Source organism: Romboutsia sp. 1001216sp1 (genome assembly GCF_039841805.1).
Taxonomy (GTDB): Bacteria; Bacillota; Clostridia; order Peptostreptococcales; family Peptostreptococcaceae; genus Romboutsia_C; species Romboutsia_C hominis.
Genome location: NZ_JBDPHA010000007.1, coordinates 1 through 57671, shown reverse-complemented (window position 1 = coordinate 57671; position 57671 = coordinate 1). Strand labels below are relative to the sequence as shown.

The window sequence follows — 57671 nt, the reverse complement described above, 5'->3', positions numbered from 1 at the left end:
ACAAAGAAATCGTAATATCAAGCGTAAACTTTGAACATGGAGGTGAATTAGCTACACCTAGGATAATAGAAGTAGAAGATAGTGGAGACTTAGAAAAAGTAATTGTTAATTTTATAGAAAGATTTATAATAAAAGAATAATTCACTATACCATAAATTTTTATAAAGTTTTAAGGTTTATTTAAGATTTAATTAAGTTGCAGTTTATATACTTTATTATGCATATATATTAATATATATACATAATAGGAGGGAAACATATGGAATCAAGATTTGAAGGTGGATTACTAGGACTTATTGGAGTTAATATATTAGCTTGGTTAATAACTGCTTTTACGTTAGGATTAGCCACACCGTGGGCTATGTGCATAAAATATAGATGGGAAGCCGAAAATACGGTAATAGAAGGAAGAAGGCTCGAATTTAAAGGTACTGGATCTAGCTTATTTTTTAACTATATAAAATGGCTAGTATTAACTATAATAACTCTTGGTATATATGGTTTTTGGTTATATATAAAATTATTACAATGGAAAACTGAAAATACTGTATTTAAAGATTAATAAAAGTTATATAAGACCGTCTTACAGTAAGTTTTGTTATTAGCTAGACTTATTTTAAGATGGTCTTTTTGTATTTTGGGATACTATTTAAATAATTTAAGATTTATTTAATGTTGGGTTTATTATTTTTTAAGATATAGTATATATAATATGTTTATAATATTAAATGAAACGGACATGGAGGAAATTGAGAATGAAGAAAATAATAGTATTTTTAATGTTGGCAACTATATTGACAGGATGTAGTATGGATATAAAAATCCATAAGTTTAATAGCTATAAAGATGCTAAAGATATAATAGAAAGAGGTTGGATTCCTGAAAATATCCCAACTAATGCTACCAATATACAAGAAGTTCATAACTTAGATTCCAATAAAGCAAATGGAAGATTTATAATACCAAAAGATGAAACAGATAAATTTATACAAACATTAGAAAAGGTAGATAAAAAAAGTGTACTAGATGATAAGTTTATAGAAACTAAATGGTTTAATGAAAAAGATATAAAAGAAAAAATCAAAAATAATAAGCTTACTGTAGGGACAAAAGACGATAATATATATGCAGTAAGTAAAAATGGCGATGTTTACTACTGGGCTAAGTAGCTATGTAAAGTATGGCTTTAAATTAATTCTTAGAAAATAAATCAATATGAAACTTTTTATATAATAATATTAATACTAAAAAGATGTGCAAAATATAATTATTTTACACATCTTTTTTATATTCATTTTAATATAGTAGTAATTACTATAAAAACTAAGTTTACAGATAAACAATTATATGCTGTTCATCTGTTGCCATAAATACTAGTAAATCTAATTATTATAGATATTTTCTACAATAACTATTGTTTAAAAATAGACTCATAGTTATAATAAACATATATTTTAAATTAAGGAGCAAAACTATGAAACAATTTTTATCAAAAGACAAATTATCAATACATACATCACCATTATGTGATGTTCTTATAAAAAGTAGTGGCTATGAAAGTTTAGACAAAAACATAGCTGAAAGTAATATCGAATTTGAACCTCAAAAAACTTATGAAATAGCATCTAGTAACTTCTTTGATTTTAATCAACATTTGTATGAAGATATAAATCATATGAATTCTATAAGTGCAGGTATATATTGTGAAATGGCATTAATAACATTTAGAATATTTATATGGGGATCAAAAGGTGAGGGATTTGAAATATTTAAGCATGTTTTAAGAGGCGAAGAAATAGATAGGTTAAAAAGCAAAGAAGATATAAAGGAGTATATCGTAAAACATTTAGAAGAATTAGAAAAAGGCATAATAGAAACTTATCAGTTAGATTGTATGAAAAGCTTTGAAGAGTTTGGTAAATCAATAGAAACTAGACAAATATTATTAACATCAATATTAAAAAATTTAAGCATAGAAAATAACTTAAAAGACTTTAGAAAATAAAACCCATTTAATGGGTTTTTTTATTTACATTACATATATTATTTTTAACTTAAATTTAAAAAACTTAACATAATAGGATTTAATCAACTTTTATTTAACATAGATTTAACATTAAGTGCAATAAATTAACATTTGCTTAACACATTATGACAATTTTTTTGATAGAATAAGTTTGTAATAATAAAAGAATAAAATTATTTAATTTTAAAAACATTAAAGTTTTAAGGAGGAAGAAATATAGTGGAAATAGCAATAAACCTGATGGGGGGACTAGGTCTTTTTCTATACGGTATGAATTTGATGGCTGATGGCCTTCAAAAGTCAGCAGGAGAAAAACTAAAAAAGATAGTTGAACTTCTAACTAGTAATGTACTAATGGGGGTTATAGTTGGAGCTTTAGTTACAGCTATAATACAAAGTTCAAGTGCTACGACAGTTATGGTAGTTGGATTTGTTAATGCGGGTATAATGACACTACCTCAAGCAATAGGTGTAATAATGGGAGCCAATATAGGAACAACTATAACTGCTCAATTAGTATCACTAGATTTAGTTGGGTTAGCGCCAATGGCATTAGGCGTAGGTATAATACTTTACTTATTTAGTTCTAAGCCAAAGGTTAAAACAATAGCTGAAATATTTATAGGATTTGGTATATTATTTACAGGTATGGATTTTATGAAGGAAGCTGTTGCACCTTTAAAAGAGTTTTCAGGATTTACTAATGCATTAGTATCATTTGGACATAATCCGATACTTGGTATACTTCTTGGATTTGGTATAACTGCAATAGTTCAAAGTTCTAGTGCTTCAATGGGTATGTTACTTGCACTTGCATCTGAAGGAATATTACCATTATCATCTGCTTTACCAATATTATATGGTGAAAATATCGGGACTTGCGTTACTTCATTAATATCAAGTATAGGTGCTAGTAAGAACGCTAAAAGAGCTGCTACAATGCATTTAACATTTAATGTAATAGGGACATTGGTATTTATGTTATTACTAAGTAAGCCAATAACAATGGTAGTTACACACTTAGATCCAAATGATGTGAGTAGACAAATAGCTAATGCACATACTTTATTTAATATAACTAACGTTATACTACTATTACCTTTTTCTAAGTTAATAGTAAAACTTACTATGAAGTTAGTTCCAGAGAAAGAAGATGAAATAGAAGAGAGAAAAACTGTTAAATTCTTAGATGAAAGAATATTAGAAACACCATCTATAGCTTTATCAAATACTATTAAAGAGACTTTAAGAATGGGTGAAAAAGCTAAGAAAGCTCTGATTTGTTCAATGGAAGGTGTGCTTGAAATGTCAGATACTAAAATAAAAAAGGCATTTAATGAAGAAATAAAGATAAATGAATTACAAAAAGCTATACTAAGTTTCTTACTAAAGCTATCTAAAACAACTTTAAATGATGATTCAAGAGAAGGTGTTGACTATCTATTCAATACTGTAAATGATATAGAAAGAATAGGAGATCATGCTGAAAATATAGCTGAATTATCAGAAATAATATTAACTAAAGAATTAAAATTATCTGATGAATGTAAAGGTGAGTTAACTGAAATATACAACAAAGTATTAAGCACATATACTTATGCACTTGAATCTTTAGAATCTAATAATGTGGATTTAGCATTAAGAGTTGTCAAAATGGAAGAACAAGTTGATATAATGGAAAAAGTATGTCGTCAAAATCATATGAAAAGATTAGATGAGAGTGTATGCACAATAGATAATGGAGTTGTTTATTTAGATATAGTAAGTAATTTAGAGAGAATATCTGACCATTCAGTAAATATAGCTCAACAAGTTATAAAAGCAAACAGTAATAAAGTAGCATAAGTCAAAAGAGTTATCTCAAGTATGAGATAACTCTTTTTTTATCTTATAAATGCAAGAGCTATAAGCATTACTCCTGATAACCAAGACAAATTAATATGGCTAATCTTATTAATATGACAACCTACTATACAACCAAATAGTAAAGATAAAAATCCAATAATTAAAGATAATAATAAAACTTCTGCATAATTAATATATCCTAAACTGCTTCCAAATCCAACTGCTAAACTATCTAAAGAAAGAGCTATTGCAAGATAAAAAGCTTCTTTAGGTGTAAGCATTTTAGATTTATCATAATCTGCTTTAGTTTCATCCGCATAAATTTCAAGTACAAACTTAAAATCAAATAATTTAAATGTTAGAGGAGCTTGATTATTATATATTTTATCTATATAGCTTTTAATTATACATTCAAATAATCTAAATATGCCAAGCCCTAATAACAATAAAAAGCTTAATAAGGATGCTATATTGGCTGATAGTAAATCTTTAAACAAAGATCCCAAAAATAAAGAAATACCTAAAGTAATTGTAGATACTAATGTTATTATAGATGCCGATTTAAAAGGAATTTTAATTTTATTTGTACCATAAGCAACACTAGCTACAAATGTATCTAATGAAAGTGATAGCACCAAGAGAAGAGATTGTAGCATTGGATGACACCCCCAAAATATTTAACTAATATTAAGATATTAATTAATTCGTATTTTGTTAACTATAAAATATTATAAATGTATAATTTATTTTGATTAAATTAAATAAGGTTGTAAATAGTTAGATTTTAGTGGTAAAATATAAATACTAAAATATTAAGAGGAGTTATATAAATGAAGTGCAATAAAAAAATAATATCATTAATTATAATATCATTAATGTCATTAGGTATTGTGGCTTGCGATAAAAATGATATACAAAAAGATCAAGAAAAGGCAGTATCTAATGTTGAAGAAAAATCAGACGAATCAATAAAAGAGATAGATAATATGCTATCTGAAATAAAAAACAAATATAAAGACTCTGTAGAAGAAATTGAAGATAAGGTTTCTATAGATAAGTCAAATAATACTAATCTAGATCAAAAGAAGATATCTAATTATACTAACAAAATATTGAGTTTAGATGATATGAAATTAAGAGACATAGAAAATAAACTTACATCAATTGATGAACTTGCTAACATAGGAGATGACAAATTAAAAACTTTGATAGGTAAATACAAAAATAATTTATCTGAAAATTTAGATGATTTTATAAAAGATATTAATTTAAGTAATTATTTAGATAAAGAAAAAGAATTACAAAGTGATATTAACTCTATAAAATCTAAAATAGAAAATACTAAAGAAAACCTAACAAATGTAGCGAATGATAAAGTAAATAAAATTTCTGATAGCATAAGTAATATAATCAACTAATTTGATACAAATTATTTCATATAATATAAATTTAACAATATATGGTATAATACATATATAGTTTTTTATAATATATGGAGATGATAAAAATGCATAAAGAAATTACAAACCCAATGGCTGATATTTTTAAATATCTAGCAATATCTATACTATTTATGTTTATAGGGTTTGCATTTGGGCAAGCTTTTATTCCTATAAGTGTTGTTCAAGTAGCAAATTTAATATTACCATTTTTAATAATAGGTTTACTTATAATGGCAATATTATCTAAGAAAAGTATAATACCTAGAAGTTTTTCTATGAACTATGTTTACTTATTTACATTTATAGATGGTATACTTTTATATCCACTATTATCTTTTTACTTACAAAGTTTAGGAACATCTATAGTAATTAATGCTTTACTTGGAACTTGTATATTATTTGGTATACTAGCCTTTATATCTTATAGAAAGAAAGCTGGGCATTACCTAGGTATAGGATCTATATTATTTGCAGGTCTTATATCACTTTTACTTCTATGTATAATAAATATATTTATAGGTTCACAGACATTAAATATATTATATAGTGTTCTGGGTATATTAATATTCTCAGGATATATATTATATGATATAAGTCTAATAAAATATGACATAGAATCAGGAAACATAATAAGTAAGAATGATTTATCTATACATGTATTAAATCTTTATCTAGACTTTGTAAATATCTTACTAGATTTATTAAATTTAATATATGAATTCAAAGATTAATAAATAAAAAGACTAGATTATACTAATTAGTATAATCTAGTCTTTTTATTTATCCTTAAATCCTTATATATTTGCAATAATTTAATTCTAAATAACCTTCATATAATTATTAAATATAGGAATACTATTATTATATAACTCAGGAGGAAACTATGGGAAAATATAAATTAGACTATTTCGCTAAATATTATTTCTTTGAAGAAGAAGACTTTCTAAAAGAGGAAGAGGGAGAGTATATATTAAATAGAATAAAGGAAAGCAATAGATTTGATTATAAGGGATATTCTTATAAATATACTAAATATAATAATATATCTAAGGGTTGTACTCAAAAAAATGTAGATGTGGAAATTCCTAAGGAAAGTATAGATATAATATTAAACGGAGATAGAGTACACCTTGATTTAATATACAAATTTTACACAAAGAAATTAGAGGATCATATTAGAATAACTACTAGAATAAGTGAAAAAACAAAAGAGGTTTCTTGTCTTTTATATATAGATTATATTCAGGCTAATGATTTTATAAAGGAATTAGAAAACATTAAAAAATTACAAGAATATAATATGAAAAGCTAAAGTAAAAGCACCTATTCCAATGAATTGTAATAGGTGCTTTTACTTTTATATATTTTATATTGACAAATAAGATAAAAAACTATTGACAAAGTATTTTTATAGGAGTATATTGTAGTTAATAAATTATTAGCACTCAACTCAATAGAGTGCTAATAAGAAAATTCTAAATAAAATAAATAATTAAGATTTTACTGAAAATAATATATATTATGATAGTGGAGGGATACATATGGATATAGAAAGAATGACTGTAAGGGTACAAAAAGCTTTAAATGAAGCTTATAATATAGGTGTTAAAAACCATAATCAACAAATAGATGTTATACACTTATTAAGTGCATTAGTCAATCAAGAGGATGGACTTATACCTAATATATTAGAAAAAATGGGTGTATCAGTAGATTCAGTAAAAAATAGTATAGATATGGAACTGAGCAAATTACCTCAAATTCATGGAGAAGGTATAAGTTCACAAGGTGTTACAGCTACAAGAAGAATAAATGAAATTTTAATAAAAGCAGAAGAAATATCTAAAGAATTTAAAGATTCTTATATAAGTGTAGAACATGTAATGCTTGCTATGATAGATATGGAAGGTAATACACCAGTAGGAAAAGTATTAAGACAATACAATATAAATAAAAGTAATTTCTTAGAAGTACTATCACAAGTTCGTGGAAGTCAAAGAGTAGAAACTCAAGATCCTGAAGGCACTTATGAAGCACTAACTAGATATGGAACTAATTTAGTAGATTTAGCTAAGAAAAATAAATTAGATCCAGTTATAGGTCGTGACGAAGAAATAAGAAGAGTTATAAGAATATTATCAAGAAGAACTAAAAATAATCCAGTACTTATAGGTGAACCTGGTGTTGGTAAAACTGCAATAGTTGAAGGATTAGCAGAAAGAATAGTTCGTGGAGATGTACCAGAAGGACTTAAGGATAAAGTTATTTATGCACTAGATATGGGTTCATTAATAGCAGGTGCAAAATATAGAGGGGAATTTGAAGAAAGATTAAAAGCAGTACTTAAAGAAGTTCAATCTTCAGAAGGAAAAATAATACTATTTATAGATGAGATACACACAATAGTAGGTGCTGGTAAAACTGATGGAGCAATGGATGCTGGTAACCTAATAAAACCAATGTTAGCTCGTGGAGAACTTAATTGTATAGGTGCTACTACATTTGATGAATATAGACAATATATAGAAAAAGATAAAGCACTTGAAAGACGTTTCCAACCAGTTATAGCAGAGGAACCAAGTGTATCAGATACTATATCTATACTTCGTGGGCTTAAAGAAAGATTTGAAATACATCATGGTATAAGAATACATGATAACGCAATAGTAGCTGCTGCTAAATTATCAGATAGATATATACAAGATAGATACCTTCCTGATAAAGCAATAGACTTAATAGATGAAGCTGGTGCTATGATTAGAAGTGAGATAGATTCTTTACCAACAGAACTAGACACTGTAAGAAGAAGAATATTTACGCTTGAAACTGAAAAAGAAGCACTTCTTAAGGAAAATGATGAAAAAAGTAAAAATAGATTAGAAAATCTAGGAAAAGAGTTAGCAGAGTTAAAATCTAAGAATGATGAAATGACTGCTAAATATGAAAATGAGAAAAAACAAATACTTGATATAAGAAATTTAAAAGAGGAATTAGATAAGGCTAAAGGCGATGTTGAAAGATATGAAAGAGAATATGACTTTAACAAAGCAGCAGAATTAAAATATGGTATAATACCAAAGTTAGAAGAACAAATACAAAATCATGAAGAAAAAATGGCATCAAGTTATGAAAATGCATTATTAAAAGAAGAAGTAACAGAAAATGAAATATCTCAAATAGTAGCTAAATGGACTGGCATACCTGTAACTAAATTAGTAGAAGGTGAAAGAGAAAAGCTTCTTAAGTTAGAAGATGATCTTCACAAAAGAGTTATAGGACAAGATGAAGCAGTAACAGCAGTATCTAATGCAGTAATAAGAGCTCGTGCAGGACTTAAAGATGAGAAAAAACCAATAGGTTCATTCATATTCTTAGGGCCAACAGGAGTTGGTAAAACAGAGCTTGCTAAAACTTTAGCTAACAACTTATTTGATAGTGAAGACAACATTATAAGAATAGATATGAGTGAGTACATGGAAAAACATGCAGTATCTAGACTTATAGGACCTCCTCCAGGTTATGTAGGATATGAAGAAGGAGGTCAATTAACAGAAGCTGTTAGAAGACACCCATACTCTGTAATACTATTTGATGAAATAGAAAAAGCACATGAAGATGTATTTAATATATTCCTTCAGATATTAGATGATGGTAGACTTACTGATAATAAAGGTAAAACAGTAGACTTTAAAAATACACTTATAATAATGACATCAAACATAGGTAGTCATCATCTATTAGAAGCTGGTGAAAACATAGATGAATTTACAAAAGATATGGTTATGAATGAAATGAAACATAGATTTAAGCCAGAATTCTTAAATAGAGTTGATGATATAATAATGTTTAAGCCACTTAGTTTAGAAGGAATCAAAAAAATAATAGATATATTTGTAGATGCATTAAGAAAAAGACTTAGTGAAAAAAATATAGATATAAAAATAACTGATGGTGCTAAAGAAGTTATGGCAAAAGAAGGGTACGATCCAGTATATGGTGCTAGACCACTTAAGAGATATATATCAAATACATTAGAAACAAAAATAGCTAGAAAAATAATCTCTGGAGAAGTTTATAGCGGATGTACTGTAGTTATAGATGCCGATGGAGAAAATATAGAGGTATATACTAAAAACTAGTTAAATAAAATTGAAACCGCAAAAATAAAAGACTTAATAAGTTATAACTTATTAAGTCTTTTATTTTTATGTAAATGATAGTTTTAACCAATAGTTAAAAAATTTAATCAGAAGTTAATTATACGTCCATTGTTAACATACAAAACTTAATTTATACTATAAATATAACACATAAAAGGAGTAAATTAATGGAGAAAATAAAAATAGGGGAAAATATTAAGTTATTAAGAAGAAAGAAAAATATTACTCAAGAACAATTAGCAAGTATTATTGGAGTATCAATACCAGCAGTATCTAAGTGGGAAAAGGGTGTAAGTTTTCCGGATATAACATATCTTCCTGTACTAGCAAATTACTTTGAAGTAAGTATTGATGATTTGTTAAATTATAGAAAAGAACTTGATGAAAATGATATCGCAAAAATAATTAAAGAGTGTGAAGAATTAATATCTATAAATTCAATAGAAGAGTCTATTAAACTATGTGAAAGTTATATGAAAAATTATCCATCTAATTACAAACTTAAATTTAAACTAACTCATATTTATTCTCTTACTATGATAAAAGAAACAGATTTAAATAAAGAAGATATAACAAATAGAATAATAGAAATTTTAGAAGATATAGTAGATAATACAAATGATATAGAGTTAAAAGAATATTCTCTTATGCAATTAAGCAGTAACTATATGATAGTAGATAAAAATGATAAGGCTGAAGAAGTTTTAAAAAAAATATACAAACCAAATTGCAATCCAGATGTAATGCTACCTCTTATATATATGCAACAGGATAAAATAAATGAAGCAAGAAAACTTATGCAACAAAATTTAAATACTTCAATTGGAGAAGCTATAACGTCTTGCATGGGACTAGCCATTTCTTACTATAGTTACAAAGATGATATGGACGAGAATAGTATAGATTACTCTAAAGCTAGTATGTATTATCAATTAGCTATCGATATTGACAAGTTAGTATATGATGGAAATCAAATGGGTTCATTTTTAAATTCAAACTTAGCACATATTAATTTAAAAAAAGGAGATATAAAAGCTTCATTAATGTACTTAAATAGATTGGTAGATAGTTTAGAATATTTGGGTACAGATATACCTAGGCAACTTAATAAAATAGCATACTTTGACAATCTTGATGATATAAAGAAAGAGGAGTCAGTAAATGTAGATGTACTACAAATACTAATAGATTCACTAAATACAACATTTATCAATTTAAAAGGAAATAAAGAGTTTGAAGATATAATATCTAGAATAGTAAATTTAAGAAAATTAGTTAATAAAGATAATAAATAATATAATATTTATTATATACAAGTTAATATTAAATGCCTTTGAAAAGAAAGTAAATTATAACTAATAAGTCATAATGGTACATAGGAGGAATAAATGGAAAATATTAATTTAAACATCAATATCCTAGAATTTATATTTGGTTTTATAGCTCTATTATTAATCCTTTTCTCTATAGAACTATACTTTAAGATAAAGAAAGATAAGACAATAAAAAAAGATATATTAAAAAAATATGGTAAAGAATTAGATATAGAAGATATTAACTATAAAATGGATAGTGTCTCTAGTTACTTTAAAAATATTAATGAAAAAGAATTTATAGATGATATAACATGGAATGATTTAAGCATGGATGACATATACAAAAAAATAAATAATACTCAAAGTACATCAGGAAGAGAAGTTTTATATAATATTCTAAGAATACCTTTATACGAAAAATAAGAACTTATAAAAAGAGACAACTTAATAGAATATTTTATGAAAAATCCAGATAAAAGATTTGAAGTACAATATATATTAGCAAAATTAGGAATAAGCAATGATTTATATACTACAAATTGTTTATTTAATAAAAGTGATAATAGCAAAAGTAGGTTACTAAGGTATACTATATTATCATACATACCAATAATAAGCTTAACACTAATATTTTTTAATAGGTATTTTATACTACTTTTAATAGCATCTGCTACATACAATGTATTTATAAGTCAAAGAAATGAAAGATACAATTATAATGTAGACGGTTTTACATATATGATATCTTTAATAAATGCAACTAAAAAAATAACAAATTTAAATATAAATGAAATAAATGATAACTTAAAAGATATATCAAGAAACTTAGATAATATTAAACATATTAGAAAAAAATCGCTAGGCGCAGATAGTAATGCAATGATGGATGATATGAAAATATTTAGTGAATATATGAACTTAATATTTTTAAAAGAGCTTAAGAGATATGAAAAAGTCAAAAGTACTGTTATAAAAAATGCAGATGACTTTAAAGCTATATATGATTATGTAGGGACTATAGATGCTCTTATAGCAATTGCGTCATTTAGAGATAGTCTAGATTATTATTCTAAACCAAATCTTGAAATTAGCACAAGTAAATACAATAACCATATAAATTTTGTTGATATATATCATCCACTTATAAAAAAACCTGTATCTAACTCTGCTAATTTTGATAAAAATGTGTTAATCACAGGTTCAAACGCGTCAGGAAAATCAACTTTTATAAAGACTATAGCAATAAATGCAATACTTGCTCAAACTATATATACAACTACTTCAAGGGAGTACAACTCATCATATTTTAACATATATACATCAATGGCTTTAAAGGACGATATATTTAGCAATGAAAGTTATTATATAGTAGAAATAAAATCTCTAAAGAGGATAATAGACAACTCTAAGAAAGATATACCATGCTTATGCTTTGTAGATGAAATATTAAGAGGAACTAATACCATAGAGCGTATAGCTTCTTCTTGTGAAGTACTATCAGCTCTTTATAAAAGTAACACTTTGTGCTTTGCGGCAACTCACGATATAGAACTTACTCATATACTTGAAGATAAATTTGAAAATTATCACTTTGAAGAAACTATAACAAATAAAGATATAAAATTTGACTATAAATTGCATAAGGGAAGATCAGAAACCAGAAATGCTATAAGACTTCTTGAATTTATGGGCTATGATAAAAATATTGTAATTAAAGCAGATGAAAAAGCTAAGAACTTTTTATTAAGTGGAAAGTGGTAAATAATATTATAGTTATACACGAAAAAATAAACATAGCAAAGCTATAACTTTGCTATGTTATTTAATTTGTCAAAATCTAATATACTAATTTTACCTCTACTTGAAATAAGGATACCTTTATTCTTAAAATCAGTAAGTATACGACTTACAACCTCCCTACTAGTTCCAAGCTCCTGTGCTATTTTTTCCTGAGTTAAATATAAGTACTTGCTGCTATTAGCTTTTTGAGAAATTAATAATAAATATTTTGCTATTCTAATATCTACACTTTCAAAAGCTAATTCCTCTAATACTTTTAATACATTGTTAAATTTAGTATAAAGATTTTCAAATATATACTTTTGAAATTCTAATGTATTATAAATATACTTATTAAATATAGAACTTGGTATAAAAGCAATAACTGTTGGTTCTATAACTTCTGCAAATGCTGGAAAATGTTTATTAGTTAGCATACAAGACATAGAAAGATAACAAGTATCACCCTTCTCTAATTTATAAAGTGTCACCTCTCTACCTTTATCCGATAATTTATACACTCTTATAGATCCGCTTATTATAAGAGAGAAACCTAAGCAAGAAGAGCTTTCATATATTAATGTATAATCACTATCAAATTCTCTAATTATTAAAGAATTTTTTATAATTGATTTAGTTTCTTCATCTAATGTATTTAAAAATGGATATATATATATTAATTCATTCCAATGATTCATTAAATACCTCCAAGTAAATTTACTCATATTAAAAATATATCAAATTTATATATAATATACTACTATAAGTTAATTATACTTAATCTTAATACAGATAAAAAATAGTTTTTAGTGCATAAAGTAAATATTAAGATAGATTAATATTAGTTTGATAATTCCTGTAAAAAACAAAATTCAATTATTAAAATTATATTTTAAGTTATCATATATGAAAAAAATATTCTCATAAAAAACAAAATAAGGAGATAATTGTAGATAGAAGCACTTATATTTTGATTATGGCATTTTTAGTAGGCGTTAAACTTATATATGAGATAATACTTTAATAATATAACAAAATTAAATTACTATATTTAATACATATTTGTATTATTATAAACTTTTGCAAAATAAAAGGTGCCTAAATTTATTTGAATTTAGGCACCCTTTACTTTAATGATAGTCCTTATCTATTATTATTTTACATTTATAATGAGGATGTATTTTTTTAACTTCATCTTTTATATATTTTATTATTTCGTCATCAGATGTATCTTTATCATGGGAAGTTACCACATCAAATACTAAAGTTTTTACATCATCATTACCAATAATTCTAAAATCATGCATAGATTTAATATCTTTATGTTTTTTTAATATCTCATTAAGCTCATTTCTTGTTTTAACTATTTCACTATCTTTCATACATATAGGATCCATGTGAATAACTAAATGGATATTAAGTTCCTTAGATATATCATATTCGGCATTATCTATAATATTATGTATGGTCATAATATCTATAGTAGCAGGAATTTCAACATGTACAGATGCTATACGTCTTCCAACACCATAGTTATGAATTATTAAGTCGTGTACTCCTGATATATAGTCGTAAGATAATAATTTTTCATTTATAGCTTTAACTAAATGTGGATCTGGAGCTTCTCCAAGTAAAGGACTTATAGTTTCCTTGACTAACGTAAATCCTGCATAGATTATAGCTAGAGAAACTAAAACACCTATATAACCATCTATCGGAAAAGATATATACTTTGATGCTAGATAAGATAATACAACACAACTTGAAGTAAATACATCACCAAGTGCATCTGCTGCAGATGCTTTAAGTGCAGATGAGTCAATTTTTTGCCCAATATGCTTATTAAATCTACTTAGCCAAAGTTTTATTGCAATTGATATAATTAATAATATAAATGGTACAAATTCAAATACTACAACTTCTGGGTTTAGTATTCTTTGTATAGAAGTTTTCGTAAAGCTTACACCAACAAACATAACCATAAATGCAACTATTAAGGCTGATATATACTCTATTCGTCCATGCCCAAAGGGATGCTCTTTATCTGGAGGCATACTAGCTAACTTAAATCCTACTATAGTTATAATAGAAGATGCCATATCAGAGAAATTGTTAAAAGCATCAGCTGTTATTGCTATACTAGATGTTATAAATCCTACTGAAAATTTAATTATAAACAGTAGTAAATTTAAAACTATACCAACAATCCCAGCTAAGTAACCATATCTATTCCTAACACTTTCATTATTAATATCCTCACTATTTTTAATGAAAGATTTAACTAAAAAATTAGAAATCATAAAATACTCCTTCCTTAATCTAATTCTTAATATAATTGTTTGCAAATTACAATTATATAGTCTAATGTAATATTGATTAGTAAATGGTAAATAGCTACAATAATTTATTCCCAAAATTTACAGTAATAATCATATATTCATAATTATACATAATAACTCTCTATTTATAAACCAAATATTAATATATAAATTATTAATTTAGTATAATTAAAAATAAATCAATATTGTAAACTATTTATCGGTTTTTATTAAATAGTATGTACTTTTTAATGAATTTGATAAAAAATATATTGACCCTTTTGTTACACAAGAGTTTATAATTTTAAAAGAAAGAAAGTGAAAAGGAGTGATATTATGATAAGTGAGTTTTTAAAATATGCAATCCCTTCTGCCTTCGCTATGCTTGTATCGGCATTATACACTATAATAGATGGAATTTTTGTTGGGCAAGGTGTAGGAGATAACGCGTTAGCAGCAGTCAATATAGTACTGCCATTTACAGTAATGTTAGTTGGTATAGCTAATATGATGGCTGTAGGGGGAGGAGCTTTAATCTCTAAAAATATAGGAGCTAAAAATATTGAAAAAGCAGTAAATATATTTAGACAGGTATGTAAATTCTTACTTATAGTAACTGTATTTATAAGTTTAGTATGTGTTATATTTGCAAAGCCTATAGTAAAAATGCTAGGAGCGACGGAAGCTCTTGAAACATTGGCAGTTGACTATTTAAAATACTATGCAATATTTTGTATTCCTAACCTAGTAGGATTAGCACTTAACAGTTTCGTAAGAAATGACGGAAAACCAAAATTAGCAATGTATTCCATAATAGCAGGTGCTATAACTAATATAATATTAGATTATGTATTCATATTCCCATTTGGACTTGGAATAAAAGGTGCAGCTATAGCAACAGGACTTGGACAGATAGTAACAGTAGCTATAATGCTTCCTCATTTTATACAGAAAAAAGGTTGTTTAACTTTTGGGAAAGTAAAAATAGAAAAAGAAGTTATAAGTGATTTATTAAAGATAGGGTTTCCTTCTTTCTTATCTCAAATAAGTTTCTCTTTTATAGTGCTTGTTCATAATTTGACATTAGTAAATGTTATGGGAGAAATAGGAGTATCGGCATATAGTATATTAAATTATATTGGAACTAATATATATATGGTACTATTTGGATTGACATTAGGAGCACAACCTCTTATTAGTTATAACTTTGGGAGAAAAGATAAAGATAAGGTGTTAAAATATTACAAAATTAATTCTATGGCATCTATAGTTACAACAGCTGTATTTGTAGTAATATGTTATGTATTTGGAAAACAAATAATAGGAATTTTTACAAATGATAAACAAATATTAGAAATAGCATATTTTGCTGTTAAGCTAGGAACTTTAAGTTATTTCATGGTTGGGTTAAATATAGGAACAATAGTGTTTTACCAAGCTATAGAAATGCCAAAGTTATCTACTTTAATATGTTTATTTAGATCTGTTATATTCTTACCGATATCTTTATTTGTACTATCTAAAGTATTCGGTGCAGATGGTATATGGGCAGGTACATTAGTATCTGAATCATTAACATTTATAGCAATAAACTTAATAGCTAATATAAAAACTTCAACAACTAAATCAATAAATAAACTTGTAGAAACTGCACAGTAAAAAGTAAAGCTATGAACAATAGAGTAAAATCTTTATTGTTCATAGCTTTTTATTATTTTTGTAAATTAAAAATGTATAGTTTATTTTAATGTTAATTTTATTTTTGAAACTGTTCTTTTATTAGATTTATTTTATAAAAGCATGTTATCTCTTTAAGTATATGGTCATTTAGCATATACTATAAAAAGATATAAATTTAGAGGTGATTAAATGGAAAAATACTTTTCAATAGGAGAAATGGCTAAATTAAATAATATATCCATAGAAACATTAAGACATTACGATCGATATAATTTATTAAACCCAGATTATATAAATGAAAAAACAGGATATAGATATTATTCTATAAAAAGTTTTATGAAGCTTGATATTATAAAAAAATGTAAAGCAATAGGTCTATCCTTAGATGAAATAAAGGATGTAATGAATGACTATGATTCATTAGGATCTATACTAAAAACACTTGAAAAACAAAAGGATCTTGTAAACAAAAAACTACATGAGTTAAATACTATAAAGGAAAGTATAGAACACCTTGAAAATGATATAAAAGACTCGCTTGCTATTGGATTTAATAATGTATTCATAAAATATAATGAAGAAAGAAAAATGATAAAATATAATTACTCTGGAAGGTATACAGAAGAATTTGAAATGAATCTTAGAAAAAGTCTAGTAGAAATAGAAGAAATGTATAATACATTTAATTATCAAATAGTTTTTTCAACATCTTACAATGACTTAATAAATAAAGATAAATTAACTTATACAAGAACTATGATAAAAACAGAAGATGTATTAAATACAGATGAGAGAATAATAATCCTACCTAAAGGAAACTACCTTACAATGTATTTTGATGATACCTTTTATGATATTAAAAAATACTATAATTTAATAATAAACTATATAAAGGAAAAAAATGTAAAAGTTATTGGAGATTTCCATGAAGTATATATAATAACAAGAGCAAATAGTAGTGGTGAAATAAAAGCACTAGCACAAATAGAGATACTTATTGAAAATAATATTTAGGGAATAGTTAAAAGGATATATCTTTTTAATAAATTATATTTATGGTATAATAAAAATTTAGTAAAAGATAAAAATAACTATATACAACATAGGAGGCAACAGATGGCTAATACATTTTATATAGTAAGACATGGACAAACCAATTGGAACATATTAGGTAAAACGCAAGGGCATGGAAACTCTGATTTAACAGCTAAGGGAGAAGAACAAGCAATTTGTCTTGGTGAAGCTTTAAAAGAGTACCCAATAGATTACATATACAGTAGTGATTTAGGAAGGGCGCTACAAACTGCTAATCTTATAGGAGAAAAAATAGGTGTTAAGGTAAAAGAAACACCTGCACTTAGAGAAATGGGATTTGGTGTTTGGGAAGGTCTTTTAATAGATGAAATTAAAAAAGATTATTTAGAAACTTATAATACTTGGAGAAATGAACCTCATCTAGTAAATATAGAAGGTGGAGAAACTCTTCATTTAATAAAGGATAGATTAGAAGTATTTATAAAAGAATTAAATGAGAAATATAATGACAAACATATATTATTAGTCAGTCATTCTGTAACTGTTAGAGTATTACTATTATCATTTTTAAACTCAGGTATGGAAAATATATACAGAATAAAGCAAGATAATACGGCTTTAAACATAGTAGAATATAGAGATTATGGCCCAGTAATAATAAAAATGAATGATACTAATCATATAAAAAACAATGAAAAGATAAACAACTCTGCATTAGAATAGGAGATATTTATGTCAAAAGTAATAGTAGTTGGTGGTGGTCCATCAGGTATGATGGCAGCTATTACAGCTTCAAAAAATAATAATGAAGTTATACTTATAGAAAGAAATGAAGAATTAGGAAAAAAGCTTAGAGTCACGGGCGGAGGAAGATGTAATCTTACTAATTATAGAGATATAGAAGATTTCTTTGATAAGATAGTAACTAACAAAAAATTTTTATATAGTAGTTTTTATACATTTACTAATCATAGCTTATTGGAGTATTTTAAAAGTAATGGATTAGAATATATAATAGAAGATTTTAATGATCATAAGGTATATACTAAATCAGGTAAATCAGAAGAAGTTATAGATATCCTAAAAAATGACTTAAAAGATAACAGTGTTAAAGTTATATATAATAAACAAGTTATAGATATAATAGTAGAAAATGATGCAGTTTCTGGTGTAATACTTAATGATGGTCAAAATATAAAGGGAGATAAGGTTATAATATCAACTGGAGGGAAAAGCTACCCTCATACAGGTTCGGATGGATCAATGTATGATATATTAGTTAAACATAATCACACATTGAAAAAAATATATCCAGCACTTACTCCACTTACTATAAAGGAGCATTGGATAAAAAATTTACAAGGTGTATCTATACAAAATGTAGAAATATCTTGTAAGATAAGAAATAAAAAGATATATCAAGTGGGAGATATATTATTTGCACACTTTGGCCTAACAGGTCCTTGTGTACTTAAACTATCTTCTTATATAAATAAATATGTAGAAGATAACTTAATAGAACTTAACATAGACTTCTTGCCAAATACTAGTTCAGATGAAATATCTAAAATAATAAGAGAGAATCCTAATAAAAATATAATAAATAATTTAAGAAGATTACTTCCACAAAACTTTTTAAAAGAAGTGCTTAAGATTCTTAATTTAACTGATAAAAAAGCAAATGAATTAACAAAAACAGATGAAGAGAAAATAATAAGCTATATAAAATCTATGAAACTTACTTGTAATGGTACTAAAGGAATAAAAACATCGCAAGTAACAAGTGGTGGAATATCAGTTAAAGAGATAAACTCTTCAACTATGGAATCAAAAATAATAAAAAATTTATATCTTACAGGGGAATTAATAGATATAGATGCAGAAACAGGGGGCTATAATTTACAAATAGCCTTTTCAACGGGATATTTAGCGGGAATAAGTGTATAGGTGATTAATATGAAAACATTAGCGATAAGAGGTGCAACAACGGTTGTTTCTAATACTAAAGCAGATATACTTGATGAGACTGCAAAGTTAGTACAAACTATAATAATAGAAAATGCATTAGATATTGATGATATAATAAGTATGTGTTTTACAATGACAAATGACTTAGATAAAGTATATCCATCAGTAGCAGTTAGGGATATATTAGATATAACAGATATTCCTATGCTTAACTTTGAAGAAAAATATATAGATGGAAGTCTTAAAATGTGCATAAGAATTATGATGCATGTAAATACAGACAAATCTAAAAAAGATATAAAACATATATATTTAAACAATGCTAAAGACTTAAGAAAAGATCTAATAACAAATATATACAAATAAATTTTATTAGATAATAGATAAAAAGTTAGGAGAAACAATTATGAGAAATTTAGTAATAGCAGTAGATGGTCCTGCAGGAGCAGGTAAAAGTACAATAGCTAAAATAATAGCAAATAGGTTAAATATAAACTATATAGATACAGGTGCAATGTACAGAGCAATAACTTACAAGTGTTTAAAAAATAATATAGATATAAATAACGAAGAAGAAGTAGTTAAGCTAGCCAAGGACACAGATATAGATTTTAGAGATAATAATATATATATAGATGGAAATATATTAAAAGAAGAAATAAGAACTATGGAAGTTAGTAATAATGTGTCTAATGTAGCTAAAATAAAAGAAGTTAGATATTTAATGGTAGATGTTCAAAGAGAAATAGGAAAAAGAAATTCTGTTATATTAGATGGAAGAGATATAGGTTCATATGTATTCCCTAATGCAGATTATAAATTCTATCTAGTAGCAACTCCAGAAGAAAGAGGTCAAAGACGTTTCAAGGAATTAAAAGAAAAAGGATATGAAACAACTCTTGAAGAAATAATTAAAGATATAATTAAGAGAGATGAAATAGATTCAAATCGAGAATTTGCGCCACTTGTTAAGGCTGATGATGCTATAGAAATAGATACAACTGGAAAAACTATAGATGATGTTGTTGAAAGTGTAATATCTAAAATAAATTTATAATAAGTTTAGTTTTGAAGGGAGATAGATGTGAGTTTTTATAATTTTGCAACAAAAGTTCTTTTAATGTTTTCAAAAACATTTTATAAATTTGAAGTAATAGGAAAAGAGAATATTCCAAATGAAGGAAATATAATAATAGCTTGTAATCATAAATCAAACTTAGACCCTATATTTATAGCATCAGCAATACAAAATAGAGAAATAGCAGCTATTGCTAAGAAGGAATTATTTAAATCAAAACCGCTGGCATTTATTTTAAATAAATTAAATGTTATACCGATAAATAGAGATAAGCCTGACGTGTCAACCATAAAAAATATTTTAAGATCTATAAAAGATGGGTATATATTAGGTATATTCCCAGAAGGAACAAGAGTTAAAGAACCAGGATTTGGACAGGCCAAAGGTGGGCTTACAGTATTTGCCGTAAAAGGAAAGGCTGATGTTGTTCCTATATCTATAATAAGTAATTATAAGTTTTTTAATAGAGTTACAGTATATATAGATAAGCCTATATCATTTAAAGAATACTATGGTAAAAAGCTTACTACTGAGGATAATGAAAGATTAGCTCAAAATGTATTAGAAGTTATTAAAGAAAATTATTATATACATTCAAAATAATTATTTTAATATAGGGAGAATGATATGAACGTAAAAATAGCTAAAGAAGCAGGATTTTGTTTTGGTGTAAAAAGAGCTATGAAAATGGCTTGGAATGAATTAGAAAAAAATAGTGATGGCATATATGCACTAGGTCCACTTATACATAATAAACAAGCAGTTAAAAAGTATGAAAATAAAGGACTTTTAACTATTGATGATATAAACTCTGTTCCAAATTCAAAACATATGATAATAAGATCTCATGGAGTAAGTGAAGATGTATATATAGAAGCGAGAGAAAAAGATATAAGCATAATAGATACAACTTGCCCGTTTGTAAAAAAGATTCATAGAAAAGCTAAATCTTACTATGATAAAGGGTATCAGATAATAGTTATAGGAGACTATAAACATCCAGAAGTCATCGGTATAAATGGATGGTGTAAAAATAATGCTATAATAATAAAAACACTAGATTATGCAAAAAATTTAGAATTTGATAAAGCTAAGAAATATTGTGTAGTAGCTCAAACTACAATAAATATAGAATTATATAAAGAGATAACAGATTACTTAGAATCTATTTTAGATAATGTAGTATTAAATAATACTATATGCTCAGCTACAAAAGTAAGACAAGAAGCTGCTAGAGAATTATCAAATGAAGTAGATTGTGTAGTTGTAATAGGTGGAAAACATAGTTCAAACACTCAAAAACTAGTTAATATATGCAAAGAGTATGTAGATACATATGCAATAGAAACAAAGGAAGAATTAGATATAGATACATTAAAAAAGTATGAAAATATTGGAATAACAGCTGGTGCATCAACACCAGATTGGATAATAGAAGATGTTGTTACATTTATAAAATCATTATAAGAAGTAAATTACTACTCAAAGCTTAGATTAAATATCTAAGCTTTTTATTTGTATAAAAATAATAATATGGATTTAATGCTTATAATATAGTAAACTAAAACAAAAAAGTAACATACAATTGTTAATTATAGAATAATTTATATAAGTAATAGTTATTTAAATAACGATATTTATAATAATATATAGATAACTATAGCTAAATAAGATAATACTAATATTAATAATTATGTTTTTTTATATAAAGCTTTGGGTATATATGTAGTATGTTAAAAATATATCAATATGGAGGTATAAATAATGAAAGTTATAGTTGTAGGATGCACTCATGCAGGAACAGCTGCAGTTATTAATATAAAAGAAAAATATCCAGAAAGTGAAATAGTAGTATATGAAAAAAATGATAATATATCATTTTTATCATGTGGTATAGCATTAAGTATTTCAAAAGTTGTAACTGAGCCAGAAAAGCTTTTTTATAACTCTCCTAAAGGTTTAGAAGATTTAGGAATCAAAGCAAATATGAAACATAAAGTTTTAGATATAGATTTTATTAATAAAAAAGTTAAGGTAAAAAACTTAATGGATAATGAAATATTAGAGGACACTTACGATAAGTTAATATTAACACTAGGCTCATGGCCAATAGTCCCTAGATTTGAAGGAGGAGAGTTAGAAAATATAGTATTATGCAAAAACTACGACCATGCAAAAACTATAATAAATAAAAGTAAAGATGCAAAAAATGTAGTTGTAATAGGTGCGGGTTATATAGGTGTAGAACTAGCTGAAGCCTTCAAAATTCAAGGCAAAAATACTATATTAATAGATGCAGAAGATAGGATAATGTCTAAATATTTAGATTCTGAATTTACAGATATAGCAGAAAAAACTTTTACAGAAAAAGGTGTAAGGTTAGAGCTAGGTCAAAAGGTCGAAAAATTTGAAGGTAAAGATGGTAAGGTAAGTAAGGTTATAACAAATAAAAGCAAATTTGAAGCAGACTTAGTTGTACTTTGTATTGGGTTTAAACCTAATACTCACTTACTTAAAGATAAAATAGATATGTTACCTAATGGAGCTATAATGATAGATGAGTATATGAGAACAAGTGCTAAAGATGTTTTTGCAGCAGGAGATTGTTGCGTAGTTAAATATAATCCAGCTAAAGATACTAGATATATACCACTTGCTACGAATGCAGTTAGAATGGGAACTTTAATAGCTAAAAACTTAGTTGAACCAAAATTAAAATATCTCGGAACACAAGGAACTTCAGGAATAAGGATATATGATTTATCAATAGCATCAACCGGACTTACAGAAGAAATGGCAAATAAAACAACTAAATTTAATGTAGGCTCAGTGATAGTTAAAGATAATTATAGACCTGAATTTATGCCAACATTTGAGGAAGTAATCTTAAAATTGGTATTTGATAAAGATAATCATAAAATTTTAGGTGGCCAAATTATATCTAAAGTAGATTTAACTCAATTTATGAACACATTATCTGTAGTTATACAAAATGAAATGACTTTGGAAGAATTGGCTGTAACAGACTTTTTCTTCCAACCTCACTTTAATAAACCTTGGAGTTTGTTAAATATAGCTGCACTTGAAGCTATAAAATAGAAATTAGAATAAGTATTATAAAAATATAATAGCATATAATATATAAAAAGACATGAATTAAACTTCATGTCTTTTTATATATTTAGAAGAAAAATTCAAGGATGGTATATAAATGAACTTAAAATCCATAAAACTTAAATTATTTAATATAGGCAAAACTATAACTAATAGCTATATAAAAGATAATAATATAAAAGGGAAAATTATTAGATATGGTAATAATAAAAGACAATATTATAAGGTATACACTCCTTATAGCAGTAATTTAAAGTCAACTATATTTTTTATACATGGTGGAGGCTGGTGGCATGGAAATCCATCACTTTATAGTGGTGTAGGGAAATTTTTTTATAAATTAGGATATCAAACTGTATTATGTGGATATAGGCTAGTTCCTTTTCATAGATACCCAACTCAGATAGATGATGTATTTAAAGCTTTAAAACACTATATAGAATGTAATAAAGAAATAAATAGTATAGTAATTGCAGGATATTCGGCAGGTGGAGAATTAGCTTCTCGTTTAGTGTTCGACCATGATAGACAGTTAAAATATAATATTAATAAAGATTTATTAAAGGGTTTTATATCATTGTCTGGAGTGCTTGATTTTTCAAAATGTACTTCTATATACTCTAGAATATTGGTGAACAATTATGTATATAAAAGTAATATTAAAAAAGCAAATCCTATAAGCCTTTTAAACAAAGAAGTTAATTTACCTATACTGTGTATTCATGGAGAAAGTGATTCTTTAATTAATGTTAATACTTCTATATCTTTTATTAAAAAAGTAAATAATCTAGATGAAAATACTATACTTAAAACAATAAAAAGAGCAGAACACGAAGATACAATAGATATAGTAAGAGGAGATGGAAATAAATATTCTGAATATATATTAAGATTTATAAAGGAAATAGATGATATAAAGAAAATAGATATATAGATACATTTTTATGAATAATGATTATAGTAAGTGTTTTAAAAGTAAAGGAGTAACCATGAATAAAATTGAAAATAATTACTACATAGATAATATAAAGTTTGTACTCATATTCTTTGTAGTATTTGGTCATCTAATAGAACGATATATGGAAGGAAATTATATTTTAATGGGTATATATATATTTATATATACTTTTCATATGCCTTTATTTATATTTATATCAGGGCTACTTTCGAAAAATATAAACAAAAGCAGAAAGTTTCTTTTAAGAAAGTTACTTATACCGTATATTGTATTAAATATAATTTGGTATTCCTTGGCATATCTATATACAAAGGAAACTTACATACCAGTTATATATCCGGGATGGACCTTATGGTTTTTATTAAGCCTATTTTTTTGGAGGATATCTCTTAAATATTTAATAAAGATTAAATATATACTTCCTATAAGTTTTATACTTGGTATTTTTATTGGGCTTGTTCCTAATGGTTCAATGTTATCTTTTTCAAGAACAATAGTATATTTGCCCTTTTTCTTATTAGGATATTATACTAATATAAATACATTAAATAAGTTATATAATAGTATAAATATATGGATTAGCATTTTGGGAATAAGTATGTTTATAGCATTAGCTTTATTTATATCCGAAAATAATATTATAAGCTATAGCTTTTTATATGGTTCATACTCTTATTTAGAACTTGGAATGAATATATTTAAGGGTAGTGTATATAGGGTTATTTTATATTTATGTAGTATAATACTTTCTACATTTATATTAACTGTGATACCTAATAAAAAGACCTTTTACACTTCAATGGGAAAGTCGACTATGTATGTGTATGTTTACCATATATACGTAATATTAATAATATTTTATTTAGTACCTGCTTGGAATAAAAATATTTTGACTATGTGGATTATACTTGCAAGCCCTATATTTGTAACATATATATTATCTAAAAAAGTTTTTGCAAGAGTATACGATAAATTCTTTAATAGCATATTTAAGTTAATAAAGTAACAAATACACTCATAAAAGCAACAGCTTAAAGCTGTAGCTTTTTATTTTTGATATCCTTATATTATAGTTTCTTTATATAAATTATAGATGTTAAAGGTATATACAAGTCGTAATTCTTATTGGATGCTTTATCTATATGTTTTCTATTTAAAACAACTTCTATAGGAGTTACTCTTATGATTTCACCGTATAGTTTTTCTTTAGATAGATATGAGTATATTTCAACATATTCATTTAAAAAATCTAAAGCATATTCATACATAGTGTCAACTCCTTAAAATATATTTACTATAAATATATTAAATATATAAACAGATTGTTACATATATTATGAAATTATTTATTAATTTATATAGCTAATAAATTATCATATCTAAGTAAAAGGATTAAAAGTGACTTATGTAGAATAAGAAATAATCTTAAAATAAATCTATTGAAAAACTACGATAAAATATATGGGTATAAATGTAAACTTAGATAAAATCAGTATTAAAACTGGTGCAACAGCAATACTTCCTCATGAGAGCAATATATTTAAAGAAAAACTGTTGACTTAATCTTATTTAATAAATAATTTTGGAAAGAGTAGAGGGTTCATGCAAGTAGAAAAACTTGGAATCATTGAAACACTAATAATACTTACAAATACTTTAAGTGTAGTAACTTGAATTATAGCTTTAGTAAAATATATGATAAAGCAAAATGAAGATTTGAATAATTATTTAGATATAAAATAATAATACAAAAGCTACATTAATTTACATATTTATATGTTAATATATACTTATATACAGCAAGGGAGATGATAATATGAAATGGATTAAACCTATAAAAGAATATAAGCCATTTAATGAACAAGAAAGTAAAGATAAGGAAATAATACTAAAAGCTATAAATGATTTTGACGATGTGTTAACTAGAAATAATGAAATAGCTCATCTAACATCTTCTACATTTGTAGTAAATAAATCACGTGATAAAGTTTTAATGGTACATCACAATATCTATAATACTTGGTCATGGATGGGAGGACATAATGATGGAGATGATGACTTTTTAAGGGTGGCTATAAAAGAACTAGAAGAAGAAACAGGTGTTAAAAATCCAAGGATAATAGGAAATGATATATTTTCTATAGACATATTAGAAGTTAAAAGCCACATCAAAAGAGGAAAATATGTAGCCCCTCATCTTCATTTATCTATAGCATATTTAGTGGAAGCTGATGAAAATGAAGAATTAATAGTTAAAGAAGATGAAAATAGTGGGGTTATGTGGATACCTATAAATAAATTAGATAAATACGTAAAAAATGAGCCTCATATGTTAAGACTATACAATAAATTTATAGATAAAATGAATACCAAATGATAAAGAGGATGAAATTTTATGAAAAATTTAGACGGTTATATTAATATCATAAAAAGATTGCCAAATAAAGAAAAATACACTAGAGAAGATTTGTTAACAGAAGGCTTACTGCTAGATAGGGATAAAAATCTAGAAATATACTATATTCCAATAAGTGAAAAAATAAGTATTTGCACTAGAGTGTTTATAGTTGGTATAACACCAGGATTTGAGCAGATGAGTACATATATATCTAACTTTAAAAATGGATTAGAAAATTCTTATAACATATATAACAGACAAAGTAATTGCAAAATCTCTTCACCATTTAGCAAAAGTTTGACTAAAAATATTATATACATGTTAGATGAAGTTAAATTAAATGAAGCTTTAAACATAAAAAGTTGTGAAGAATTATTTAATTCTAATAGTCATTTGTTATACACAGATGCTCTTATTCCTTATCCTGTTTTTGTAAATGGCAAAAATTATACAGGCCATACTCCAAAGCTTATGAAAAATAAGCTACTGATGAAATACATTAATAACAACTTTAAAAATAAATTAGAAGATTTAAAAGGGGTTTTAATAATACCTATGGGAAAAGCAGTAGAAGAAGTTTTGATACATTTAGCAGATGAAAAAATATTAGATAGAGACCAAATACTAATAGGATTTCCTCACCCATCAGGTGCTAATGCTTATAGATTAATCCAATTAAAAGAGAATAAAGATAATATGATTAAAATAATAAAAAAGCATAACTTTAACTTATAATATTAGGGGGATAACATGGGAGTATGTAAAAATGAGATGAAAAAACTTATTAGAGGAGAAGTGGAAGCTGTATATATAACATCAGAGATAGAGTTACATGATACTACAGCTATTTCTGTTCAAGTATGGAATTATGATAAAGAAAAAGATATAATATCATATACCACATTAACTAAATCAAATATGAGTAAACCATACCTTATAAAAATAAAAAATGGAACTGAATTTGTAGATAAAAAGTATGTAGGTGAGAGTTTAACAGATGATGCGAAACTTACATTAACGACTAAAGAGAATGCATATAAACTTTTAGAAAGTTTAAAATAGATAAAATATCCTACATATATCTTGGTTAAAGATATATGTAGGATATTTTAATATAAAAATTAAATGTATGTATATTTAATCATAAATAAAAGGAATAATATAACATAGGTGATAAAATGTATATACTTAATCTAGATACTAGAGATAAATATGATAATTTTACTGAAGGATTTTACAATAAAAATAATTCTTATATTATACTAAGTGATCCTAAGCAATTAAATCTACTTAAAAATATATTAGAGATAGATGAAATTACTTTTAATGATTGCCTTAAATTTGATGAAAATATAAAATTAGATTTATTTGATAATTATGATTTTCTTAGCATAAATACCTTTGAAATAATGAATAATGATATATACGTAGAAGAAATAAATATATACTTATCAGAAAATTTTGTATTAGTTGTATGCAATGAAGAAAATTTTATATTCGAATTTGTAAAAAATATAATAACTAATAATATTAAATTAAATAATACTTCTAATATAGTTATTTTATTTAATATTAATTATTTAATACTTAAAAATATAATAATGCATCAATTTGAAATACTAGAAAAGATAGAAGATATCATATTAAAATTAGAAGATGATATACTTGAAAATGCAATAGATGAACATGTAATAAAAATAAATCATATAAGAGGCATAACTAGATCTATCGTAAAAAATACAAGACCCCTTTTATATATAGGTGATAGAATATTAAAGGAAAATATAAGGTACTTGAAATACTCTGATATAAGGAAGCAAAATCTCGAAAACTTTCAAAGTATAGACTTTGGTATAGAGAAACTTTATTCATTTTCTTTATCCACTAGAGAACTAGCAGATAAGCTTCTTGATATTTATTCTTCTCAAGTAGCAGAAAAAACTAATAGCTTGATAACAAAACTTACTTTACTTACAGCAATATCATCGCCATTGACTATTATAACAGGTATATATGGGATGAACTTTAGATTTATGCCAGAACTTGACTTTGTATATGCTTATCCAATAGTTATAACTGTTATGATTATGATAGTTATAATAGGCATTCTAATATTCAAACTAAAAAATCTACTTTGATTATATCTCTTAATTTAATATTTTAATACTACAAATACTGGAATATAATGGTTAAAACTATTTTTTAATTGAAAATGATTTATTAATATATTTTTTAGAGGGTTTAAACCCTCTTTTTTATTTTATATTAGATTAACTTAATTATTTTAAGTCGTCTCATTTGATCAAATGGCATTTTAGTTTATTTAATTAAGTTAAAATACTTAAAAATTAATATTATTAAGAAAGCTTTATTCTTTATAAGAAGTAGTGTAAAATTACAATTATAAATAAATTCACAGTAGGAGGTAATATGGAAAAATTATACTATACAAATCAATATATAAAAGAATTCGTCGCAGAAATAGAGGAAATATTAGAAGTAAATGGAAAATATCATATAGTATTAGATAAAACAGCATTTTTCCCTGGTGGTGGTGGACAGTTTTGCGATTTAGGAAAGATAGATGTTCATGATGTTTTAGATGTATATGAAAAAGACAATAAGGTATACCATGTAGTGGAAAAAAAACCTATAAAAATACATAAAGTAAAATGTTTTATAGATTGGGAAAGAAGAGAAGATGGAATGCATCAACATTTTGCACAGCATATATTATCAGGATGCTTTTATACTTTATTTAAAAAAAATACAACTGCTTTTCATTTAGGTAGTGAGATAAGTACTGTCGATATAAAAGGTCCTCTTACTACTGATGAAATAAGAGAAGTTGAAAGAATGGCAAATGATATAATAAGTGAAAATATAGAGGTAGAAACATTGATTCCATCTAAAAAAGATTTAAAAAAGATATGGATAAGAAGAGATTTACCAGATACTTCAGAAGAAATAAGAATTGTTAAAATAGGTGATTTAGACTCTAATGCTTGTTGTGGTGTTCACCCAAAGTCTACACTAGATGTTAGAATGATAAAGATAAGAAGATGGGAAAAAAATAAGGATTCTATAAGAATCGAATTTTTAGCAGGAAAAAGAGCTATAAACAGCTCTCTAAAAAGAGATATTTATTTAACGGATATTTGTAGATATTTAAGTTCAACTGAAGAAGAAGCTATAAATGGTGTTAAAAAACTTCACGATAAACTTGAAGATGCCCTTTATGAAAAAAGGAAGATTGAAGATGTTATTGTTAATTTTGAAATAAAAGAGATGATAAATAATTCAGATAAGGTAAATGATATATCTATTATAAAAAAGATATACATAGATAAGGATATCAAGTATATATCTAAAATAGCATCTAAAATAACTGAGTCAGAAAATGTTATATCTTTAGTTGGAGTTAAAAATGATGGTAGAGTTAATTTAGTTTTTGCTAGTTCTAAAAATATAAATACTATTAGTATGAACAATATCTTAAGAGATACAATGACACTGCTTGATGGAAGAGGAGGAGGAAGTACATTCTTAGCCCAAGGTGGTGGTAAAAATAACGGTAACTTAGAAGTAGCTATTGATTATGCTTTTGATAAAATAAAAAAAGAGTTGATTTAGTTGTTAAAGGTAAGTGTAGATTTCTATAAGTGCTATACTTACCTTATTATGTATGTTTTGGATTCTAAAATATATATTTTTAATTATATAACTTACTTTAGTTTACATAATTAAATTATTTTAAAACCTTTTTTTATTTAAATGATTAAAATTAAGTAAAAATACTTAGATTAGATTATAAGTGCATATTATTTATTCTAGATATAAATCAACATGATTTTTATAACTCTCTCTTAAAATCTAATTTAAACATTCGAATTTAGAATAAAACTTATAGAATTTTTATAAAATAATTTACAAATTAAGTCGAGATTATTATTAGACATTTTCAGAATAAAGGAGAATTTATGTTTATAAAAAATAGAGAAAATATAAATTTATATATTGAAGAATATGGGGAAGGTAAGAATTGTATATATATACATGGTGGTCCTGGGTCTTGGAGTGAAGATTTTAAAATTTATTGTAAGGACGAGTTTAGTAAATTTTGTAATATGATATATTTAGACCAAAGAGGGTGCGGACGTTCTGATGGAAACTTGGATGATGACTATTCTATAAACAGTTTAGTTGATGATATTGAGGATATACGTAAAAATCTTAAATTAAATAAACTTATTTTAATAGCACATTCTTTCGGTGGGATAATAGCAGTAAATTATGCATATAAATATAAAGAGCATGTTGAAGCTTTAATATTAACTAATTGCACTTTGAATTTAAATGATTCTTTACAAAGTCAAGTAGAGTATGGATGTAAGTTATTAAATATAGATATTGATATATATAAATATGACGAACTTATAACTAAGTGGACTTTGGTTGCCAATAAACTGATCAGAGATGATTTGTATTATAAATTACAGTATATGAATTATTCTAATTATAAAAATATTGAAATAATAGATAAAAATATGGTTAATGAAAATTTAGCTAAAAAAGCATTTTTTAATGAAGACTATTTTTACGACTATACAAACCTAACTAGAAGCTTAAATGTAAAAACACTTATAATCTGTGGTGATGAAGATTATTCTATTGGAATTGATCATTATAAAGATTTTAATTTTAAAAACAAGACCGTAAAAATATTAAAAAGTAAACACAATCCATATGTAGAAAATACAAAAGAATATATTTCTGTTGTTAGGGAGTTTTTAGAAAGTATTTAATAGTTTACTGAACATAAATTTTATTAAATAATAGTGATGTTAGAAAAGATATTAGTTTTGAACTAACATCACTATTATTTTGTTTTAAAAATTTGATATATAATTTAAATTGGGCATAATTGATGTATCATACATACTTAAGTTTACATAATTAAATTATTTTAAATGTTTTTCTGTGTTTTATAAATAAAACAACTTCAAAATATTAAAAAACTTCCTTAATTCAATTTAAAGGTTATAATTTTTATTAACATATTTACTGTTGAATAAATTTAAATATCGCCTTAAAAACGAATATAAAAAGTTAGTTTTATTACTATTTTATTTTAGAATATTTATTATCATCCTAACTTGAATAAATTTTCAGAGATTTTTTCGCTAGCTTCAACATCCATATTTTTAAGTGCGTGAGCGTAAATATTTAATGTTGTATTTATATTAGAATGACCCACTCTTTCTGATATAACTTTTATAGGTACTTTTGAATTTATAAGTAAAGTTACATGTGAATGTCTTAAATCATGAAATCTTATATGTTCTAAATTATTCTCGCATAAAAATTTACTAAACTTTTTGCTAAGGACATCTTGGGCTATAGGTTGTCCATTTTTATCATAGAATAACAAGTTAAAAGGATTTTTTATGCCTTTTAATTTAGCTTCTAATTGTTTTTTCTTATGTTCTTTTAGTAAAGATATAACCTCTATAGGAACTGATATTGTTCTTTCTGAACTTTCAGTTTTAGGTTCTTTAAGTATAACTTTGCCTTCATTTCTTACAGTTATTTTATCTATTGTTATAGTATTTTCATTAAAATCTATATTATCCCAAGTTAGCCCTAGTGTTTCAGATATTCTAAGTCCTAATCCTGAAGCTAGATATATAGGTAGTTTTAAAGGTGTATTTTCACAAGTTTTAAGTAATTTTACCATATTATCTTTATCATATATATTATTTTTAAACTTTCTAATTCTTGGAGTTTCTACACAATCTACAATATTTTCTCTTATAAGTCTTAATCTATAAGCCTTTTTCATAGCTAAATTTAATATATTTATGTGTATCTTTATAGTTTGAGGGCTAAGAATTCCAACTAAATCATCTACGTAATTTTGTATATGTATAGGTTTTAAATCTTCTAACTTATGATTTCCTAGCTTAGGTATTATATACTTTTTGCATATTCTTAGATAACAATTATATGTAGTTATAGATAAATTTATCTTATGTTTTTCTAAAAAATCCAACAAAAAATTACCGAATTTTATAGAGTTTGGTGTAGCTAATTCATCGTTTAAAATGGATTCTTTTAATTCTATTAACTTCTTAGATGCATCTCTTTTTTTATCAAATGAACCCATATTTTTCTGTATCTTTTTTCCACTTTCAACATCTTTATATTCTAAATAAACTATATAGTTTTTGCTTCTTTTTCTTATAAATGCAAAGCTCATTCAATTCCTCCATATTATTACAATTATATATATATTATATCATAAAAGAAAAAATAAAAACATTTAAAGTTCTGACATACAACTGACATAATATGTTATGTATTGCTCTAATATGTTGAAAATACTTCACTTTATTTTTTTGGCATAAAACTATATATTTTATGTTTATAAAGAACAGTTAATGCATAAATCTCATAAGTTATATAAAAGTCTTTTGATTCTATATTGTTTTTTTATAATCAAAATTAAATTTCATCAAAGGGGAGTTAAAAATGTACAACTCTAAAATGAATGTTTTAGAAACAAAACGATGTATACTTAGACCTATAACTTTAAAAGATGCTCCAGATTTACATGAGTGTTATAAGCAAGAAATAGTCGTAAAATATCTCCCATTTAAAGCACATCAGAATATTTATGAAACTAGAGAATTTATAAAAAATTTCTTTTTAAAAAAGTATAATGAGAACAAACTAGCCCATTACGCAATAGTATTAAAATCAAACAAAAAAGTTATAGGTAATATAGGTTTTAACAATATCTCTAAAGATAATAAAAAGGGAGAAATCGGAATATGCATAAACCCATCTTATTGGGGGTATGATTTATCAACCGAATTAGCTAGAGAGATCGTAAAATATGGATTTAAAAAATTAAAACTTGAGGAAATTATAGCTATAACTTATGAAGACAATAATTATTCAATAAAATCATTAGAAAACTTAAATTTTGAATATATAAAAACCTATTACAAAACATTTCATTCATCTAATAAAAAAGTAAAATGTAATTTATATAAAATATCACGAAAAAATTACTTAATGAGTAAATATAAATAAAATTTAACATCTATAATAAGGAGATGAAATTTTTATGAAAGATTTGAATGATAATTGGATAGATGATCATTTAAAGTATGCTATATCTAGTACATTAGGTGTAGAAAATTTTAATGTTACAAAAAATGAACTAAAGTTATTAGAAAAATTAGACTTATCAGATAAAAATATATCAAGTTTAAAAGGGATAGAGCATGCAGTCAATTTAAAACATCTCAATTTATGTAGAAACGAGATAAGGGATGCTTCTTTACTTTCTAAGTTAGTTAATTTAAATACATTAGAGTTATCAGAAAATAAAATTGAAGATGTTAGCTTTTTGAGTGATTTGGTAAATTTAAAATCTATAGGATTAGATAGTAACAATATATCCGAAATAAGCAATTTAGCTAATCTTACAGAGTTACAGATATTAAATATTTCAAATAATCAAATTCAAGATTTAACTTTTTTAGATTCTATTAGATCTGATAATATTAAAATTATAGCTAGCGATCAGTATATAATGCTAAATCCTGTAACTGTTTATAAAGGTCAAGACTATATTTTTAATAGTCCAATTCATTTTAGTGATGAAACTATAGTGTTATTAGACAATGTCCAGGTAAGAGGTAACTATAATTCGATTAAAACAGATAAAAGACCTTCTATATTATATTCAATTTCTAAAGTAATGATAAAAAATATCCTTTCTAATTGTTTGTTAAAGGCTGATTTTTATCATGAAATTCCATTTTCAAAATCTACTATATTAAGTGGTACAATAATCCAACAAATAAATTTAAAGATAAAAAATGTTTTAAGTGTTTTTGAGCCTGACAATATAGTTAAAATAAGTTCATTATCAAGAATATCTGGAAATTTATTTGTAGTAAATAAAGAAGCAGGTACTAATACTAAAAGTATACCATTAAAAGAAAAAACTATTACCATTATAGATAGTAATGGTAATAAAGCTTATTCATTAACCAATGAAAATGGATCATATGAGTTTAAGAATTTAAAAAAAGGAAGATATACATTACTTTTTCCATTTTTAAATGGCTATGAGTACACAACACCATCTTTAGTTATATGTAATTTATCACAAAAAGGAGAAATAATCATAGATTCTAGGGTATATAAAAAATAAAAGCGGTATTTACATACCGCTTTAACTTTCTAAAACTTTAAATCCTTCTCCTAATACCTCATGAACATTACTAACTATTATAAATGCATTGGGATCTTTCAATTTAACCAATCTTTTTAAGTGAACTTCTTGATTTCTAGGAACCACTACTAAAAGTACTTCTTTTTTATCATCAGTATATCCACCTCTACCATTTAATATAGTAACACCTCTAGATAAATCATTAGTTATAACTTCTTTTAAGCTCTCCGCTTCTTTAGATATTATAAGGAAAGCTTTAGAGTAATCAAATCCTTCCATTATTGCATCTGCTACCTTGACCATTGTATAGAGTGCTATAGCAGAATAAAGAGCAATTTCAATATTTTTACTAGCAATTCCTGAAGATATAACTACAAAAGCATCTAAACATACCATAAATTGTGTAGGCTTAATACCTTTAAACCTTTTGCTAAGTATAAGTGCAATTAAATCAGTACCACCAGTAGAAGCATCTGCTCTAAACATTATACCTATACCTATACCTAGTAGTATAGCACCTGATATAGCTGATAATAATAAATCATTTGTCACAATTAGGTCAGAAATTGGAGCCATTAAATTTACTATAATAGAAAACATAACTGTACCTATTAAGGTTTTTATAGAATTTTTTCCTCCAAGTATTTTAAATGAAAATATAACTAGAGGAACACCTATAGCTAACATTATAAAAGATACTGACATGCCCGTAACCTTACTTAATACTACAGAAAGGCCGCTAAGTCCTCCAGGTGCTATTGTGTGTGGCTTTAAGAACATATTAATACCTATACTCATAGATATACACCCTAATATTAATCCAAAAGCTTCTACAAGTAACTTAGAATTTTCCTTTTTCATTTTTACCCCCATTATATTAAATTGTCAAATTTTATCACATTTATATATTATAACAGTAAATACATAGTATATAAAGTATAATAATTATATAGTAAAATAAATTTCGTTTATTATTGATATCAAAGGGTATAATATAAATAAATTTATATAATTTAAATGATATATTTTTATTAATTTCTAGTATATTTTGTAAAATTTAATTGATTATATACACAATAAAAGTATATAATATATATAAATTTAATAATTGAAAGGAAATGATTATATGAAGGTTACTTTACCACAAACAGCGGTAGATACGCTAAAAGACATATTAAAAGATAATCAAGACAGACCTCATAATATAAGAGTATACTTTGCAGGTATAGGCTGAGGGGGTCCATCATTTGGAATTGCTCTGGATGAGCAAAAGGCTGATGACTTACAATACGATGTAGATGGATTACATTTTATAATGAGTAAAGATGACTATACTAAGTATGGAGATATAGTTATAGAAGATACAGGATACGGCTTCAAAGTTATACCTGAAAATATGAAAGATGATAATGGATGCGGTGGAGGATGCTCTGGTTGCGGACATTAATATCTAAAAAGAGTATTAGCAAATGCTAATACTCTTTATTTTTTACTAAAATTAATGTATTATTAATAGATAATAAAGTATAAAGCAAGGAGCAACTTATGAGAAGAAGAAAAGTAAAGGGTGCAGATATAAAATTATTAAGCTATGAAAATTATGTACTAAAAGATAACATAGAACAATTTAAAGGAAAATGGAATAAAAGATTTGAAAATAATAATCCTATACATGTAGAATTTGGTACAGGTAGAGGAAAATTTTTAACCACTTTAGCTAAAGAAAATCCTAATATAAACTACATAGCTTTTGAAATAAAAGAAGAAGTTCTATTAAAGGCTGTGGAAAAGGCTATAGAAAATAACTTAGATAATATTTTATTTGCATGGGCAAATGCAGCTAATATATTAGATTATTTTGAAAAAGAAGAACTATCTAGAATTTATATAAATTTTTGTGACCCTTGGCCAAAGAAAAGATGGGCAAAGAGACGACTTACACATAAAAACTTTTTAAATATGTATAATGAAATTTTAAATGATGATGGAGAGATACATTTTAAAACTGATAATGAAAATTTATTTGAATTTAGTTTAAATGAAATCACTGATAACAACTGGAAATTAAAAAATATATCTCTAGACTTAGCAAATAGTGAATTTGAAAATGTAACAACAGAATATGAAGATAAATTTATGTCTTATGGAATGAAAATATTTAGATGTGAAGCTAGAAAAAAATAAGAGGTGATATCACCTCTTATTTTTTAAAATATTCCGTTTTTTCTTCTCATAGTATATAATCCCAAACATACAACTAACAAATATAGTATGTATAAGATAATTCTTGTTGACTGTAACTCAGTATTTGAATGATGAGGTAGTACTGAAAGTATTGCAGATATTCCTATAAGTAGTGGATTTATAACGATTTGCTTATCGCTTCTTAAAACCATGATTTTTCCAATCCAAACAATAGATAAAATTAAAAATAAAATCTTTAATATAAATTCTATAGTGTCTAACATATTCAAAACTCCCCTTAACTCAGTGGATTTATTTTATAGTATTTCCATACAAAGTATATTTAATCATTAGCTTATGATATTGATGGTTATGTACTAATTTTTAATATACATAAATTTAATTATAATACTATTTGGTATAAAAATAAACATATTAAATAATAATTAATATAACTAAATTAATTAAAGGAGTTTAAAATGTGTATATATAATCATAATCTTAATAATAATAACGAAAATATATTAAAGGAAAATGAACTTATTATACTAAAAAAAATATACAAATGTATAGATATAGGAGATATTAATGAAGCTAAAAAATTAACTAATGATTTAATACAACTTCAAGATAATCTATATAATATAAAAATATTAACTACAGCTTATAATTTAATTAAGTAATTTATATAATATAGAGATATTCAAATAATAAATAGCATATTTATTATATATAGATATCTGGGGGGGATATTATGAATTTACGATTTATAAATTGGTATACTCAAGCCCTTGGAGCCATATTGGGAATAATGGCATGTGTATATGCATATTTAAAAGGATTTATATGTACATATAATAATATTTCTGTGTTTTTTGATACTATGAATTTCTTTGAAATAGTATCTAGTTATCTCTTATTACCTTTATGCATAACAACTTTTATATTATCTATAATAAAGGGATATGGCACTGACAAAGAACCTTTAAATAATAATTTAGAAAAATTAAATCTGATCTTTATTTCATTAAATGTCATTATAGGTTTTATTGGAGCTAGGATATATTTTTTAATACCTGCTTTATTTATATTATTTAATGTTTTTATGGATAATGTATTTAAAGAATATAAGGAGATTGATAGTGATGATGAGTGCACTAAAAATAATTGTCTGTTAAGCAGTAATGATATGGATTTAATTTTAATGAATACAAAAAAGGAGATAGCATTAGAACTTTTACTGAAAAATGCTGATATAGAGTTTATTGTTGATATTACAGGTTTATCTAAAGAAGAAATAATAGATATCGGTAAAAACTTAAATTAAGAAAAAAAGATACTAATTTATTAAATTAGTATCTTTTTTTGTTTATATAAAATGATATAGATTCATAATTTAATGCAAAAACTTAAATGAGATTAAATCTGTTTACAAAGTTATTTTTTATGATATAATATTAGTACCTGGTAATAATATAAGGGGGTAAAATTATATGAAAATAAATGAAATAAAGGAACTTTTAAAGGCTATAGATAATACAAGTTTAGAATATGTAAAATTAGAAAATGCTGAACTAAAACTAGAAGTATCAAAAAAAAATAGTTCTTTAAAAAATAATATTAAAAATGAAAAAGACACTTTAAAAAATAGCGAAGAAATAGAATTAGAAAGTATAAATCATGAAAATATTAATGAATATGAAAACTCTCAAAATAAAGATAATTTATATATAGTAAAAGCTCCTTTAATGGGAACATTTTATACATCGCCAAGTCCTAATGAAAAAAGTTTTGTAAATATTGGCGATATAGTTAAAGAAGGAGATAAGCTATGTATATTAGAAGCAATGAAGCTTATGAATGAAATAAATAGTGAAATAGAAGGTGAAATAGTAGAAATATTGGTTGAAAGTGAAGAATTAGTAGAGTACAATCAACCTTTATTTAAAATTAGGCCATTATAAGGAGGTATATTATGATTAAAAAGATATTAGTTGCGAATAGAGGAGATATAGCTGTTAGAATAATCAGAACTTGCAAAGAACTAAACATAAAAACAGTTGCTATATACTCTAAAGCAGATAGTGAGTGTTTACATAGATATCTGGCTGATGAATCAATATGTATTGGGCCTAATAATATCTCAAAAAGTTATAATAATATAGATAATATAATATATTTAGCTCTTAAACTTGAATGTGATGCTATACATCCTGGATTTGGATTCTTATCAGAAAATCATGAATTTGCTAGAAAATGTGAAGAAAATAATATTATTTTTATCGGACCAAGTAAAAAACAAATGGTTTTAATGAGTGATAAATCTAGAGCTCGTGAAACTGTTATTAGTTTAGGTATAAAGGTAGTTCCTGGTTCTGATGGAGTACTAAAAAACAAAGAAGAAGCTTTTGAAGTAGCAAATAAGATCGGTTATCCAGTAATTATAAAAGCTTCTAATGGTGGCGGTGGGAAAGGTATGAGAATAGTCTATACGCAAGACGAACTGTTTTCAAGTTTTGATATAGCTAGTTCTGAATCTTTAGCATCATTCGGAAGTAGTGATTTATATATGGAAAAATTCATAGAAAATCCTAGACACATTGAAGTTCAAGTATTTGGAGATAAATTTTCAAATGTAATACATTTGGGTGGAAGAGATTGTTCTATGCAAAGGAAAAATCAAAAAGTACTAGAAGAATCACTTTCTAACTACTTAAGTGAAGAAGAGAAGAATAATTTATATAAAAGTGCTGTTAATATCGTAAAAGGAATTAATTATATAGGTGCAGGAACAATAGAATTTATAATAGATAAACACAAAAATTTTTATTTCATAGAAATGAACACAAGAATACAAGTAGAGCATCCTGTTACGGAAATGATTACAGGAATAGATCTTATAAAACTTCAGATCTTAATTGCTGATAATAAGCCTATACCTTTTAATCAAGAAGAGATAGTATTTAAAGGACATGCTATTGAATGTAGAATAAATGCTGAAATACCAGAAGAAGAATTTAAACCATGTCCTGGTGAAATAACATCACTAAACATACCTGGCGGATTTGGAACAAGGTTTGATACCTTTGTTTACTGTGGATATACTATACCTCCTCTTTATGATTCTATGATAGGTAAGCTTATTTGTTGGTCAGAGAGTAGAGAAGAGTGTATAAAAAAAATAAATAGAGCGTTAGATGAAATAATTATAGAAGGTGTGAGAACTAATATAAATTTTCAAAAATCACTTATAAATAGTGAAGCTTTCTTAGAAGATAGGCATTATACTAAATTTATTGAAAATGAATTTCTGGGAAATACGCAGATAGCAACAACTATATAAGGGAGAAATCATTATGATTAAAAAATTTTTACCATCTAAAGAAACTAAATATATCACAGTTTCTCTGGATAATAAATTTAAAAAGAATAGTGTAGATGATAAATTTTGGATATATTGTGAAGGTTGTAATGATCATGTTTTTAAAAAAGATATAGAAGATAATTTAAATATATGTCCAAAATGCGAAACACATTATAGTATTAAAGCTAGAGATAGAATAAGTTTAATTTCTGATAATGGTACTTTTAAAGAGTTTATGTTTAAAATTGACATTCAGGATCCATTAGAATTTCCGAATTATTTAAATAAACTTAATAATTACAAGGAAAAAACTAAAGAAGATGAAGCTGTTATTTGTGGCACTTGTAGTGTAAATGGAATAAAAATAGTTTTATGTGTAATGAATCCAGATTTCATGATGGGAAGTATGGGCAGTATTGTTGGTGATAAGATAACATATTCTATAGAATATGCAGCTAGTAATGATCTTCATATAATTATTTGTACGGCCTCAGGAGGGGCTAGAATGCAAGAAGGAATGGTATCATTAATGCAAATGGCTAAAACTTCTCAGGCCATTTCTAAGCTCGAGGAAAAAGGATTATTATATATAAGTTTATTAACACACCCTACAACTGGCGGTGTTAGTGCTAGTTTTGCTATGCTTGGAGACATAATTTTATCTGAACCAAATACATTAATTGGCTTTGCAGGTAAGAGGGTTATAGAACAAACTATAAATCAAAGGCTTCCTAATAATTTCCAAACTTCTGAATTTTTACTAGAGCATGGATTTATAGATAAGATAGTTAATAGAAAATATTTAAAAGATACATTATATACTATACTTTCACTACATTAAATAAATAGATATAAATTAGCGAATAAATACAAAAAATTTATTCGTTAATTTTTTAGAAATAAATATTAAATAAATGAATATTTACATTTAAGTTGAATATATAAAAATTTAATTTAAGATATTTCTATGGAGGAATAGAATGGATATAAATACTATTGAGATAAATAAAAAAATACAGAAATTAAAGGCAGATATAAATAATTTAACTGAAATATCCAAATCTAATCAAATAGATTTAAGTAATCAAATAAGAGAATTGGAAGAAAAACTAAGTAAATTAAAAGATGAAGCTAATGTTAATTTATCACCTTATGAAAAAGTTTGTTTAAGTAGAGATATAAAAAGACCTACAACAAAAGATTACGTTGATAGAATTTTCTCTAATTTTATAGAACTTCATGGAGATAGGCTGTTTAAAGATGATTCATCTATAATCGGAGGAATAGGCAATATAAATAATTTTAAGGTTACCATTATAGGTCATCAAAAAGGAAATGATGTTCATGAAAATATTAAAAGAAACTTTGGGATGCCTCATCCAGAAGGATATAGAAAAGCCCTTAGGCTTATGAAACAAGCTGAAAAATTTAAAAGACCTATAATTACATTTATAGATACACCGGGGGCATTTTGTGGTATAGAAGCTGAAGAACGTGGTCAAAGTGAAGCTATTGCAAAAAACTTACTTGAAATGAGTAAACTTAAAGTACCTATCATATCCTTTATAATCGGGGAAGGGGGAAGTGGAGGAGCACTCGGAATTGGTATTGGAAATGATGTATGTATGTTGGAACACTCAGTTTACTCGGTAATTTCTCCTGAAGGACTGTCGAGCATATTATTTAAAGATTCCTCTAAAGCTAAAGAAGCTAGTGAAGTAATGAAACTTACTAGTAAAGACTTATATGCGCTTGGTATAATTGATAAAGTTATAAAAGAGCCATTAAACGGTGCTCAAGAAGATGTGGATTTAGTAGCTAACAAAATAAAAGAATTTATATTAGATAGACTTGATTACTATGAAAAACTTACTGAAGCTGAAATAGTTTCTAAAAGATATGATAAATATAGAAAAATCGGAAAATGCTTGTAGATTTAAAAAAATATACCTATATGATAAATTTAATTATATAGGTATATTTTATTTTGTATTATAAAAAAATACACTAATATAAATTCATTTAACAAATTTATCTATTATGCATGCAGATTTATTAAATTAATATTAATAATAAAAATTAAAATAAATTTAATATTGATAATTGGAAGTAGTGGTATATTTATAAATCTTTAAGATTTAACTAGTCTTTAAATGTATATTTAGGGAATAGTTATTATAATTAATAATATTATGCATATAAATTTATTAAATTTAGCAATTTGTACCTATGCTTATATAGATTTAATTAATTTATATTTATTTGCTAATACTCTTTTTTTGTTTCTATATATTTTGTTTATAAATAGTTTTTCATATTGCATTTTATAGTTATCTTTCTTAAAGATATATTTATACATTAATATTAAAGATTTTTCATCTAATATATAAGTATATTTAATATACTTTATTTTAAGCTTCAAATGCTTATACTTAATCTCTTTACAATGTAATTTGTAAGTAATACTTAAATTTTAGGAATAGTTGAAATACGAAAAACCTAGTGTTATTATATTTTATAGTTATAATAACTTTTCATTTTATAGTTGGAGGTAAATTTTGAAAGATACAAAAATATTAAAAATACATAATAAATCAGATAAACCAGATAACATCGTCATACGTGATAACAATCTTATAGAAGAATGTATAATAATAGAAAAATCATTGCCTAATTTTATGAAAGATTACTTTGTTTATTTAAAAGGATCTGTATCTGTCTCTACTAGACATGCATATTTAAAAGATATAAAATTTTTCTGCAATTACTTAGTTGAATCTCAAGAACTAACAATAGCTAAAGAAATATGTGATATTACCTTAGAAGAATTTAATTTAATAAAAGCAAGAGATGTAAACTTATTTTTAGGTGATTATTGTACTAGATACTATAAACATACATCCCAAGATACAACTTTAATTTATGAAAATAATAATAGAGCCCTTGCTAGAAAAAAATCATCTCTCTCTACTCTATTTAAGTTTATGTTTAGAAATGAACAATTAGACAGCAACATAACTGATGGCTTTAATCCAATTAAACTTCCTAAGCCTCAACCAGATGCTATAAAAAGACTCGACATAGATGAAGTCGCTAAAATGCTTGATTCTGTTGAAAATGGTTATGGATTAACTGATAAAGAAAAAGTTTATTGGAGGAAAACTAAGCTTCGTGATAAGGCTATTTTAGCTTTATTTGTTACTTATGGACTTAGATTAAATGAGCTCAGAGAGCTAAATATTTCTTCTTTTAACTTTTCTAGGGGTGAATTTAAAATATATAGAAAAAGAGGTAAAGAAGTATTGATGCCAATTAACCATACTTGTGAAGTCGTTGTTAAGGATTATATTTATAATGAGAGGACAAAAAGTGAATTATTGGCTGAAGAACACAAAGATGCTTTATTTTTATCTTTACAAAATAAAAGAATTACACCAAAAGCTATCAGACAACTTGTTAAAAAATATACGTCTATTTCTATGGAAACATCTAGAGATAGTGGTTATAGCCCTCATAAACTTCGTGCTACTGCCGCTACTTCTCTAATTCAAAATGGTTTTTCTATATATGATGTACAAAATCTATTAGATCATGACAATGTCACTACTACCCAGCTTTATGCTGCACATAAAAAACATGTTAAAAGAGATATTGTAAATAATTTTGAATGGATAGATGATAAAAAAGAAACTTCTTTAGACTAAATAGTAAATACTTCTTATTTCGGAACGAATGTTTGAGAAAAGGGAAACATTGTGCTACAATATAAGTATAATGCAATAATTGACTAGGAAGGAGAGATTTTATGTATATAGATTTGAGTAGCAAGCAAATATTAATATTAGAATTTATAAAAGATCAAATAGCCTCAAAGGGGTATCCACCATCAGTTAGAGAAACATGTGATGCTGTAGGGTTAAAATCAACTTCTACTGTACATGCACATTTAAATAAGCTTGAGAAATTAGGGTATATAAGAAGAGATGCTACTAAGCCAAGAGCTATAGAAGTTTTAGATAAAGCTGGATTCGAATCAGATTTTCCTACACCAGAAATGCTAAATCTTCCTCTGGTTGGACAAATCACAGCAGGGTTACCAATACTTGCAAAACAAAATATAGAAGAGTACATAACATTACCAGCTAATCTAGTTAAAGGTAGCAATAACTTTGTTTTAAAAGTTAAAGGTGATAGTATGGTTAATGCAGGTATTTTAAATGGAGACTATGTTATTGTGGATAGAAAAAATACTGCTGTTGATTCTGAAATAGTAGTAGCCCTTATTCACAATGAATATGCTACAGTAAAGACATTTGAAAAAGATGGAGATGTTATTAGGTTAATACCTCAAAATGATTTTATGGAACCAATAGTTCTAACATCCAGAGATGTACAAGTTATAGGCATTGTTACAGGTGTGTTTAGAGTATTATAATAAATTTAAGTATTTATAAGTAAAAGATATGGTATTATAACCATATCTTTTACTTTTGATTTAAAATTTAAGCTAATTCTAATGCGATTTCCATCATTTTTGTAAATGCTACTTGTCTATCATGAGATGAACACTCTTCTCCTGTAAAAGGACAATCTGATATTGTAAGTATAGTAAGTGCATTAACTCCTGCTCTAGCAGCATTCATATAAAGACCAGCTGCTTCCATTTCTACACATAGAACCCCCATCTTCTTCCATTTTTCTAAATTACCTAGTCCTGTATCAGAATAAAATACATCACTTGAAAGTATATTTCCAACAGTTACTGTAGTCCCCTTATCATTAGCTATATTTACTGCTTTTTGTAGTAATTTATAACTTGCTATTGGAGCATATGTACCTGGTAAATTATATTGTGATGCAAAGTTTGAATCGGTACAAGCACCCATACCTATTACAATATCATGTAAATTTAAGTTTTCATTTATTGCTCCTGCTGAACCAATTCTTATAAGGTTTTTAACTCCATAAAAGTGTATTAATTCATAAGAATAAATCCCTATTGATGGTATACCCATACCACTTCCCTGTACAGATATTCTTCTCCCTTTATAATAGCCTGTATATCCAAACATCCCCCTAACAGTGTTATATTCTACTACATCTTCTAAAAAGTTTTCCGCTATAAATTTAGCTCTTAGCGGATCTCCAGGAAGTAATATAGTTTCTGCTATATCTCCTAGCTTTGCATTATTGTGCGCCGTTGGTGTATTATTCATATTTTAACCTCCTTAAAACATTAAGTATTAACAAATTTTAACTTATAATTTATTTTTAGCTTATATGATAGTATACTATAATTAAGTGCACCTTTTCTAGGCATAAATACCTGAATTTAAGCATTAACTTAATTAAAATTGTTAATTAGGAGGTGATTTCATAAAAAATAAAACTAAGAGTAACCAGACATTAGCATTACTACTTCTAATACCTATGCTTATATTTTCTTTTTTAGCAACAATAAAATCTGAAGGTATAGAAAAAAATGATAGCTCTAGAGAAGTTGTAAATGAATATTTTAACTCAATCAATAAAAAAGACATATCTAAAATAAATCAAATTATTACAGATCAAGATGAAACTAATTTATTAAGTTCTAAATTAAATTATATAGACAAAATTACATTAAAATCACTAGAAAGAGAAACAAACAACAGTTTATTAAAGTCATATACAAAATATAGCAAAAAAAGCATGGATAATATTAGAATCTATAAAGTTAAGTATAAAGTTGATTATACTGCTCCTAAAAATATAAATAGTACATATGAGTCTTGGATATACCTTTGCCGAGATAATCATAGTTCTAAATGGTTAATAGATGTTTTTGATATGTAAAATTATAAAAAGGTGGTTTATATCCACCTTTTTGTTAATCAACATCAATTTCATACATTAACTCTACTCTTCTTGATGCATCTTTATTTATAGTACCGTCGGTATTTTTTATAAGCTCAGCCTCAGATCTACCTATAGCTTCGATATCCTTTAATACCTTATCTTTATATTTATAATCTCCAATTTCCTCACCTACTATAAATGTAGCTACACTATAAGCCCTTTTTTGGGATAAATCTAGATTGTATAAATAACTCCCAACATCATCTGTATGACCTTTTATTACTATTTTTGATATATTACCCTCATAATTACTATAAAGAGCTTCTACGTACCTTGGAATAAATATTTTAAGCATTTCTTTGGCTTCTTGTTTTAACTCATAACTATCTACATCAAACAATGTACTTTCTCCAAAGGTTACTAATCCGCTCTTTTCATCAATCAATACATTTAATCCATTATCTTTTAATGTGTTTTTAACTGAATCATTTATACTTTTTGCTAAATCTTTTTCAACTGAACCCGTTATAGATTCACTACTAAAAAGTATGAGCATTATAACCATTAGTACAGTTGCTATCATATCTGTAAAAGTTGGCCAAAAGCTACTCTTCTCAAACTCTTTATTAATAGTTCTTCTGTATTTATTTATCATCTTTACCATCTCCAATTAATTTATTTAAAGATGATTTACTTAATTTATTTCTTTTTTTTGAATCTATAGATATGAACTTATTTTGTCTTTTCTTTCTTAATACATCTGAAGTCCTTAATAACTCATTAGATTTACTATAATTAGAGTTACTTTCTTCTATATCATAAATTTCTTCTTGATTTTCAGTCTTATATCTATCTTCTTTCATATAATCCATAGCAACAGCTTCTTTATAAATTTCTATGTAATCAAATATCATATTCAATTTTTCATCTATATCTTGACTTGAAATTGCTATTACAGATGCTAAATGTTTTATTGTTTGATCTAGGTTTATTTGCTCTTTGTTTATGTTACCTTGCATATTAGATATATTTTTTTCATAGTCTACAAGCTTAACTAATAAATCTTGAGCAGTTCTTTCATATAAAGCAAAGTTAGCAGATAAGCTTCTTAAAAATTCTCTCATTTTATATTGATTTTCAACAGACTCATTTATGTTTTTAGAAGTAAGCTTTATATCTAATAATATTTCTTTATTTATATCCTCTTGAACATCATATTTATCAAATAATTTATTAAATCTTACATTCAATATATTAAATTGTTTATCTAATTTTCTAATATCTTGATCAAATACTTTTATAGAGTCTGAAGATCCTAGAAGTAAGTTCTCTAACGTCTTTATACTGTTTATAAATTCTTTATTAAATCTATTTAAATCTTTTGATATATCATCAAACTTCTCTATAGATTCTATTGATTTACTAATTTGCTTTATAGTATCTTTTACATCTTCTATTTTATTATCTAAGTCTTTAGATTTATTATGAGTTACATCAGAAGTTAGTAAATTTTCGCATTTTAGCATAAACATAGTTAATATTTGTTCACAATCATTACGAGAAAGTATAGTATTTAATACAATAGAGCTAACTATTCCGCAAATACTAGTTATAAACGCAGTTTGCATCGAACTTATAGTCTGAGGAAGTGAATTTATTATATCGCTAGTATTTATACTTAAAAGCATTAACGAAAGTCCAACAAATGTTCCTAATACACCAAGCAATATACAGTTAGATGATGAGCTCTTTATCGATTTAATATTATCAAGTACATATCTTTTTTTAAATGTTAAATTGGAACAAACTTCCTCAATAAATGTAGTTATATTAACTTGAGCATGACTATTTTCTAGTAAGTATAAATCATATTTCTCTTTTATAGATTTATATTTCATACTTCTTTGGTTATGCTCATTTAAACTTATATAATCACTATTTATATAATTATATAAAGCTTTATTTAAGATTACATTTATAATGCTATAAATAAGTATTACTAAAACAAAGAAAACTGTTAATATATTTATAAATAAACTATTCAAAACTTCTCTCCTCCCTTAATATTTATATAATTATATATATGTACTAGCCCAAAATAAAATTCAAAAAAATAAAGTGACTTAAACCTAAGTCACTTTACTAACTATCATAACTAGCCTACATTAAGTTAAATTATTGGTTTTATCTTTGAAAAAGCTAGATAACTCTTGTCTTAAGATTATTGTAGGGAGTTTTTAATAGTGTTACTAAATACTATGAAAAATTTCTGTAATTTGTTACTATAAAAAATAAATTCAAATCGAAATATATAAATATATATAATTCGTATGTTTACGTATGTTTATAAGGAAGTTAAAAATATAAACTCGAGTTTTTTTGCCATTTATGCATATATTATTATTTAAATATTGTTATATAATTCGTTTTTAAGAATCCCCCTATATTTTAAAAATGTATTATATAAAGACTATCATTATATTAATTAAACATATTTAAGTCATCATTTGTACCTTGATTAACATATTCAACTGTAATATACTTTAAAAGTATTATTTAAGATGAAGAAACAAAGGAGAATGATATGAGGCTAAACAATTACATTAGCTCTACTGGAATGTGTTCTAGGAGAGAAGCTGATAAATTAATACAACAAGGAAAAGTTTCTATAAATGGAAAAATAGCCAAAATAGGTCAGCCTGTTGAGGTTAATGATATTGTAAAAGTTAATGGAAAAAGAATTACTCCTAAAAAGAATAATGTATATATAGCATTAAATAAACCTGTTGGTATAACATGTACAACAGAACGTCATGTTAAAGGTAATATAATTGATTATATAAACTATCCAGAAAGAATATTTCCTATTGGAAGACTTGATAAACCATCAGAGGGATTAATACTTTTAACAAATGATGGATCTATCGTAAATAAAATATTAAGGTCTGAAAATAATCATGAAAAAGAATATGTTGTTACAGTTGATAAGAATATAAATCAAAAATTTATAGAAAAAATGAGTTCTGGCGTTAAAATATTTAATCCTGTTAATAATAAATGGGTTATAACTAAAAAATGCCATGTTAGTAAAATAAATGATCGTACATTTAAAATTATATTATCTCAAGGATTAAACAGACAAATACGTAGAATGTGTGAAGTGTTTGGGTATAATGTTGTAAAATTAAAAAGAGTGAGAATAATGGATTTAACCCTAAAGGGAATACCCACTGGAAAATGGAGAAAACTAACAAGTAAAGAAATGGATAATATATTACAAAAATTATAAAGTGTAGGTTTATATAGATTTTACAATCATATAAATTTTTTCTTTTAAAATAGACTTAAGAAAGGTTAAAACTAAATATGAATAAAAAAACAGTTTTAATAACAGGTGCCTCTAGGGGTATTGGTCGTGAAATGGCAAAAGTATTTGCTAAAAATGAATATAATGTTTTAATAAATTATAATAAATCAGAAAAAGAAGCCAATGAACTTTACGATGAACTAATCTCAAAAGGATATTCAGTAGTTTTATATAAGGCAGATATATCAAATCCTTTAGAAGCAGATGCAATGGTTAAGTTTTGTATCGGTACTTTTGAAAGAATTGATGTACTTATAAATAATGCTGGAATAACTGATTATAAGATGTTTACAGATACAACTAATGAAGATTGGAATAATATAATAAATACAAATTTAAATAGTGTTTTTTACACTACTAAATCTGCAGTAAAATATATGTTATATGAACATAGTGGTAAAATAATAAATATATCTTCTATCTGGGGAATGGTTGGAGCATCATATGAGGTAGCATATTCTACATCGAAAGCTGCACTAATAGGTATGACAAAAGCTTTAGCAAAAGAATTAGGACCTTCTAATATTCAAGTTAATGCTATAGCACCTGGAGTTATACAAACAGATATGTTAAATGGTATACATGAAGATGTTATTGAGGATTTAAAAAATGAAACTCCATTGTTAAGATTAGGCACTCCGCTGGATATAGCTAATTTAGCTTTATTTTTAGCTAGTGAAAAATCAAATTTTATAACAGGCCAAGTTATAAGTTCTAATGGTGGATTTGTAATAAATTAGATAGATTCTATGTAAAATACTTATTTATGATTATAATTAATCTAAAGTATTTTACATAGATTTTACACTTTAAATTAATTTATTTTAGAAAACCAGCATCTTGATTTGTCATAACCTCTTTCGAAAAGCATAATGGACATGTTATTTCTTCATTTGTATAATCTATAGTATAAATACTTCCGCAAATAGCGCACCTAAATTTACAAATAGTATTTACTTTTTCCTTTGTCTCACATTGAGTTATTTTTATGGGAATATCTTCTATGATAGCTATTGTTACTTTTTTTCTAATATCTAATATTAGTTGTGAAATTTCATTTAAAGATAAATTAAATTGCTTAGAACATTTTTTTAAATCAAATTGTTCTAGATTTATAAACTTTAATATATCTAATTCTCTAGATGTTATCTCTATATACTCAGCCTTTTCATGTTGCATAAATTATCCTCCTATCTATAAATATATATAATATCTTATGATTAATATATATTCTTATAAGCTAATACATTAGATATATTTTTATTCATTTGCGTAAAGTTTTTTATATACATCTAAGAATCCAGAAGCTAATTTATCTACCTTTACTTCCCACTCCTTATTTTTTCCTTCATCAGGACAATAATGTATCTGTACATCATCTACAGATACCCCTTCATAATAAATAGCTCCTTTTGTAAGGTAGTTTTTAGCAAGGTGCTTAGCGGTATATAAGACTGATTCATATTGAGTAGAAAATAATTTTCCCTTCGATTCATCTGTATAGACTTCAAATCCAGTTAAATTATTATCTTCAACAGCTCTTCTTGATGTAGCAAATCCACTTTCAAGAGCTACTATAGCTGCCATTGTAAATGCATTTACACCATAAAGTTCCTCGGCATCGATAAATGCCTCTGAAAGATGAATCATAGTAGATGCACCTTTATAATTCTCAAATACATTCTCAAGTTCTTCTTTTTTTACTCCACTTTCAACAGTAATATCTTCTCTTTTATAGGTAATATTTGAGGCTCTATTTTTTTCTATGAGCCTTACATTTTCTTTATTTAAATTTTCTTTAGTACTAGATAGAACATAGCTTTTTATTTTAATATTTTCGTTCACTTTCTCATTTGATGAAGATATAAATATTATAAATGAAACTACAAGTATACATATTACAATAGATTCTTTAATAAATTTCATACTATTTTTCTCCTTATTGAACAATAAATATTGTTTTAATATATATTCAACTCTATAATTTGCATTCCCTTTATATAATTTAATACAAAATTTTGCTATATACTTCATCTTTAATCTTTAATATATATTTTTTTTAAATAAAATGTAAATAAAAAGTCCTAATAAATTAATACTAGGACTTTTTATTTACATTTTATTTAATTGTTCTTATATTTACAATTGGTTTTCTTAACATATAATCTTTATCTACTTTAACATCTAACTTCATTTTAACAATTTGTCTTGCATGTGGAGCAGATTCTATCTCTTCATCATCTTCATTGTACATTTCAAGAATTGTTGCATTAACTGTTTCTTTAAATGGACCTATAACTTCTATTTTATCTAACACATTCATTTTGTTTCTTTGTTCTACTATATAAAGGCCAGTTTCTTCTTCATAATCTCTAACTATTCCTATAAAATCATAATTTCTTATATATGAAGCCGAATCATAGTTGTGTGCTTTTTCGCTTGGTCTATCAATGAAAAATCCAGTACTATAATCTCTATGACTTCCTTTTTTAAGTTCTTCTAGCCACATAGGATTAAATTTCCAATCAGTAGGGTTTTTGTAATACTCATCAAGTGCCATTCTGTATGCTCTAACAGTAGTAGCCACATAATACGCCGTTTTCATTCTACCTTCTATTTTTAAGCTTGTTATACCACTTTCAATTATTTGTGGTATGTATTCTATCATACATAAATCTTTTGAATTAAAGAAAAATGAAGAATCTATTTCATCTACAACTTTTTCATACTGACCAGGATTAACTTCATCAACTAAAGTATATTTCCATCTACAAGGTTGAGCGCAAGCACCTCTGTTTGCATCTCTTCCTGTTGTATAATTACTTATAACACATTTTCCTGAATATGACATACACATAGCTCCATGAACAAAAGCTTCTATATCCATATCTTCAGCAGCATTGTCTCTTATTTCTTTTATTTCCTTAAATGATAATTCTCTAGCCATAACTACTCTTTTAGCACCTTCTTTATACCAAAAGTTTGATGCTAATGAATTAGTTGTACTAGCTTGAGTACTAATGTGTATTTCCATGTTAGGTATTGTTTCTTTAACTATAGTAAATATACCAGGATCACTTACAATAACTGCATCTACATTTATTCTATCTAATTCTAATAAATATGCTTTTAGTTGGTCTAATTCTTCATTTCTTGGTATTATATTTACTGTAACGAAAACTCTCTTTCCTCTTTCATGTGCAAATTCTACACCTTCAGCCATTTGCTCTATAGTAAAGTTTTTAGCAGCCGATCTCATGCCAAATATTTCTCCACCAAGATAAACAGCATCTGCACCATAAGTAAAAGCTATTTTTAATCTTTCTAAGTCACCTGCTGGTGCTAGTAATTCCACTTTATTCATATATGTCTCCTTAATCTTTTATATCTTTATTTTAATTTAATTAAATTAATTTATATTTATTATAAAATAATTATAATGGGGATTTAAACTCTGTAGTTCTACTTTATTCTACATAATTTACCTAAATATAAATTTATAAAACTTATATTAATATTTTATACAACTATTCATTATACATTATAATTTATTTTTTAGAAAGGTCAGCATTACTCATTTTTTTTGACTTATCAATACAGTTATCTATTGCTTTTATTATAGATTTCCTAAAACCTTCTTCTTCTAAAGATTTTACAGCTTCTATAGTAGTTCCTCCTGGAGAGCACACCATATCTTTTAATTCACCTGGATGAATATTTGTTTCTAATACCATCTTAGCCGCTCCCATAACAGCCTGAGATGTAAATTTATAAGCCATATCCCTTGACATACCATGAGATACGCATGAGTCTGCCATAGCCTCTATAAACATAAATACATATGCAGGAGATGAACCACTCGCTCCTATAACAGCATGTATTAAGTTTTCATCTACTACTTCACTTTTTCCAAATGAATCAAAAATACTCTTTACATCTTTTAAATCTTGATCCGATATATTTTTATTTTTACAAAGTGCACTCATACCTTCGTTTACAAGCGCTGGAGTATTTGGCATAGTTCTTATTATTTTTTTATCATCGCCTATTATATTTTCTATAGAGTATATAGTTTTTCCAGCTGCAATAGTTACTATTATTTTATTATCTATTACGTCTTTAATATTATCAAGTATTATATCATATATATTAGGTTTTACAGCAATAACAATTATGTCTGACCTTAATACAACTTCTCTTGAATCTTTTGTTGTATTTATATTAAATTCATCTTTTGCATTATTTAAAGTATTTTCACTTAAAGCTGACGCATATATGTTTTCAGGTCTAATAAGCTTTGAATTTATAATTCCTTTAATCATAGCTTTAGCCATATTACCACAACCTATAAATCCTATTTTTTTATTCATATCATTCTCCTTATGTTTTTATTTATATATAAACAAGTATAACAAATCATTGATATTATTACATGCAGATTATATAAAAAATAAAGTCACAAGTTTTACTCGTGACTTTATTTTTAACAAAATTTCATATGGTTTTTAATTTTAGAATTATTTATGTTTTATAAATAAAGCTTTGTTTCTAGCCTTCTATCATACTCAGACCATTCATCATCGCTTGTATTATCTTTTATTTGAACTATCTTATTCATAGTAGCATCGACTGAATCTGCATAATTTATTATAAATGATTCTTCCATGTTAGCTGGCCTTGGAGAACCATATTCTATTTTACCATGATGTTGAGTTACACATCCTTTTATTCTTCTTATAAAGTCTTCACTAAATGTATAATCTATATTATTAAAAGCTCTATCTAACATTTGTACTCCAATTACTATATGTCCTTCTAATTCTCCTTGTAGAGTATACTTAAATGGACCATGGTATTCAAGTTCATATAATTTACCTATATCATGAAGCTTAGCACTTAATATTGCTATTTCTTTTCTTTTGCAAGAGTATCTTTCACATAACACTTTTGTCAAGTACATTACATTTAAAGTGTGTTCAGCAAGACCTCCTATATAATTATGATGCATGGATACTCCACCTATAGCTTCTTTAAATTTATTTAAAAATTCTTCATCTTTGAAAAAATAATCATTTAATAGTTTACCTTCTGTAGATATTATATATTTTTTTGATATTTCTTCTATTTCATTTAGTATATTTTCTATAGGCTCTTTAGTTGTTGGTAAATAATCCTTGAGGTCATAATCCTTAATTTCATCAAATTCTTCTATATCTAATATAGAATTCTTCTTACAATTTATAGATAAAACTTTACCTAATGGTACTCTGTAAGGAAGTTTAGCTTTAATATGACCACTTTTATCACTCATATTAAATACATATTTATTACCATCCCTATGAAGATATTTCATAACCATAAGAGAGGTTTTTATTTGTTCATTATTTTTAATATCTCTCAAAAAGATTTTTTTATTACCCATAAAATTCACTCTTTCTTTAAAGATCATTATTTAAGTAAGTTTCTATTCTTCTTTACTTGCATCAGTGTTTTCATCTTTTCCTCTTTTTACCTTCACAAAGTATTCAGTATGAAGCAATTCATGTGCCTTATGGCTTAATGGATGATCTAAGTGATTGTCGTAGATTGCTCTTACCTTAGGATTATCTTTGGATACTCTAAGGTCTAATGATCTATCTATGGAATTTAAACCTTCAGCTCTTTGTTGAAGAGTTTCAAGTCTTTTTTTAGCTTTAGGTTGTCCACCTCCACCAACACATCCATAAGGACATGCCATTATTTCAATAGCATGAAAAAATTCTTCTTTATTTCTTATTTTATCAAGGAGTTTACCAGCTTCTCTTAAACCATAGGCAATACCTATTCTTAATGTTAAATCATTAACTTTAACTTCTGCTACCCTTAGACCATCCCATCCTCTAAGAGATTCAAATTCAACTTTTTCTAGTTTTTTACCAGTCATATTTTCATAAAGAGTCCTAGTCGCAGCTTCTATAACTCCTCCTGTTCTACCAAATATTATTCCTCCTCCTGTGTAGTCACCCAGTACCGAATCAATAGGAGAATCCTCTATTTGACTTAAATCTATATTTGAATCTTTAAATAACGTCATTAATTCACTAGTTGTTATAACGTAATCAACGTCATAATTAAGATCACGTGAAAACTCTGCCCTTGAAGCTTCGTATTTTTTTGCTATACAAGGCATTATAGAAACCAATGTTACCTGGTCTCTTTCTAGCCCTTTTTCTTTTGCCCAAATATCTTTTGCAACCGTTGCAAACATCTGCATAGGTGACTTAGCAGATGATGGTACGTCTAACATATCAGCATAATTTTGTTCTATAAATTTAACCCAAGCAGGACAACAAGATGTAAGTATTGGAAGTCTTACACTTTTATCACCTGAGTAATATTTTTCAATTCTCTCTTGAAGTTCAGCAGCTTCCTCCATAATAGTTAAATCTGCAGCCCAAGTGGTATCGAATACATAATCTACGCCAATCTGTCTAAGCGCCGATGATATTTTATTTTCCACATTAGTACCAGGTTCAAGTCCAAAAGCTTCACCTATTGCAACTCTAACAGCAGGTGCCATTTGAGTTATTACTAACTTATTTGGTGTAGCTAGATCTCTTAAAAATCTAAAAGTATTATTTCCTGTAGTTATAGCATTTACTGGACAAGCAGCTACACATTGTCCACAGTGGGTACATCTTGTATAATCTATGTAATGTCTACTTTTTCTTTCTCCTTCAATACAATCAACCGGACAAACTCTTTTGCAAGCTCCACATCCTATACATTTTTTAGTTATAGATAGCTTTATAAGATGGTTACACTGGAATGTATAACATCGGTGACCTTCTATATGCTCTTTTATCTCATCATAAAACTTATCTATAATTTCTTCCATTATATTGTGTTTTTGATTAACTTTTTCTTTTACTGTACTTGCAAGTCTTCTTAGAAAGAAAATATCTCTCATATTCGCTCTACCTTTGCTGATTCTATCAAGTAGCTTCCACATTCTTATTATCTCTTTTTTAGCAACTAAATAGTTATCTAAACTACCATCTTGCATCTTACCTAAAAGATAATCTATATAAAATTTAGCATATTGTATTATACAGTCTTCGTCAGAAAGAATTATTATAGTTTGACTTGTGTTTTTATCAAATAATTTAAAATCTAATTCTTGATCTAAATTATCTTCAGTTATAAATCCTCCAAATGGCATACCTAGTTGTGCTGCTTTAAATCCACTATCATTTAATAGCCCTCCTGCCATAGTTATTATTTCAGCAAGTGTTGCACCTTTAGGAACTTCTATTATACCTGGAGAATTAATTTTTCCAGAGATAGCAATTCTTCTTTTACCTTCTTTTGTTAATTTTTTTAATTCTTCTTCACTAAAAACGCTAAATACAGAACCAAGTGAACTATGTATTATAGTTTGTCTTTCATTTGCCATGTCTGCACCTCTTATATAATTTTTATAATTTACTATTTAATTTTCCCGTAAGTTTTAATCTTATTCTTTAAAAAGATAAAATAAAAACCTGATGCTATCAGGTTTTTATTTTATC

At 25.7% G+C, this 57671-nt stretch carries 60 protein-coding genes (1 of these 60 running past the window's edge); 44 read left to right on the top strand and 16 right to left on the bottom strand.

The annotated features are described in order from the left end of the window. From ABHC41_RS08425 to ABHC41_RS08405, 5 genes are all read left to right on the top strand, one after another. Window positions 1–140, top strand: the 3' end of a protein-coding gene (locus tag ABHC41_RS08425; RefSeq protein ID WP_092925780.1) for a hypothetical protein. Its footprint begins 406 nt before the window's first position; the window shows 140 of its 546 coding nt (coding positions 407–546); the start codon falls outside the window, past its left edge; it ends in the stop codon at window positions 138–140. A gap of 119 nt (window positions 141–259) precedes the next feature. Next, entirely contained in the window at window positions 260–562 is a 303-nt protein-coding gene (locus tag ABHC41_RS08420) for a DUF898 family protein (RefSeq protein WP_092925782.1), read from the top strand. A gap of 193 nt (window positions 563–755) precedes the next feature. After that, the gene (locus ABHC41_RS08415; RefSeq protein WP_166505408.1) at window positions 756–1169 is read left to right on the top strand and encodes a membrane lipoprotein lipid attachment site-containing protein; all 414 of its coding nucleotides are present in this window, start codon (window positions 756–758) and stop codon (window positions 1167–1169) included. Between the two features lie 305 nt (window positions 1170–1474). Then, the gene (locus tag ABHC41_RS08410; RefSeq protein WP_092925786.1) at window positions 1475–2005 is read left to right on the top strand and encodes a hypothetical protein; all 531 of its coding nucleotides are present in this window, start codon (window positions 1475–1477) and stop codon (window positions 2003–2005) included. A gap of 240 nt (window positions 2006–2245) precedes the next feature. Then, window positions 2246–3871: a Na/Pi cotransporter family protein gene (locus ABHC41_RS08405; protein WP_240275822.1), complete on the top strand. Its 1626-nt coding sequence runs from the start codon at window positions 2246–2248 to the stop codon at window positions 3869–3871. A gap of 38 nt (window positions 3872–3909) precedes the next feature. Here ABHC41_RS08405 and ytaF read toward each other — a convergent pair whose 3' ends face one another. Then, window positions 3910–4527 (bottom strand): sporulation membrane protein YtaF, encoded by a 618-nt coding sequence (gene ytaF, locus ABHC41_RS08400; protein ID WP_092925790.1) that lies wholly within the window; start codon window positions 4525–4527, stop codon window positions 3910–3912. 174 nt (window positions 4528–4701) lie between these two features. Between ytaF and ABHC41_RS08395 the strand changes: the two genes are divergently transcribed. From ABHC41_RS08395 to ABHC41_RS08365, 7 genes are all read left to right on the top strand, one after another. Further along, window positions 4702–5289, top strand: a complete 588-nt coding sequence (locus ABHC41_RS08395) for a hypothetical protein (protein WP_166505407.1) — start codon at window positions 4702–4704, stop codon at window positions 5287–5289. An 89-nt stretch (window positions 5290–5378) separates the two neighbouring features. Then, entirely contained in the window at window positions 5379–6044 is a 666-nt protein-coding gene (locus ABHC41_RS08390; RefSeq protein ID WP_092925794.1) for a Bax inhibitor-1 family protein, read from the top strand. Window positions 6045–6196: 152 nt separating this feature from the next. Beyond that, window positions 6197–6625 carry a hypothetical protein gene (locus tag ABHC41_RS08385; RefSeq protein ID WP_092925796.1) on the top strand — a complete coding sequence of 143 codons (429 nt, stop codon included), beginning with the start codon at window positions 6197–6199 and terminating at the stop codon, window positions 6623–6625. A 229-nt stretch (window positions 6626–6854) separates the two neighbouring features. After that, a complete protein-coding gene (gene clpB, locus ABHC41_RS08380; RefSeq protein ID WP_195237754.1) occupies window positions 6855–9452 on the top strand; it encodes an ATP-dependent chaperone ClpB in 2598 nt (865 codons plus the stop codon). 188 nt (window positions 9453–9640) lie between these two features. Continuing rightward, window positions 9641–10768, top strand: a complete 1128-nt coding sequence (locus tag ABHC41_RS08375) for a helix-turn-helix transcriptional regulator (protein WP_271892953.1) — start codon at window positions 9641–9643, stop codon at window positions 10766–10768. Window positions 10769–10861: 93 nt separating this feature from the next. After that, a complete protein-coding gene (locus tag ABHC41_RS08370) occupies window positions 10862–11212 on the top strand; it encodes a hypothetical protein (protein WP_195237752.1) in 351 nt (116 codons plus the stop codon). A 36-nt stretch (window positions 11213–11248) separates the two neighbouring features. Further along, complete coding sequence (locus tag ABHC41_RS08365; RefSeq protein WP_243240016.1) at window positions 11249–12550, top strand: DNA mismatch repair protein MutS; 1302 nt, start codon at window positions 11249–11251, stop codon at window positions 12548–12550. 41 nt (window positions 12551–12591) lie between these two features. On the opposite strand, the gene ABHC41_RS08360 is transcribed toward ABHC41_RS08365, so the two are convergent. Together ABHC41_RS08360 and ABHC41_RS08355 are read right to left on the bottom strand one after the other, a co-directional pair. Beyond that, on the bottom strand, window positions 12592–13266 hold the full coding sequence (locus ABHC41_RS08360) for a Crp/Fnr family transcriptional regulator (RefSeq protein WP_166505404.1): 675 nt from the start codon (window positions 13264–13266) through the stop codon (window positions 12592–12594). 432 nt (window positions 13267–13698) lie between these two features. Then, window positions 13699–14868 carry a cation diffusion facilitator family transporter gene (locus ABHC41_RS08355; RefSeq protein WP_195237751.1) on the bottom strand — a complete coding sequence of 390 codons (1170 nt, stop codon included), beginning with the start codon at window positions 14866–14868 and terminating at the stop codon, window positions 13699–13701. A 354-nt stretch (window positions 14869–15222) separates the two neighbouring features. On the opposite strand from ABHC41_RS08355, the gene ABHC41_RS08350 reads away from it, so the two are divergent. The 11 genes from ABHC41_RS08350 to ABHC41_RS08300 all read left to right on the top strand — a co-directional run bounded on the left by ABHC41_RS08350 (window position 15223) and on the right by ABHC41_RS08300 (window position 25725). Beyond that, entirely contained in the window at window positions 15223–16545 is a 1323-nt protein-coding gene (locus tag ABHC41_RS08350; protein WP_092925808.1) for an MATE family efflux transporter, read from the top strand. Between the two features lie 210 nt (window positions 16546–16755). Beyond that, complete coding sequence (locus ABHC41_RS08345) at window positions 16756–17580, top strand: MerR family transcriptional regulator (protein ID WP_271892946.1); 825 nt, start codon at window positions 16756–16758, stop codon at window positions 17578–17580. A 102-nt stretch (window positions 17581–17682) separates the two neighbouring features. Continuing rightward, window positions 17683–18324: a histidine phosphatase family protein gene (locus tag ABHC41_RS08340; protein WP_092925812.1), complete on the top strand. Its 642-nt coding sequence runs from the start codon at window positions 17683–17685 to the stop codon at window positions 18322–18324. Between the two features lie 9 nt (window positions 18325–18333). Next, window positions 18334–19548, top strand: coding sequence for an NAD(P)/FAD-dependent oxidoreductase (locus tag ABHC41_RS08335; RefSeq protein WP_166505401.1), 1215 nt, complete (start codon window positions 18334–18336; stop codon window positions 19546–19548). A gap of 9 nt (window positions 19549–19557) precedes the next feature. Next, on the top strand, window positions 19558–19935 hold the full coding sequence (gene aroH / locus ABHC41_RS08330) for a chorismate mutase (protein ID WP_092925815.1): 378 nt from the start codon (window positions 19558–19560) through the stop codon (window positions 19933–19935). Window positions 19936–19975: 40 nt separating this feature from the next. Further along, window positions 19976–20626 (top strand): (d)CMP kinase, encoded by a 651-nt coding sequence (cmk, locus tag ABHC41_RS08325; protein ID WP_092925817.1) that lies wholly within the window; start codon window positions 19976–19978, stop codon window positions 20624–20626. Window positions 20627–20653: 27 nt separating this feature from the next. Then, window positions 20654–21250 (top strand): lysophospholipid acyltransferase family protein, encoded by a 597-nt coding sequence (locus ABHC41_RS08320; RefSeq protein ID WP_240275826.1) that lies wholly within the window; start codon window positions 20654–20656, stop codon window positions 21248–21250. Between the two features lie 24 nt (window positions 21251–21274). Next, window positions 21275–22114, top strand: coding sequence for a 4-hydroxy-3-methylbut-2-enyl diphosphate reductase (locus ABHC41_RS08315; RefSeq protein WP_195237750.1), 840 nt, complete (start codon window positions 21275–21277; stop codon window positions 22112–22114). Window positions 22115–22411: 297 nt separating this feature from the next. Beyond that, window positions 22412–23746 carry an FAD-dependent oxidoreductase gene (locus tag ABHC41_RS08310; RefSeq protein ID WP_271892941.1) on the top strand — a complete coding sequence of 445 codons (1335 nt, stop codon included), beginning with the start codon at window positions 22412–22414 and terminating at the stop codon, window positions 23744–23746. Window positions 23747–23858: 112 nt separating this feature from the next. Beyond that, entirely contained in the window at window positions 23859–24695 is an 837-nt protein-coding gene (locus ABHC41_RS08305; protein WP_195237749.1) for an alpha/beta hydrolase, read from the top strand. A 55-nt stretch (window positions 24696–24750) separates the two neighbouring features. Then, complete coding sequence (locus ABHC41_RS08300; RefSeq protein WP_166505398.1) at window positions 24751–25725, top strand: acyltransferase family protein; 975 nt, start codon at window positions 24751–24753, stop codon at window positions 25723–25725. Between the two features lie 61 nt (window positions 25726–25786). Here the strand turns inward: ABHC41_RS08300 and ABHC41_RS08295 are convergent, their stop codons facing one another. After that, complete coding sequence (locus ABHC41_RS08295) at window positions 25787–25987, bottom strand: hypothetical protein (RefSeq protein ID WP_092925827.1); 201 nt, start codon at window positions 25985–25987, stop codon at window positions 25787–25789. 548 nt (window positions 25988–26535) lie between these two features. Between ABHC41_RS08295 and ABHC41_RS08290 the strand changes: the two genes are divergently transcribed. The 6 genes from ABHC41_RS08290 to ABHC41_RS08265 all read left to right on the top strand — a co-directional run bounded on the left by ABHC41_RS08290 (window position 26536) and on the right by ABHC41_RS08265 (window position 31922). After that, window positions 26536–27096, top strand: a complete 561-nt coding sequence (locus tag ABHC41_RS08290; protein WP_092925829.1) for an NUDIX hydrolase — start codon at window positions 26536–26538, stop codon at window positions 27094–27096. Between the two features lie 18 nt (window positions 27097–27114). Then, window positions 27115–27852 carry a hypothetical protein gene (locus ABHC41_RS08285; RefSeq protein WP_271892937.1) on the top strand — a complete coding sequence of 246 codons (738 nt, stop codon included), beginning with the start codon at window positions 27115–27117 and terminating at the stop codon, window positions 27850–27852. A 15-nt stretch (window positions 27853–27867) separates the two neighbouring features. Further along, window positions 27868–28179 carry a hypothetical protein gene (locus tag ABHC41_RS08280; RefSeq protein WP_092925833.1) on the top strand — a complete coding sequence of 104 codons (312 nt, stop codon included), beginning with the start codon at window positions 27868–27870 and terminating at the stop codon, window positions 28177–28179. A 116-nt stretch (window positions 28180–28295) separates the two neighbouring features. Further along, window positions 28296–29255 (top strand): CorA family divalent cation transporter, encoded by a 960-nt coding sequence (locus tag ABHC41_RS08275; protein WP_271892935.1) that lies wholly within the window; start codon window positions 28296–28298, stop codon window positions 29253–29255. A 292-nt stretch (window positions 29256–29547) separates the two neighbouring features. Next, window positions 29548–30750: a DHHA1 domain-containing protein gene (locus ABHC41_RS08270; protein WP_195237743.1), complete on the top strand. Its 1203-nt coding sequence runs from the start codon at window positions 29548–29550 to the stop codon at window positions 30748–30750. Window positions 30751–31097: 347 nt separating this feature from the next. Next, window positions 31098–31922 carry an alpha/beta hydrolase gene (locus tag ABHC41_RS08265; protein ID WP_092925839.1) on the top strand — a complete coding sequence of 275 codons (825 nt, stop codon included), beginning with the start codon at window positions 31098–31100 and terminating at the stop codon, window positions 31920–31922. A 341-nt stretch (window positions 31923–32263) separates the two neighbouring features. Here ABHC41_RS08265 and ABHC41_RS08260 read toward each other — a convergent pair whose 3' ends face one another. Then, window positions 32264–33376, bottom strand: a complete 1113-nt coding sequence (locus ABHC41_RS08260; protein ID WP_271892931.1) for a site-specific integrase — start codon at window positions 33374–33376, stop codon at window positions 32264–32266. A 272-nt stretch (window positions 33377–33648) separates the two neighbouring features. On the opposite strand from ABHC41_RS08260, the gene ABHC41_RS08255 reads away from it, so the two are divergent. Both ABHC41_RS08255 and ABHC41_RS08250 read left to right on the top strand, forming a co-directional pair. Beyond that, complete coding sequence (locus ABHC41_RS08255; RefSeq protein ID WP_092925843.1) at window positions 33649–34215, top strand: GNAT family protein; 567 nt, start codon at window positions 33649–33651, stop codon at window positions 34213–34215. Window positions 34216–34249: 34 nt separating this feature from the next. Then, window positions 34250–35347, top strand: a complete 1098-nt coding sequence (locus tag ABHC41_RS08250) for a leucine-rich repeat domain-containing protein (protein WP_092925845.1) — start codon at window positions 34250–34252, stop codon at window positions 35345–35347. A 21-nt stretch (window positions 35348–35368) separates the two neighbouring features. Here the strand turns inward: ABHC41_RS08250 and ABHC41_RS08245 are convergent, their stop codons facing one another. Next, entirely contained in the window at window positions 35369–36229 is an 861-nt protein-coding gene (locus tag ABHC41_RS08245) for a YitT family protein (RefSeq protein ID WP_092925847.1), read from the bottom strand. Between the two features lie 454 nt (window positions 36230–36683). Between ABHC41_RS08245 and ABHC41_RS08240 the strand changes: the two genes are divergently transcribed. Both ABHC41_RS08240 and trmB read left to right on the top strand, forming a co-directional pair. Further along, on the top strand, window positions 36684–36815 hold the full coding sequence (locus ABHC41_RS08240) for a hypothetical protein (RefSeq protein WP_271892928.1): 132 nt from the start codon (window positions 36684–36686) through the stop codon (window positions 36813–36815). A gap of 98 nt (window positions 36816–36913) precedes the next feature. Continuing rightward, window positions 36914–37552, top strand: coding sequence for a tRNA (guanosine(46)-N7)-methyltransferase TrmB (trmB, locus tag ABHC41_RS08235; protein WP_195237739.1), 639 nt, complete (start codon window positions 36914–36916; stop codon window positions 37550–37552). A gap of 23 nt (window positions 37553–37575) precedes the next feature. On the opposite strand, the gene ABHC41_RS08230 is transcribed toward trmB, so the two are convergent. After that, window positions 37576–37836, bottom strand: coding sequence for a hypothetical protein (locus ABHC41_RS08230; RefSeq protein ID WP_092925853.1), 261 nt, complete (start codon window positions 37834–37836; stop codon window positions 37576–37578). A 195-nt stretch (window positions 37837–38031) separates the two neighbouring features. Between ABHC41_RS08230 and ABHC41_RS08225 the strand changes: the two genes are divergently transcribed. The 8 genes from ABHC41_RS08225 (at window position 38032) to lexA (ending at window position 45351) form a co-directional block, all read left to right on the top strand. Beyond that, complete coding sequence (locus ABHC41_RS08225) at window positions 38032–38235, top strand: hypothetical protein (protein WP_092925855.1); 204 nt, start codon at window positions 38032–38034, stop codon at window positions 38233–38235. Window positions 38236–38306: 71 nt separating this feature from the next. Beyond that, window positions 38307–38879, top strand: a complete 573-nt coding sequence (locus tag ABHC41_RS08220) for a hypothetical protein (protein ID WP_271892925.1) — start codon at window positions 38307–38309, stop codon at window positions 38877–38879. A 166-nt stretch (window positions 38880–39045) separates the two neighbouring features. After that, on the top strand, window positions 39046–39516 hold the full coding sequence (gene accB, locus ABHC41_RS08215; RefSeq protein WP_271892924.1) for an acetyl-CoA carboxylase biotin carboxyl carrier protein: 471 nt from the start codon (window positions 39046–39048) through the stop codon (window positions 39514–39516). Window positions 39517–39527: 11 nt separating this feature from the next. Then, a complete protein-coding gene (accC, locus tag ABHC41_RS08210) occupies window positions 39528–40895 on the top strand; it encodes an acetyl-CoA carboxylase biotin carboxylase subunit (protein WP_195237736.1) in 1368 nt (455 codons plus the stop codon). Between the two features lie 13 nt (window positions 40896–40908). Then, window positions 40909–41757: an acetyl-CoA carboxylase, carboxyltransferase subunit beta gene (accD, locus tag ABHC41_RS08205; protein ID WP_092925863.1), complete on the top strand. Its 849-nt coding sequence runs from the start codon at window positions 40909–40911 to the stop codon at window positions 41755–41757. Between the two features lie 139 nt (window positions 41758–41896). Beyond that, window positions 41897–42850 carry an acetyl-CoA carboxylase carboxyltransferase subunit alpha gene (locus ABHC41_RS08200; RefSeq protein WP_092925865.1) on the top strand — a complete coding sequence of 318 codons (954 nt, stop codon included), beginning with the start codon at window positions 41897–41899 and terminating at the stop codon, window positions 42848–42850. 621 nt (window positions 42851–43471) lie between these two features. Beyond that, window positions 43472–44620 (top strand): tyrosine-type recombinase/integrase, encoded by a 1149-nt coding sequence (locus tag ABHC41_RS08195; RefSeq protein WP_092925869.1) that lies wholly within the window; start codon window positions 43472–43474, stop codon window positions 44618–44620. A 101-nt stretch (window positions 44621–44721) separates the two neighbouring features. Beyond that, window positions 44722–45351 (top strand): transcriptional repressor LexA, encoded by a 630-nt coding sequence (lexA, locus tag ABHC41_RS08190; protein WP_092925871.1) that lies wholly within the window; start codon window positions 44722–44724, stop codon window positions 45349–45351. 67 nt (window positions 45352–45418) lie between these two features. Here the strand turns inward: lexA and deoD are convergent, their stop codons facing one another. Beyond that, window positions 45419–46132, bottom strand: a complete 714-nt coding sequence (gene deoD, locus ABHC41_RS08185; protein WP_092925873.1) for a purine-nucleoside phosphorylase — start codon at window positions 46130–46132, stop codon at window positions 45419–45421. A 214-nt stretch (window positions 46133–46346) separates the two neighbouring features. On the opposite strand from deoD, the gene ABHC41_RS08180 reads away from it, so the two are divergent. Beyond that, window positions 46347–46751, top strand: a complete 405-nt coding sequence (locus ABHC41_RS08180; RefSeq protein WP_271892919.1) for a DUF4829 domain-containing protein — start codon at window positions 46347–46349, stop codon at window positions 46749–46751. Between the two features lie 34 nt (window positions 46752–46785). Here the strand turns inward: ABHC41_RS08180 and ABHC41_RS08175 are convergent, their stop codons facing one another. Continuing rightward, window positions 46786–47409 carry an OmpA family protein gene (locus tag ABHC41_RS08175; RefSeq protein WP_092925877.1) on the bottom strand — a complete coding sequence of 208 codons (624 nt, stop codon included), beginning with the start codon at window positions 47407–47409 and terminating at the stop codon, window positions 46786–46788. Then, complete coding sequence (locus tag ABHC41_RS08170) at window positions 47399–48799, bottom strand: MotA/TolQ/ExbB proton channel family protein (protein ID WP_166505393.1); 1401 nt, start codon at window positions 48797–48799, stop codon at window positions 47399–47401. The genes ABHC41_RS08175 and ABHC41_RS08170 overlap by 11 nt, the downstream gene beginning before the upstream one ends. Window positions 48800–49338: 539 nt before the next feature. Between ABHC41_RS08170 and rluF the strand changes: the two genes are divergently transcribed. Then, window positions 49339–50043 carry a 23S rRNA pseudouridine(2604) synthase RluF gene (gene rluF / locus ABHC41_RS08165; RefSeq protein ID WP_092925881.1) on the top strand — a complete coding sequence of 235 codons (705 nt, stop codon included), beginning with the start codon at window positions 49339–49341 and terminating at the stop codon, window positions 50041–50043. A gap of 77 nt (window positions 50044–50120) precedes the next feature. Continuing rightward, window positions 50121–50861 (top strand): 3-oxoacyl-ACP reductase FabG, encoded by a 741-nt coding sequence (fabG, locus tag ABHC41_RS08160; protein WP_092925883.1) that lies wholly within the window; start codon window positions 50121–50123, stop codon window positions 50859–50861. 79 nt (window positions 50862–50940) lie between these two features. On the opposite strand, the gene ABHC41_RS08155 is transcribed toward fabG, so the two are convergent. The 6 genes from ABHC41_RS08155 to ABHC41_RS08130 all read right to left on the bottom strand — a co-directional run bounded on the left by ABHC41_RS08155 (window position 50941) and on the right by ABHC41_RS08130 (window position 57556). Next, window positions 50941–51300: a hypothetical protein gene (locus ABHC41_RS08155; protein WP_092925885.1), complete on the bottom strand. Its 360-nt coding sequence runs from the start codon at window positions 51298–51300 to the stop codon at window positions 50941–50943. An 81-nt stretch (window positions 51301–51381) separates the two neighbouring features. Then, on the bottom strand, window positions 51382–52047 hold the full coding sequence (locus tag ABHC41_RS08150; protein ID WP_176698680.1) for a glucosaminidase domain-containing protein: 666 nt from the start codon (window positions 52045–52047) through the stop codon (window positions 51382–51384). Window positions 52048–52240: 193 nt separating this feature from the next. Beyond that, the gene (locus tag ABHC41_RS08145; protein WP_271892915.1) at window positions 52241–53485 is read right to left on the bottom strand and encodes a U32 family peptidase; all 1245 of its coding nucleotides are present in this window, start codon (window positions 53483–53485) and stop codon (window positions 52241–52243) included. A 184-nt stretch (window positions 53486–53669) separates the two neighbouring features. Further along, entirely contained in the window at window positions 53670–54491 is an 822-nt protein-coding gene (proC, locus tag ABHC41_RS08140; protein WP_092925891.1) for a pyrroline-5-carboxylate reductase, read from the bottom strand. A gap of 158 nt (window positions 54492–54649) precedes the next feature. Then, complete coding sequence (locus ABHC41_RS08135) at window positions 54650–55522, bottom strand: HD domain-containing protein (protein WP_330678325.1); 873 nt, start codon at window positions 55520–55522, stop codon at window positions 54650–54652. A 63-nt stretch (window positions 55523–55585) separates the two neighbouring features. Then, window positions 55586–57556 carry a [FeFe] hydrogenase, group A gene (locus tag ABHC41_RS08130; protein ID WP_092925895.1) on the bottom strand — a complete coding sequence of 657 codons (1971 nt, stop codon included), beginning with the start codon at window positions 57554–57556 and terminating at the stop codon, window positions 55586–55588. Window positions 57557–57671: the final 115 nt, after the last annotated feature.

Coding starts and splice junctions, on each gene's coding strand:
- ABHC41_RS08420 (WP_092925782.1), top strand. CDS start 260: ATGGAATCAAGATTTGAAGGTGGATTACTAGGACTTATTGGAGTTAAT.
- ABHC41_RS08415 (WP_166505408.1), top strand. CDS start 756: ATGAAGAAAATAATAGTATTTTTAATGTTGGCAACTATATTGACAGGA.
- ABHC41_RS08410 (WP_092925786.1), top strand. CDS start 1,475: ATGAAACAATTTTTATCAAAAGACAAATTATCAATACATACATCACCA.
- ytaF (WP_092925790.1), bottom strand. CDS start 4,527: ATGCTACAATCTCTTCTCTTGGTGCTATCACTTTCATTAGATACATTT.
- ABHC41_RS08395 (WP_166505407.1), top strand. CDS start 4,702: ATGAAGTGCAATAAAAAAATAATATCATTAATTATAATATCATTAATG.
- ABHC41_RS08390 (WP_092925794.1), top strand. CDS start 5,379: ATGCATAAAGAAATTACAAACCCAATGGCTGATATTTTTAAATATCTA.
- ABHC41_RS08385 (WP_092925796.1), top strand. CDS start 6,197: ATGGGAAAATATAAATTAGACTATTTCGCTAAATATTATTTCTTTGAA.
- clpB (WP_195237754.1), top strand. CDS start 6,855: ATGGATATAGAAAGAATGACTGTAAGGGTACAAAAAGCTTTAAATGAA.
- ABHC41_RS08375 (WP_271892953.1), top strand. CDS start 9,641: ATGGAGAAAATAAAAATAGGGGAAAATATTAAGTTATTAAGAAGAAAG.
- ABHC41_RS08370 (WP_195237752.1), top strand. CDS start 10,862: ATGGAAAATATTAATTTAAACATCAATATCCTAGAATTTATATTTGGT.
- ABHC41_RS08365 (WP_243240016.1), top strand. CDS start 11,249: ATGAAAAATCCAGATAAAAGATTTGAAGTACAATATATATTAGCAAAA.
- ABHC41_RS08360 (WP_166505404.1), bottom strand. CDS start 13,266: ATGAATCATTGGAATGAATTAATATATATATATCCATTTTTAAATACA.
- ABHC41_RS08355 (WP_195237751.1), bottom strand. CDS start 14,868: ATGATTTCTAATTTTTTAGTTAAATCTTTCATTAAAAATAGTGAGGAT.
- ABHC41_RS08350 (WP_092925808.1), top strand. CDS start 15,223: ATGATAAGTGAGTTTTTAAAATATGCAATCCCTTCTGCCTTCGCTATG.
- ABHC41_RS08345 (WP_271892946.1), top strand. CDS start 16,756: ATGGAAAAATACTTTTCAATAGGAGAAATGGCTAAATTAAATAATATA.
- ABHC41_RS08340 (WP_092925812.1), top strand. CDS start 17,683: ATGGCTAATACATTTTATATAGTAAGACATGGACAAACCAATTGGAAC.
- ABHC41_RS08335 (WP_166505401.1), top strand. CDS start 18,334: ATGTCAAAAGTAATAGTAGTTGGTGGTGGTCCATCAGGTATGATGGCA.
- aroH (WP_092925815.1), top strand. CDS start 19,558: ATGAAAACATTAGCGATAAGAGGTGCAACAACGGTTGTTTCTAATACT.
- cmk (WP_092925817.1), top strand. CDS start 19,976: ATGAGAAATTTAGTAATAGCAGTAGATGGTCCTGCAGGAGCAGGTAAA.
- ABHC41_RS08315 (WP_195237750.1), top strand. CDS start 21,275: ATGAACGTAAAAATAGCTAAAGAAGCAGGATTTTGTTTTGGTGTAAAA.
- ABHC41_RS08310 (WP_271892941.1), top strand. CDS start 22,412: ATGAAAGTTATAGTTGTAGGATGCACTCATGCAGGAACAGCTGCAGTT.
- ABHC41_RS08305 (WP_195237749.1), top strand. CDS start 23,859: ATGAACTTAAAATCCATAAAACTTAAATTATTTAATATAGGCAAAACT.
- ABHC41_RS08300 (WP_166505398.1), top strand. CDS start 24,751: ATGAATAAAATTGAAAATAATTACTACATAGATAATATAAAGTTTGTA.
- ABHC41_RS08295 (WP_092925827.1), bottom strand. CDS start 25,987: ATGTATGAATATGCTTTAGATTTTTTAAATGAATATGTTGAAATATAC.
- ABHC41_RS08290 (WP_092925829.1), top strand. CDS start 26,536: ATGAAATGGATTAAACCTATAAAAGAATATAAGCCATTTAATGAACAA.
- ABHC41_RS08285 (WP_271892937.1), top strand. CDS start 27,115: ATGAAAAATTTAGACGGTTATATTAATATCATAAAAAGATTGCCAAAT.
- ABHC41_RS08280 (WP_092925833.1), top strand. CDS start 27,868: ATGGGAGTATGTAAAAATGAGATGAAAAAACTTATTAGAGGAGAAGTG.
- ABHC41_RS08275 (WP_271892935.1), top strand. CDS start 28,296: ATGTATATACTTAATCTAGATACTAGAGATAAATATGATAATTTTACT.
- ABHC41_RS08270 (WP_195237743.1), top strand. CDS start 29,548: ATGGAAAAATTATACTATACAAATCAATATATAAAAGAATTCGTCGCA.
- ABHC41_RS08265 (WP_092925839.1), top strand. CDS start 31,098: ATGTTTATAAAAAATAGAGAAAATATAAATTTATATATTGAAGAATAT.
- ABHC41_RS08260 (WP_271892931.1), bottom strand. CDS start 33,376: ATGAGCTTTGCATTTATAAGAAAAAGAAGCAAAAACTATATAGTTTAT.
- ABHC41_RS08255 (WP_092925843.1), top strand. CDS start 33,649: ATGTACAACTCTAAAATGAATGTTTTAGAAACAAAACGATGTATACTT.
- ABHC41_RS08250 (WP_092925845.1), top strand. CDS start 34,250: ATGAAAGATTTGAATGATAATTGGATAGATGATCATTTAAAGTATGCT.
- ABHC41_RS08245 (WP_092925847.1), bottom strand. CDS start 36,229: ATGAAAAAGGAAAATTCTAAGTTACTTGTAGAAGCTTTTGGATTAATA.
- ABHC41_RS08240 (WP_271892928.1), top strand. CDS start 36,684: ATGAGTAAAGATGACTATACTAAGTATGGAGATATAGTTATAGAAGAT.
- trmB (WP_195237739.1), top strand. CDS start 36,914: ATGAGAAGAAGAAAAGTAAAGGGTGCAGATATAAAATTATTAAGCTAT.
- ABHC41_RS08230 (WP_092925853.1), bottom strand. CDS start 37,836: ATGTTAGACACTATAGAATTTATATTAAAGATTTTATTTTTAATTTTA.
- ABHC41_RS08225 (WP_092925855.1), top strand. CDS start 38,032: ATGTGTATATATAATCATAATCTTAATAATAATAACGAAAATATATTA.
- ABHC41_RS08220 (WP_271892925.1), top strand. CDS start 38,307: ATGAATTTACGATTTATAAATTGGTATACTCAAGCCCTTGGAGCCATA.
- accB (WP_271892924.1), top strand. CDS start 39,046: ATGAAAATAAATGAAATAAAGGAACTTTTAAAGGCTATAGATAATACA.
- accC (WP_195237736.1), top strand. CDS start 39,528: ATGATTAAAAAGATATTAGTTGCGAATAGAGGAGATATAGCTGTTAGA.
- accD (WP_092925863.1), top strand. CDS start 40,909: ATGATTAAAAAATTTTTACCATCTAAAGAAACTAAATATATCACAGTT.
- ABHC41_RS08200 (WP_092925865.1), top strand. CDS start 41,897: ATGGATATAAATACTATTGAGATAAATAAAAAAATACAGAAATTAAAG.
- lexA (WP_092925871.1), top strand. CDS start 44,722: ATGTATATAGATTTGAGTAGCAAGCAAATATTAATATTAGAATTTATA.
- deoD (WP_092925873.1), bottom strand. CDS start 46,132: ATGAATAATACACCAACGGCGCACAATAATGCAAAGCTAGGAGATATA.
- ABHC41_RS08180 (WP_271892919.1), top strand. CDS start 46,347: ATGCTTATATTTTCTTTTTTAGCAACAATAAAATCTGAAGGTATAGAA.
- ABHC41_RS08175 (WP_092925877.1), bottom strand. CDS start 47,409: ATGATAAATAAATACAGAAGAACTATTAATAAAGAGTTTGAGAAGAGT.
- rluF (WP_092925881.1), top strand. CDS start 49,339: ATGAGGCTAAACAATTACATTAGCTCTACTGGAATGTGTTCTAGGAGA.
- fabG (WP_092925883.1), top strand. CDS start 50,121: ATGAATAAAAAAACAGTTTTAATAACAGGTGCCTCTAGGGGTATTGGT.
- ABHC41_RS08155 (WP_092925885.1), bottom strand. CDS start 51,300: ATGCAACATGAAAAGGCTGAGTATATAGAGATAACATCTAGAGAATTA.
- ABHC41_RS08150 (WP_176698680.1), bottom strand. CDS start 52,047: ATGAAATTTATTAAAGAATCTATTGTAATATGTATACTTGTAGTTTCA.
- ABHC41_RS08145 (WP_271892915.1), bottom strand. CDS start 53,485: ATGAATAAAGTGGAATTACTAGCACCAGCAGGTGACTTAGAAAGATTA.
- proC (WP_092925891.1), bottom strand. CDS start 54,491: ATGAATAAAAAAATAGGATTTATAGGTTGTGGTAATATGGCTAAAGCT.
- ABHC41_RS08130 (WP_092925895.1), bottom strand. CDS start 57,556: ATGGCAAATGAAAGACAAACTATAATACATAGTTCACTTGGTTCTGTA.